The 57,671-nt window shown below is 57.5% G+C and carries 51 protein-coding genes, 1 tRNA gene and 1 riboswitch (2 of these 53 cut by a window edge); of the genes, 26 read left to right on the top strand and 26 right to left on the bottom strand.

All coding sequences use genetic code 11. The features are described from left to right. The 6 genes in view from ACW4YW_RS14110 to ACW4YW_RS14085 are tightly spaced (at most 42 nt apart) and all read left to right on the top strand, a layout consistent with a single transcriptional unit that may run on beyond the window. Window positions 1-2,824, top strand: the 3' portion of a protein-coding gene (locus ACW4YW_RS14110; RefSeq protein WP_457138132.1) for a 2Fe-2S iron-sulfur cluster-binding protein. Its footprint begins 59 nt before the window's first position; only the last 2,824 of its 2,883 coding nucleotides appear in the window; the start codon falls outside the window, past its left edge; its stop codon occupies window positions 2,822-2,824. An 8-nt stretch (window positions 2,825-2,832) separates the two neighbouring features. Next, on the top strand, window positions 2,833-3,516 hold the full coding sequence (locus ACW4YW_RS14105) for a hypothetical protein (protein WP_457138131.1): 684 nt from the start codon (window positions 2,833-2,835) through the stop codon (window positions 3,514-3,516). Window positions 3,517-3,544: 28 nt separating this feature from the next. Continuing rightward, window positions 3,545-4,924, top strand: a complete 1,380-nt coding sequence (gene glnT, locus ACW4YW_RS14100) for a type III glutamate--ammonia ligase (protein ID WP_457138130.1) — start codon at window positions 3,545-3,547, stop codon at window positions 4,922-4,924. A 42-nt stretch (window positions 4,925-4,966) separates the two neighbouring features. Next, window positions 4,967-5,863: a class II glutamine amidotransferase gene (locus tag ACW4YW_RS14095; RefSeq protein ID WP_457138129.1), complete on the top strand. Its 897-nt coding sequence runs from the start codon at window positions 4,967-4,969 to the stop codon at window positions 5,861-5,863. Then, the gene (locus ACW4YW_RS14090) at window positions 5,851-6,543 is read left to right on the top strand and encodes a GltB/FmdC/FwdC-like GXGXG domain-containing protein (RefSeq protein WP_457138128.1); all 693 of its coding nucleotides are present in this window, start codon (window positions 5,851-5,853) and stop codon (window positions 6,541-6,543) included. The genes ACW4YW_RS14095 and ACW4YW_RS14090 overlap by 13 nt, the downstream gene beginning before the upstream one ends. Before the next feature lie 2 nt (window positions 6,544-6,545). Then, entirely contained in the window at window positions 6,546-7,880 is a 1,335-nt protein-coding gene (locus ACW4YW_RS14085; RefSeq protein WP_457138127.1) for an FMN-binding glutamate synthase family protein, read from the top strand. Between the two features lie 336 nt (window positions 7,881-8,216). Here ACW4YW_RS14085 and ACW4YW_RS14080 read toward each other — a convergent pair whose 3' ends face one another. Further along, entirely contained in the window at window positions 8,217-8,621 is a 405-nt protein-coding gene (locus ACW4YW_RS14080; protein ID WP_457138126.1) for a winged helix-turn-helix transcriptional regulator, read from the bottom strand. Between the two features lie 94 nt (window positions 8,622-8,715). Between ACW4YW_RS14080 and ACW4YW_RS14075 the strand changes: the two genes are divergently transcribed. Beyond that, complete coding sequence (locus ACW4YW_RS14075; RefSeq protein WP_457138125.1) at window positions 8,716-9,324, top strand: FMN-dependent NADH-azoreductase; 609 nt, start codon at window positions 8,716-8,718, stop codon at window positions 9,322-9,324. A 148-nt stretch (window positions 9,325-9,472) separates the two neighbouring features. Here the strand turns inward: ACW4YW_RS14075 and ACW4YW_RS14070 are convergent, their stop codons facing one another. The 4 genes from ACW4YW_RS14070 to ACW4YW_RS14055 form a co-directional block, all read right to left on the bottom strand. Next, window positions 9,473-9,868 (bottom strand): hypothetical protein, encoded by a 396-nt coding sequence (locus ACW4YW_RS14070; RefSeq protein ID WP_457138124.1) that lies wholly within the window; start codon window positions 9,866-9,868, stop codon window positions 9,473-9,475. Window positions 9,869-10,000: 132 nt separating this feature from the next. After that, on the bottom strand, window positions 10,001-10,546 hold the full coding sequence (locus ACW4YW_RS14065; RefSeq protein ID WP_457138123.1) for a DUF262 domain-containing protein: 546 nt from the start codon (window positions 10,544-10,546) through the stop codon (window positions 10,001-10,003). A gap of 136 nt (window positions 10,547-10,682) precedes the next feature. After that, entirely contained in the window at window positions 10,683-11,828 is a 1,146-nt protein-coding gene (locus tag ACW4YW_RS14060; RefSeq protein WP_457138122.1) for a pyridoxal phosphate-dependent aminotransferase, read from the bottom strand. Between the two features lie 135 nt (window positions 11,829-11,963). Continuing rightward, window positions 11,964-12,040: transfer RNA gene (locus tag ACW4YW_RS14055), tRNA-Arg, on the bottom strand. Window positions 12,041-12,076: 36 nt separating this feature from the next. Here ACW4YW_RS14055 and ACW4YW_RS14050 point away from each other — a divergent pair. Continuing rightward, a complete protein-coding gene (locus ACW4YW_RS14050) occupies window positions 12,077-12,439 on the top strand; it encodes a hypothetical protein (RefSeq protein ID WP_457138121.1) in 363 nt (120 codons plus the stop codon). Window positions 12,440-12,488: 49 nt separating this feature from the next. After that, window positions 12,489-13,322 (top strand): symmetrical bis(5'-nucleosyl)-tetraphosphatase, encoded by an 834-nt coding sequence (locus tag ACW4YW_RS14045; RefSeq protein ID WP_457138120.1) that lies wholly within the window; start codon window positions 12,489-12,491, stop codon window positions 13,320-13,322. On the opposite strand, the gene ACW4YW_RS14040 is transcribed toward ACW4YW_RS14045, so the two are convergent. From ACW4YW_RS14040 to ACW4YW_RS14020, 5 genes are all read right to left on the bottom strand, one after another. After that, the gene (locus tag ACW4YW_RS14040; RefSeq protein ID WP_457138119.1) at window positions 13,323-14,093 is read right to left on the bottom strand and encodes a lysophospholipid acyltransferase family protein; all 771 of its coding nucleotides are present in this window, start codon (window positions 14,091-14,093) and stop codon (window positions 13,323-13,325) included. A gap of 19 nt (window positions 14,094-14,112) precedes the next feature. Next, window positions 14,113-14,862 carry a GNAT family N-acetyltransferase gene (locus ACW4YW_RS14035; RefSeq protein ID WP_457138118.1) on the bottom strand — a complete coding sequence of 250 codons (750 nt, stop codon included), beginning with the start codon at window positions 14,860-14,862 and terminating at the stop codon, window positions 14,113-14,115. 133 nt (window positions 14,863-14,995) lie between these two features. Continuing rightward, entirely contained in the window at window positions 14,996-15,448 is a 453-nt protein-coding gene (locus ACW4YW_RS14030; RefSeq protein ID WP_309564384.1) for an outer membrane lipoprotein, read from the bottom strand. Between the two features lie 11 nt (window positions 15,449-15,459). Then, on the bottom strand, window positions 15,460-16,422 hold the full coding sequence (locus tag ACW4YW_RS14025; RefSeq protein WP_457138117.1) for a carbohydrate kinase family protein: 963 nt from the start codon (window positions 16,420-16,422) through the stop codon (window positions 15,460-15,462). 121 nt (window positions 16,423-16,543) lie between these two features. Further along, entirely contained in the window at window positions 16,544-17,116 is a 573-nt protein-coding gene (locus ACW4YW_RS14020) for a TetR/AcrR family transcriptional regulator (RefSeq protein ID WP_457138116.1), read from the bottom strand. Window positions 17,117-17,372: 256 nt separating this feature from the next. Between ACW4YW_RS14020 and ACW4YW_RS14015 the strand changes: the two genes are divergently transcribed. Continuing rightward, entirely contained in the window at window positions 17,373-17,867 is a 495-nt protein-coding gene (locus tag ACW4YW_RS14015) for an SRPBCC family protein (protein WP_457138115.1), read from the top strand. 61 nt (window positions 17,868-17,928) lie between these two features. On the opposite strand, the gene ACW4YW_RS14010 is transcribed toward ACW4YW_RS14015, so the two are convergent. Genes ACW4YW_RS14010 through ACW4YW_RS14000 form a run of 3 tightly spaced genes read right to left on the bottom strand, consistent with a single transcriptional unit; the run spans window position 17,929 to window position 19,658 of the window. Then, the gene (locus ACW4YW_RS14010; protein ID WP_457138114.1) at window positions 17,929-18,723 is read right to left on the bottom strand and encodes a hypothetical protein; all 795 of its coding nucleotides are present in this window, start codon (window positions 18,721-18,723) and stop codon (window positions 17,929-17,931) included. A 13-nt stretch (window positions 18,724-18,736) separates the two neighbouring features. Then, complete coding sequence (gene hemJ, locus ACW4YW_RS14005) at window positions 18,737-19,150, bottom strand: protoporphyrinogen oxidase HemJ (RefSeq protein ID WP_457138113.1); 414 nt, start codon at window positions 19,148-19,150, stop codon at window positions 18,737-18,739. Between the two features lies 1 nt (window position 19,151). Beyond that, entirely contained in the window at window positions 19,152-19,658 is a 507-nt protein-coding gene (locus ACW4YW_RS14000; protein ID WP_457138112.1) for a peroxiredoxin family protein, read from the bottom strand. A 202-nt stretch (window positions 19,659-19,860) separates the two neighbouring features. Between ACW4YW_RS14000 and ACW4YW_RS13995 the strand changes: the two genes are divergently transcribed. Then, entirely contained in the window at window positions 19,861-23,676 is a 3,816-nt protein-coding gene (locus ACW4YW_RS13995; RefSeq protein ID WP_457138111.1) for a DUF3683 domain-containing protein, read from the top strand. Window positions 23,677-23,716: 40 nt separating this feature from the next. On the opposite strand, the gene ACW4YW_RS13990 is transcribed toward ACW4YW_RS13995, so the two are convergent. The 6 genes from ACW4YW_RS13990 to ACW4YW_RS13965 form a co-directional block, all read right to left on the bottom strand. Beyond that, window positions 23,717-24,079, bottom strand: a complete 363-nt coding sequence (locus tag ACW4YW_RS13990; protein ID WP_457138110.1) for a hypothetical protein — start codon at window positions 24,077-24,079, stop codon at window positions 23,717-23,719. A 131-nt stretch (window positions 24,080-24,210) separates the two neighbouring features. Then, on the bottom strand, window positions 24,211-24,591 hold the full coding sequence (locus ACW4YW_RS13985) for a hypothetical protein (RefSeq protein WP_457138109.1): 381 nt from the start codon (window positions 24,589-24,591) through the stop codon (window positions 24,211-24,213). A gap of 1,287 nt (window positions 24,592-25,878) precedes the next feature. Continuing rightward, window positions 25,879-26,247 (bottom strand): hypothetical protein, encoded by a 369-nt coding sequence (locus ACW4YW_RS13980; protein ID WP_457138108.1) that lies wholly within the window; start codon window positions 26,245-26,247, stop codon window positions 25,879-25,881. 492 nt (window positions 26,248-26,739) lie between these two features. Continuing rightward, the gene (locus ACW4YW_RS13975) at window positions 26,740-26,961 is read right to left on the bottom strand and encodes a hypothetical protein (protein WP_457138107.1); all 222 of its coding nucleotides are present in this window, start codon (window positions 26,959-26,961) and stop codon (window positions 26,740-26,742) included. A 134-nt stretch (window positions 26,962-27,095) separates the two neighbouring features. After that, window positions 27,096-33,293 carry a two-partner secretion domain-containing protein gene (locus ACW4YW_RS13970; protein WP_457138106.1) on the bottom strand — a complete coding sequence of 2,066 codons (6,198 nt, stop codon included), beginning with the start codon at window positions 33,291-33,293 and terminating at the stop codon, window positions 27,096-27,098. Window positions 33,294-33,317: 24 nt separating this feature from the next. Next, window positions 33,318-35,036: a ShlB/FhaC/HecB family hemolysin secretion/activation protein gene (locus tag ACW4YW_RS13965; protein WP_457138105.1), complete on the bottom strand. Its 1,719-nt coding sequence runs from the start codon at window positions 35,034-35,036 to the stop codon at window positions 33,318-33,320. Window positions 35,037-35,164: 128 nt separating this feature from the next. After that, a riboswitch (cyclic di-GMP riboswitch) is annotated at window positions 35,165-35,259 on the bottom strand. A 212-nt stretch (window positions 35,260-35,471) separates the two neighbouring features. On the opposite strand from ACW4YW_RS13965, the gene ACW4YW_RS13960 reads away from it, so the two are divergent. Both ACW4YW_RS13960 and ACW4YW_RS13955 read left to right on the top strand, forming a co-directional pair. Further along, window positions 35,472-35,798: a YnfA family protein gene (locus ACW4YW_RS13960; protein WP_407995664.1), complete on the top strand. Its 327-nt coding sequence runs from the start codon at window positions 35,472-35,474 to the stop codon at window positions 35,796-35,798. 213 nt (window positions 35,799-36,011) lie between these two features. Then, a complete protein-coding gene (locus tag ACW4YW_RS13955) occupies window positions 36,012-37,001 on the top strand; it encodes a trypsin (RefSeq protein ID WP_457138104.1) in 990 nt (329 codons plus the stop codon). On the opposite strand, the gene phoR is transcribed toward ACW4YW_RS13955, so the two are convergent. Both phoR and phoB read right to left on the bottom strand, forming a co-directional pair. After that, window positions 36,991-38,319 (bottom strand): phosphate regulon sensor histidine kinase PhoR, encoded by a 1,329-nt coding sequence (phoR, locus tag ACW4YW_RS13950; protein ID WP_457138103.1) that lies wholly within the window; start codon window positions 38,317-38,319, stop codon window positions 36,991-36,993. The two genes, ACW4YW_RS13955 and phoR, sit on opposite strands and share 11 nt — an antisense overlap. 37 nt (window positions 38,320-38,356) lie before the next feature. Beyond that, window positions 38,357-39,043 carry a phosphate regulon transcriptional regulator PhoB gene (gene phoB, locus ACW4YW_RS13945; RefSeq protein ID WP_309564398.1) on the bottom strand — a complete coding sequence of 229 codons (687 nt, stop codon included), beginning with the start codon at window positions 39,041-39,043 and terminating at the stop codon, window positions 38,357-38,359. A gap of 184 nt (window positions 39,044-39,227) precedes the next feature. Between phoB and ACW4YW_RS13940 the strand changes: the two genes are divergently transcribed. The 6 genes from ACW4YW_RS13940 (at window position 39,228) to ACW4YW_RS13915 (ending at window position 45,051) form a co-directional block, all read left to right on the top strand. Then, a complete protein-coding gene (locus tag ACW4YW_RS13940; RefSeq protein WP_457138102.1) occupies window positions 39,228-40,841 on the top strand; it encodes an OFA family MFS transporter in 1,614 nt (537 codons plus the stop codon). Between the two features lie 21 nt (window positions 40,842-40,862). Further along, window positions 40,863-41,465 (top strand): DNA-3-methyladenine glycosylase I, encoded by a 603-nt coding sequence (locus tag ACW4YW_RS13935; protein WP_457138101.1) that lies wholly within the window; start codon window positions 40,863-40,865, stop codon window positions 41,463-41,465. A gap of 71 nt (window positions 41,466-41,536) precedes the next feature. After that, entirely contained in the window at window positions 41,537-41,986 is a 450-nt protein-coding gene (ribH, locus tag ACW4YW_RS13930) for a 6,7-dimethyl-8-ribityllumazine synthase (RefSeq protein ID WP_457138100.1), read from the top strand. Further along, the gene (nusB, locus tag ACW4YW_RS13925) at window positions 41,983-42,465 is read left to right on the top strand and encodes a transcription antitermination factor NusB (RefSeq protein ID WP_457138099.1); all 483 of its coding nucleotides are present in this window, start codon (window positions 41,983-41,985) and stop codon (window positions 42,463-42,465) included. Before ribH ends, nusB begins: the two co-directional genes overlap by 4 nt. Window positions 42,466-42,686: 221 nt before the next feature. Continuing rightward, complete coding sequence (locus tag ACW4YW_RS13920; protein WP_457138098.1) at window positions 42,687-43,400, top strand: FHA domain-containing protein; 714 nt, start codon at window positions 42,687-42,689, stop codon at window positions 43,398-43,400. Window positions 43,401-43,428: 28 nt separating this feature from the next. Beyond that, window positions 43,429-45,051, top strand: a complete 1,623-nt coding sequence (locus tag ACW4YW_RS13915; protein ID WP_457138097.1) for an HD domain-containing phosphohydrolase — start codon at window positions 43,429-43,431, stop codon at window positions 45,049-45,051. Window positions 45,052-45,071: 20 nt separating this feature from the next. Here the strand turns inward: ACW4YW_RS13915 and ACW4YW_RS13910 are convergent, their stop codons facing one another. Genes ACW4YW_RS13910 through ACW4YW_RS13890 form a run of 5 tightly spaced genes read right to left on the bottom strand, consistent with a single transcriptional unit; the run spans window position 45,072 to window position 49,334 of the window. Continuing rightward, window positions 45,072-45,818 (bottom strand): UDP-2,3-diacylglucosamine diphosphatase, encoded by a 747-nt coding sequence (locus ACW4YW_RS13910; protein WP_457138096.1) that lies wholly within the window; start codon window positions 45,816-45,818, stop codon window positions 45,072-45,074. A 10-nt stretch (window positions 45,819-45,828) separates the two neighbouring features. Continuing rightward, on the bottom strand, window positions 45,829-46,320 hold the full coding sequence (locus ACW4YW_RS13905) for a peptidylprolyl isomerase (protein ID WP_457138095.1): 492 nt from the start codon (window positions 46,318-46,320) through the stop codon (window positions 45,829-45,831). After that, complete coding sequence (locus ACW4YW_RS13900) at window positions 46,317-47,000, bottom strand: peptidylprolyl isomerase (RefSeq protein ID WP_457138094.1); 684 nt, start codon at window positions 46,998-47,000, stop codon at window positions 46,317-46,319. Before ACW4YW_RS13900 ends, ACW4YW_RS13905 begins: the two co-directional genes overlap by 4 nt. A gap of 29 nt (window positions 47,001-47,029) precedes the next feature. Continuing rightward, entirely contained in the window at window positions 47,030-48,244 is a 1,215-nt protein-coding gene (locus ACW4YW_RS13895) for a L,D-transpeptidase family protein (protein WP_457138093.1), read from the bottom strand. A gap of 16 nt (window positions 48,245-48,260) precedes the next feature. Further along, window positions 48,261-49,334, bottom strand: coding sequence for a L,D-transpeptidase Cds6 family protein (locus ACW4YW_RS13890; RefSeq protein WP_457138092.1), 1,074 nt, complete (start codon window positions 49,332-49,334; stop codon window positions 48,261-48,263). 141 nt (window positions 49,335-49,475) lie between these two features. Here ACW4YW_RS13890 and cysS point away from each other — a divergent pair, with 141 nt between their 5' ends. From cysS to ACW4YW_RS13855, 7 genes are all read left to right on the top strand, one after another. Then, window positions 49,476-50,843: a cysteine--tRNA ligase gene (gene cysS / locus ACW4YW_RS13885; protein ID WP_457138091.1), complete on the top strand. Its 1,368-nt coding sequence runs from the start codon at window positions 49,476-49,478 to the stop codon at window positions 50,841-50,843. 171 nt (window positions 50,844-51,014) lie between these two features. After that, window positions 51,015-51,299, top strand: a complete 285-nt coding sequence (locus ACW4YW_RS13880) for a hypothetical protein (protein ID WP_457138090.1) — start codon at window positions 51,015-51,017, stop codon at window positions 51,297-51,299. A gap of 282 nt (window positions 51,300-51,581) precedes the next feature. Further along, window positions 51,582-52,886 (top strand): TolC family protein, encoded by a 1,305-nt coding sequence (locus ACW4YW_RS13875; protein ID WP_457138089.1) that lies wholly within the window; start codon window positions 51,582-51,584, stop codon window positions 52,884-52,886. After that, window positions 52,886-54,055 carry an efflux RND transporter periplasmic adaptor subunit gene (locus ACW4YW_RS13870; RefSeq protein WP_457138088.1) on the top strand — a complete coding sequence of 390 codons (1,170 nt, stop codon included), beginning with the start codon at window positions 52,886-52,888 and terminating at the stop codon, window positions 54,053-54,055. The genes ACW4YW_RS13875 and ACW4YW_RS13870 overlap by 1 nt, the downstream gene beginning before the upstream one ends. A 3-nt stretch (window positions 54,056-54,058) precedes the next feature. After that, window positions 54,059-57,160: an efflux RND transporter permease subunit gene (locus ACW4YW_RS13865; RefSeq protein WP_457138087.1), complete on the top strand. Its 3,102-nt coding sequence runs from the start codon at window positions 54,059-54,061 to the stop codon at window positions 57,158-57,160. 16 nt (window positions 57,161-57,176) lie between these two features. Then, window positions 57,177-57,512 carry a P-II family nitrogen regulator gene (locus ACW4YW_RS13860; RefSeq protein WP_457138086.1) on the top strand — a complete coding sequence of 112 codons (336 nt, stop codon included), beginning with the start codon at window positions 57,177-57,179 and terminating at the stop codon, window positions 57,510-57,512. A 133-nt stretch (window positions 57,513-57,645) separates the two neighbouring features. Continuing rightward, window positions 57,646-57,671, top strand: the 5' end (the start) of a protein-coding gene (locus ACW4YW_RS13855) for a quinone-dependent dihydroorotate dehydrogenase (protein ID WP_457138085.1). The gene runs 988 nt beyond the window's last position; only the first 26 of its 1,014 coding nucleotides appear in the window; the start codon lies at window positions 57,646-57,648; its stop codon lies off the right edge, out of view.

Raw genomic sequence — 57,671 nt, 5'->3', positions numbered from 1 at the left:
GTTCAGCTTCGAGGGCCGGGAATTCAGCGGCTTCGAGGGCGATACCATCACCAGTGCGCTCTGGGCCAACGGCGAAAAAGTGCTGGGGCGCAGTTTCAAGTACCACCGTCCGCGCGGCGTCCTCAGCCTGGCCAACCACGACGTGAACGTGATGCTGACCGACGGGCTGGACACCAATATCCGCGGCGACGTGGTGGCTGTGAGCAATGGCGCAGTGTTTGAAGCCGTGAATACCGACGGCGGCGTGCGCAAGGACAAGAGCCGCATTATCGACAGCATCGCTCCGTTGCTGCCCGTGGGCTTCTACTACAAAGCGTTCCATACGCCCAAGAAGATGTTCCCGTTCTGGGAAAATGTCATCCGCAAGGCGGCTGGCCTGGGCGTGGTCAACTTCAACTATCCGCGCATCACCAAGCCCAAGCAGCATATCCACTGCGACGTGCTGGTCATCGGCGCGGGCGCTTCCGGCCTGGCGGCGGCGATCGAGGCAGGCAAGCAGGGGCTGCGCGTGGTGCTGGTGGACGAGAATGCACAGCTCGGCGGCAGCCTCGGCTTCGACTGGGGCGGCAGCCAGGAATCCAGCAAGCTGCTGGGAGAACTGGCCGCCGAAGTGCAGGCATTGCCGAATATCGCCGTGATGACCGGCGCTTACGCCGCTGGCTACTATCCCGACCATCTGATCCCCGTGGTGACCAAGGACGGCATGGTCAAGGTGCGCGCCGGGGCAGTGGTGATGGCGAGCGGCGCTTTCGAGCAGCCGCCGGTGTTCCGCAACAACGATATTCCCGGCGTGATGCTCGGCTCCGCCGCCCAGCGCCTGCTGCATCGCTACGGCGTCAGGCCGTTCGAGCATGGCGTGGTGTTCACCGCTAACGACTACGGCTACCGCGTCGCCCACGACCTGCTGGAAGCAGGCGTGAAGGTGGCGGCATTGATCGACCTGCGTACCGAAGTGGATGCGGGCCTGCCTGCCGGGCTGGCGCGCCGCGGCGTAAAAACCCTGCAGGGCAGCGCGATTCATGAAGTCGAGCACGGCGCCGACAAGTTCAGCGTCAAGGCCGTGGTGGTTGCGCCCTACATTGCCGACAGCGCCGAGGCGGACACCAGCAGCAAGACCCGCATCGAGTGCGACGGCGTGGCGATGTGCGCGGGCTGGGCGCCGGCTGCCAACCTGTTGTACCAGGCAGGCACCGCGATGCGCTACGACTATGGCGTGCACCAGTTCGTTCCCAACAAATTGCCCGCGGGTATCTTCGCCGCAGGACGCGTCAACGGCGTCTATGCATTGGCCGACAAGCTGGCCGATGGCAAGCGAGCCGCGGTGGCTGCGATGCGCCATATCGGCAAAGACTTGACGGAGGCTGCCAGCGTGCCAGTCAGCGCCAGTGCGCAAAGCCACCCTTATCCCATCGTCATGCATGCCAAGGGCAAGAATTTCGTCGATTTCGACGAGGATATCCAGGTCAAGGACTTCATCAACGCCGCCAAGGAAGGTTTCGACAACATCGAGTTGATGAAGCGTTTCACCACCGTCGGCATGGGTCCCAGCCAGGGCAAACATTCCAACATGAACGCGATTCGCATCCTCGCTCGTCTGCGCGGCGTGCCGGTGGAGCAGATCGGCACCACGACCTCGCGTCCGTTCTTCCATCCCACGCCGATCGGGCACCTGGGCGGGCGCGGCTTCCATCCGCATCGCACCACGCCGCTGCATGACGTCAATGCGGCGCTGGGCGCGGTGTTCACCGATGTCGGCCCCTGGAAGCGCGCCGCCTACTATGCCGTGCCTGGCCTGGGCATGCAGGACACCATCCTCGCCGAAGTGGAGGCCGTGCGCAGCAAGGCCGGCATCATCGACAGCAGCTCTTTCGGCAAGATCGAGGTGCACGGGCCGGAGGCTGGCGTGTTTCTCGAACGCTTCTTCACCGGCCGCTATGCCGATATGGCGGTAGGCGAGTCGCGCTACACCATGCTGCTCGACGAAACAGGCGTGGTAGTGGATGACGGCCTGGCACACCGGCTGGGTGAAGAATTGTTCTACCTGACTTCCGGCACTTCGAATGCCGCCGCAGTCTACCGTGAGATGCAGCGCTGGCAGCAACTCTGGCAGCTCGATATCGGCCTCGTCAACGTCACCGGCTCCTATGCCGCGATCAACGTCGCCGGGCCGTTGGCAAGGCAGGTGTTGTCCGGGCTCGTGAATTTCAACCTCGGCGAGCAACAGCCGCACAGCGCGCGTGAGGCCGAGATTGCCGGCGTGCCGGTGCGACTGCTGCGCGTGGCTTTCGTGTCCGACAGCACTTATGAGCTGCATGTGCCCACCCCGCAAGCCGCTTTCGTCTGGGAACAGGTGATGCGTGCGGGGTCCAGCCTGGGCCTCAAGCCGTTCGGCACCGATGCCCAGCGCATCCTGCGCCTGGAGATGGGCCACGCCATGCCCGGCATCGATACCGACGGCCTGACCAACCCGCTGGAAATCGGCGCGCAGCATGCGATCGCCATGGACAAGCCGGATTTCATCGGCAAGCGCAGTCTGGAGATCATCGCCAAGCGCACGCTCAAGAAGGCCCTGGTGGCGTTTGCGCTCAACCCCGGCTATGCGGGGGAGATGCCGTTCGAATGCAACCTGGTGATCCGCGACGGCGAGATCGAAGGCCGCGTCACCAGTATTGCGTATTCCAGAACCGTGGGCCGCGTGATCGGCTTCGCCTATGTCGCGCCGCAGCACAGCGCCGTGGGTTCAGGTTTCGATATCCGCACCGATGGCGGCGCGATGGCGCCTGCGACCGTAGTGCCTTTCCACTTTCTTGCCAGCCAACATTGAGACCTGACATGCAGACAGAAAAACTCATTACTCCCATCGCCCATGCCTTGAACCACGCGCATGGCGAACAGATTGCCTGGGACGTCATCGAGCAGATGAAAGTGGCGGCTCACTTTGGCGGCAAGGAGCTGGAAGAAGAGAGGAAAAAGAATCTGGGAGTCGCGGATGCGAGCTTCCTGCGCAAGTTCGGCGTCAAGGGGGCGAATGCCGCCCAATGGCTTGTCGGGCAGGGTGTCGCCATTCCGCCGCGCGCCAATAGCTGGGTGCATAGCGCGGACGGCAGCCTGGTATTGCGCCTGGGCAACAGCGAATTCCTGATCGAGGATGCGCCGGGAGGCACAAGCTGCGAAAGGCTGGCACAAGCCTACGCAGGGGCCGAAGGAGTGTATCCGGTACCGCATGTGGAAGCGTCGTTCGTGATCGGCGGCCACGCGATGCAGGCGTTGTTTTCAGAAGTTTGTTCCATTGATTTAACTCGCGCTTCCCTCGGCGCACAAGACGTCGTCATGACGCAATTCGCCGGGGTCAGCGTAGTCCTGATACGCCAGGACCTGCAGGAGGAGGAGAGCCTCTACAGGCTGTGGTGTGATAGTTCGTACGGTTCATATTTGTGGGAAGTGATCGCAGGCATCGCTCACGAGCACAAGGGCGGACCCGTCGGGATAGGGCGCTATTTCGCGGCCTATTCATAAAACTCAATTGGACTCGGAGAGTTATGTTATGAAGATAGTAGATGGAAAGTTCACGTATCAGCCAGGCACGCCGGCCGAGCAATTGGCGGCGGCGAAGAAGTTCCTGGCCGATAACAACGTGAAATACGTGCTGGCGCAGTTCGTGGATATCCACGGTGTCGCCAAGGTAAAGTCGGTGCCTGCAGCCCACCTCGAATCCATTCTCAAGGATGGCGCGGGATTCGCTGGAGGTGCGATCTGGGGCATGGGCATCCTGCCCAACGGCCCGGACTACATGGCGGTGGGCGATTTGTCCACGCTGAGCCTGATTCCCTGGCAGCCCGGCTACGCGCGTATCATTTGCGACGGCCATGTCGACCAGAAGCCGTATGAATACGACTCGCGCGTGGTGCTCAAGAAGCAGGTCGAGTGCCTGGCCGAGCATGGCTGGACGCTCTACACCGGACTGGAGCCTGAATTCTCGCTGCTCAAACGCGACGACAAGGGCGCGCTGCATCCCTGCGACGAGACCGATACGCTGCAAAAGCCTTGCTACGACTACAAGGGCATGACGCGGCAGGCGGTGTTCCTCGAACGGCTGACCGAAGCGCTGATCGCGGCCGGGCTGGACGTGTACCAGATCGACCACGAGGACGCCAACGGCCAGTTCGAGATCAACTACACCTACGCCGACTGTCTCAAGAGCGCGGACGACTACATCCTGTTCAAGATGGCGGCCAGCCATATCGCCAACGAGCTCGGCATGACCTGTTCCTTTATGCCCAAGCCGTTCGGCAACCGCCCCGGCAACGGCATGCACATGCATATGTCGATCGGCGACGGCAGCAAGAGCCTGTTCCATGACGACGGCGACACGACCGGCCACGGCCTCTCGACGCTGGCCTATCACTTCCTCGGCGGCATCCTGCACCACGCCCCGGCATTGACCGCGCTGGCCGCGCCTACCGTCAACTCGTACAAGCGCCTGGTGGTGAGCCAGTCGCTTACCGGCTCGACCTGGGCGCCCGCCTATATTTCCTACGGCAACAACAACCGCTCGACCATGGTGCGCATTCCTTATGGCCGCCTGGAACTGCGCCTGCCGGACGGAAGCTGCAACCCCTACCTGACCACGGCAGCGGTGATCGCGGCGGGCCTAGACGGCGTGAAGCGCGAGCTGCATCCCGGGCCCGGCCATGCCACTAATTTGTTCGACCTGAGCCTGACTGAAATGAAGGAACAGGGCATCGGCATCCTGCCGCAAAACCTCAACGAATCGCTGGCCCAGCTTGAGGCCAACCAGGTGCTGCGCGATGCGCTGGGCAACTCGCTCACGGAAGAGTTCATCAAGCTCAAGCGCGCCGAGTGGGTCGATTATCAACGCCATGTATCGGATTGGGAAATCAACCGTTACATCGAATTCTTCTAGGCGAATTTTTTAAATGACTGGATTCTGTAAGGAGATTTAATCATGTGTGGAATCGTTGGACTGCTGGTGAAAAACCAGAAATTGCGCGCCAATATCGGCGAACTCATGTTGCCCATGCTGATCGGCATGACGGAGCGCGGCCCGGATTCCGCCGGCCTGGCGATCTTCGGCGCGCCCGTGGATAACAGCGAGCGCAAGTTCAGCCTGTATTGCGCTTCCCCCGAGTTCGACTGGGCCAAGCTCAGCGTCGATCTCAACAACGGCCTCAAGGCCGATGCCAAGGTGGAAGTGAAGGTCAACCATGCCGTGGCGACTACCCAGACCAGCCCCGAAGCCGTCAAGGCCTGGCTCAAGGAGCATTACCCGCAGGTGCACCTGCTGTCCGTGGGCCAGCTCATGGATATCTACAAGGATACCGGCACCCCGGCGCAGGTCGCGAGCCGCTATGACTTTTCCAAGCTCTCCGGCAGCCATCTCGTGGGCCACACCCGCATGGCGACCGAGTCTGCGATCACGCCGTCGCACGCGCATCCGTTCACTGCCGGCGAAGACTGGTGCCTGGTGCACAACGGTTCGCTGTCCAATGCGCACAGCATCCGCCGCAAGCTGGAACACGAAGGTATTTCCTTCGAGACCGACAACGATACCGAGGCCGCCTGCCGCTTCCTGCAATGGCGCATGCGCGAGGGCGACGACCTCAAGACCGCCCTCGAGCATGGCTTCGACGAACTGGACGGCTTTTATACCCTGCTGATGGGCACGAAGGACCAACTGGCGCTGGTGCGCGACCCGTTCGCCTGCAAGCCCGCGATTGTGGCCGAGCACGACGACTATGTCGCGATCGCCTCCGAGTTCCGCTCGCTGGCCCATTTGCCCGATATCAAGAATGCCAAGGTGTTCGAGCCTGCTCCCAAGGAGATGTACGTATGGAAACTGTAATATTCGACCTGGAAAAAACCGCGCTGCGCGAGGTGAACCAATACCTGCACAGCGATGCGACCGAACTCGACGGCAAGAAGGTCACGATCAGCAACCCGGGCGGTACGCACAATATTGCGGTCGGCCTCAAGGCTGACGTCGAGGTGGTGATCGAAGGCCATGCCGGTTACTACGCCGCGGGCATGAACCAGTATGCCAACGTGGTGATCGAGGGCAGCGCAGGCACCGGCGTGGCAGAGAACATGATGTCCGGCCGCGTGCACGTGAAGGGCTTTGCTTCCAACGCGGCAGGCGCTACCGCACAGGGAGGCCTGCTCATCATCGACGGCGATGCGGGTTTGCGCTGCGGCATCTCCATGAAGGGCGTCGACATCGTCGTGGGCGGCTCGGTGGGCAGCTTTTCCGCCTTCATGGCGCAAGCGGGCAACCTGGTGATCCTGGGAGATGCCGGCGAAGCGCTGGGCGACTCCCTCTACGAGGCACGCATCTTCGTGCGCGGCACTATCCAGAGCCTGGGCGCGGACTGCGAGGTCAAGCCCATGGATGACGAGGCGCGCCAGATACTGGTCGATCTGTTGAAGGCATCCGGCCATGCCGATGTCGACCCCGACAGCTTTACCCTGCTGGGCTCCGCCCGCACGCTGTACAACTTCCACGTAGATAACGCAGGAGCCTATTAATCATGAGCGACACGCCCAAAATTCTGCAAACCGAGCCGCGTTTTTCTGCGACCTTCGACAAGAACACCATGTCCGAAATCCGCCGCGCCGCGGCGACCGGCATCTACGACATCCGCGGCGCGGGCGCCAAGCGCAAGCTGCCGCACTTCGATGACCTGCTATTCCTCGGCGCTTCGATCAGCCGTTATCCGCTGGAAGGCTACCGTGAGAAATGCGGTACCGACGTCATCCTCGGCAACCGCTTTGCCAAAAAGCCCATTCATCTCAAGACCCCGGTCACGATCGCCGGCATGAGCTTCGGTGCCTTGTCCGGCCCGGCCAAGGAGGCCCTGGGCCGCGGCGCAAGTGCAGTCGGCACCAGCACTACCACCGGCGACGGCGGCATGACGCCGGAAGAGCGCGGCCAGTCCTCCATCCTGGTCTACCAATACCTGCCGTCGCGTTACGGCATGAACCCGGACGACTTGCGCAAGGCCGATGCGATCGAAGTCGTGATCGGCCAGGGCGCCAAACCGGGCGGCGGCGGCATGCTGCTCGGGCAGAAGATCAGCGACCGCGTCGCCAAGATGCGCTGCCTGCCCAAGGGCGTGGACCAACGCTCCGCCTGCCGCCATCCTGACTGGACCGGCCCGGATGACCTCGAAATCAAGATCGCGGAAATCCGCGAGATCACCGACTGGGAAAAGCCCATCTACGTGAAAGTGGGCGCGACCCGTCCTTACTTCGATGTGGCGTTGGCGGTGAAAGCCGGTGCCGATGTCGTGGTGCTAGACGGCATGCAGGGCGGCACCGCCGCGACGCAGGAAGTGTTCATCGAGCACGTCGGTATTCCTATCCTCGCGGCGATCCGTCCCGCTGTGCAAGCCTTGCAGGATTTGGGCATGCACCGCAAGGTGCAATTGATTGTCTCCGGCGGCATCCGCAACGGCGCCGATGTCGCCAAGGCCTTGGCGCTGGGCGCGGATGCGGTGGCGATCGGCACCGCCGCATTGATCGCGCTGGGCGACAACGACCCGCACCTGGAAGAGGAATACAACAAGCTCGGCACCACCGCTGGCGCCTATGACGACTGGCATGAAGGCAAGGATCCTGCAGGCATCACCACGCAGGACCCCGAGCTCATGAAGCGCCTAGACCCGGTCAAGGCAGGCCGCAGGCTGGCGAATTATCTCTCGGTGATGACCATGGAGGCCCAGGTGATCGCGCGCGCCTGCGGCAAGTCGCACCTACACAACCTGGAGCCGGAAGACCTGGTGGCGTTGACGCTGGAAGCCTCGGCGATGGCGAAAGTGCCCTTGGCAGGCACCAGCTGGATTCCGGGCGTTTCACAGTTCTAGCTTCCACCCCTGTGTTGTACTGACGCAGTCCACTAAGCCAGGCCAAACTGTCATCCGGCAGTTCCCTGGCATTTTTTTTGCCCATGTTGCTTGAAGTACCCATAAAGGAGTAATGCTTCAGGAGAATGGCGTCTTTTTGCTGGTTTGCGACAATACATCAGCTTTTTATGAGCGATGCCTGCTCCTTTTGCAATCATGGAGCTTTCTTGAGGGAGTCATCACCGAGGTGCATGACTCCTTTTTTTCGGCTGCGGAGAATGTCGCCCGCATTCATATACTCGGTCTTTTGCCGACTTGGGATTTAGGATGGCGTTAGCTAGCTTGAAGTAGCGTTCCTTAGCGTTGCCATGGCGTGGTGCCGGAATCCTCACGCTCGTCGAAGTCCTTCCTCGCCGCATCAATGTCGGCAATGTGGTGGCGCGCCCACGTACCCAGTGCGGTAACCGGCTCTATGAGCGAGCGTCCGAGCGGCGTCAATTCGTATTCCACATGGGGCGGCATCACTGAAAACACCGTGCGCTTGACCAAGCCGTCCCGCTCGAGACCCCGTAGGCATAAGGTCAGCATCCGTTGCGATATGCCGTTGATGGTGCGCTTGATCTCGGTAAAGCGGCATGGGCCGTTTGCCAAGAGCATGATGATGAGGATGCTCCATTTTTCCCCAATGCGGGCCAATACCTGGCTGATCTTTTGGCAGTCCGTATGCTGCAAGTCAGGAGGAAGGCCGGTTACATCTACCATACCGTGTTCCTTTGATGTGCCTTATTGCATGCATTCTAAATGGTAGTTACATTGTTAGCCATAGTTACAATTCTATACCAATGAGGATTTCATCATGACTTTGCTTCACATCGATGCCAGCATTCTGAACGAACACTCCGTCAGCCGGCAGTTGACGGCCGCTATCGTCAAGCGGTTGACGGAGGCCATGCCCGGTGCTCAAGTCGTGCACATTGACTTGGCGGACGACCCGGTAGGCCACCTATCCACCGCCGAATTCTTCGCTTTTCAGGGAGTGGAGCCGCAGAACGATGCCTTGAAACAGGCCGTAGCCCGCAATGCCCAGCTCCTGGAAGACTTTCTTGCCGCCGAAGTCGTGGTCATTGGCGCGCCGATGTATAACTTTTCCTTGCCTACGCAGCTCAGGGCCTGGCTGGACCGACTTTCCGTACCCGGCAAAACCTTCCGTTATACCGAGAATGGCGCCGAAGGCCTTGTCGGTGGCAAGCGCGTGATCGTGGCCTCGACGCGCGGCGGATTGTACAGTGAAGGAGCGCCGGCTGCCTTCCTCGACCATCAAGAAACCTACCTGCGTGCCTTCTTCGGATTTCTCGGCATTACCGATGTGACCTTTGTGCGCGCTGAGGGCCTGGCGCTGGGCGAGGAAAGCCGCAAGGAGGCCATCGAGGCAGCAGTGGCCGAAGTCGGCAAACTTGCCGCTTGATACACATGAAGAGAGAACGGCACTTGCCGTCCGTTCTCTGTTCAATGATCAAGCTAAATCTGCCTGCTTTCGTCGAGCTCTGGTTGAAAAGCTTTCCAGCTATTGAAAGGTTGATGGCTTTTTCTTATATAGCTGGGACTAACCGGCGTCAGGCTTGTGCCTCAAGCCTCTCGATATGGGTATAGAAGCGGGAAGGGTCGAACTGCTTGAGGGCGGGGTGTTCATTGGCGCCGGCAATATCCGCCAGCCTGGCTGGGTCAGGCAATGTCAGTTCCCTGGAAAGGCTGAGGTTGGGATAAATGCCGTGGATGTCAGGATGCATTTCAGCCGCCACGATGATGTCGCCATACATCACCAATGCGCCTCCCCAGGAGCGAATCAGGCCGCGCTGGCTCACAGGCACCTCGGATGGCATGGTGGTCTTGATCTGCGCGTCCAGCCAGGCGTAGGCGATCCTGATGCAGTCGTTGTTCTGGTGAACGGGTACGAAGCCTGCATAGTTGGCCCTGGCCTTGGCAAGCGCTATGGTTTCGTCTGATAGCATGAATTTTTTCTTCTTGGTTATGGTGGATTCTGCCACAGCTTCCAGTCGGGCTTCAATTGAACATCAAGGCATTTGCCTCAAGCGTCGCTGCTGGGTTGCCTTTTCATGCCGGCACTATCGAGTCATTGCAAGTTATTTTACTGGCGTATGGCTATATGTCCTTGCAGCATGTTCCAGCTTTCCATAGTTGAGATGCTCGTATATGGCCCGCAAATGCTGCAGGTCATTCGAGTATTGCAGTTCAAAGCAAGGGAAAGGCTGATGATAGAACCTTCTCTCGCGTGTCAGTTCGTCCAGGTCGTCATGGAGCACGCCATTGAAGATGCTGATCTTGTTGTCCACAAAATCCCGGATGGCGGTAATCCTGTTGACGCCATCCAGCAGCCAGCCCGACATCGGCTTGACGCCGCTCGTGCGCCATTGCGGCGCATGGATCACGTAATATCCGATCGGTACGCCAAGAAAAATATTCTCGATAAACCGGGCCTGCCGGTTCTTGTCCCAGTCGGTAAACTGGCTCCAAGGCGGCAGCACAAAGTTGACCAGGGTCTTTTCGCTTTCCAGGCAGGGAAGTTGCGGGGAAATGCCGAAGATATGCTCGATTGGATGGTTGTGCGGTGTGCCGTGCAACAGCCGATCTGGAAGCAGCGGGGATTTTTGATGAGGCACATCTGCCATGATCAATCTCCTTTTATTGTGAAATGGAATTAAGGGGTATTGCAAAATAAGATAATCTTGCCAAGCAATAGTTCCAGCACCCGGCATAGGCATTGATTGTGAAATCCCGATAAGCTGAGTGAGGGGTTTTGCCAGACTAGAGCGCTCTTAAGCGCTCGATGGCTGCATCCAGCGTTTCCTGGTTCTTGGCAAAGCATAGCCGTGCCATGCGTTGTCGTGCGGGTGGCTGGGCATAGAAAGGCGAAAGGGGGATCGCCGTGACGCCTTTTTCGATCGTCAGCCAATGGCAGAACTCGACGTCGTCCAACTGGCTGATGGCCGAATAATCCACCAATTGGAAATAACCGCCTGGTACGGGCAAGGGAAGAAGACTGGTGGTGAGCAATTGTTCGCGGAATCCGTCACGCTTGGCCTGATAGAAGGTGCTGAGTTGCTCGTAGTGTTCCGGCTGGGCGTCCAGCATATGGGCAAAAGCATGCTGCGCCGGCGCAAAGCTGCAGAACACATTGTATTGGTGCACCTTGCGGAACTCTGCGCTCAGGGATGGCGGCGCAATGCAGTAGCCGAGCTTCCAGCCTGTGCAGTGGTAGGTCTTGCCGAAGCTGGAGACCACAAATGCGCGCTCGCGCAGCGATGCGTGGCGTAGCACCGATTCGTGTCGGGCGCCATCGTAAACCATATGCTCGTAAACCTCGTCGGACAGCAACCAGATGCCTGTGTCGTCGATTAACGAGGCAAGCGCCAGCATATCGCCATGGGTGAATATCGCGCCGGAAGGATTGTTGGGACTATTGATCACCATCATGCGCGTGCGCGGCGTGACGGCATCACGAATACGCTGCCAATTTGGGGCGAATGTTTCAGCATGGAGCGGCACGTGCACCGCGACGCCTCCTGCCAACTCAATCGCAGGCTCATAGCTGTCATAGGCCGGGTCAAGTACAATTACTTCGTCACTAGCACGCACCACCGCATGAACCGCGTTGAATATCGCCTCGGTGGCGCCACTGGTCACCGTGATGTCACGATCGGCATCGGGCATATAACCGTAAACGCGCTCGGTCTTGCGGGCAATCGCCTGTCGCAGGGCGGGGATGCCCACCATCGGCGCATACTGGTTAAAGCCATTTCGCACGGCCTGCTCGAGGGCATACATTAGCGCTTGCGGCACATCGAAATCAGGAAAACCCTGCCCCAGGTTAATAGCTCCATGCTCGGCTGCCAGTTGCGACATGACAGTGAAAATCGTGGTGCCTACCTTGGGCAGCTTGCTCGAGATCATGGACTGCATATCCGACAATGATAGTGATAGCCGGATTATAGGCGAGCCTATGATAACCAAGGCTGTAAAGTGCGCTACTTCATTAAACTTTTGTGGAAGCATGATTCAAGTAAAAATAGAATCTTGCTTGATATGTGGTGCGCCCGACAGGAGTCGAACCTGTGACCTTTGGCTTCGGAAACCAACACTCTATCCAACTGAGCTACGGGCGCATTTTGAGCAGGAGACGGATTATAGCAAATGAATACATGCTTGTCCTTGCTATAACCTTTTCTCTAGCGGGGGTTATTGAGTATAATCCTTGGCATTTTCCCTGTATGGATTGGTTTTGTATGAGCGCGCACGAGTACGATTTTCCGAAAACAACCAAGACGCAATTTATTCTTGCGGCATTAGGCGCCTTGTTTGCGCCATTGCTGGTGCTGTTCCTTGTTGCGCGTTTGTTTTTTGGCATTCAATCCGGTTTGGTTGATGATCCCGTAGTGGAGCAAAAGCCTGAGGCTGCCGCTGCTGCCAAGCCTGCGGATGCCGCAAGCGACGACGAGGATGGCGGTGCTGATGATGAGCCTGCTGCCGAGGCGCCAGCAGCGGATGAGGAAAAGAGCGAGTAACTGTTTCTGTTACTTGCCCTAAAGCTTTCTCAATCCAGATAGCAGCCCGATGGCCACCTATGCGATAGGCGATATCCAGGGCTGTTATCGCTCCCTTCTTTCCCTGCTGGATGTCATCCAGTTCGATCCCGTAAAAGACAAGCTCTGGCTGGTCGGTGACCTGATCAATCGAGGTTCCGGCTCCCTGGAAACGCTCCGTTGGGCCAAGGCATATGAATCCAGCCTGGTCATGGTGCTGGGCAATCATGATCTGCACGCATTGGCCGTGGCGGAAGGCTATGTACGTGCGCATCGCAGCGATACCTTGCAGGCTATTTTTGATGCGCCGGACCGGGATGAGCTGCTGGAGTGGCTGCGTTTCCGTCCCATGATGCATGCTGAAAACGACTTGGTGGTGGTGCACGCGGGTTTACTGCCGCAGTGGAGTGCCGATCAGGCCTTGGAGTTGGGACGCGAGGTAGAAACCGCATTGCGTGGTGACGGCTACCAGAGTTTTCTTGCCCACATGTATGGCAACTATCCGTTGCGTTGGGAGTCCGGCTTGCAAGGGATGGACCGCCTACGCATGATCACGAATGCCATGACGCGCTTGCGCGTCTGCACGCCTGACGGTGCAATGGATTTTGAATTCAAGGGCGAGTTGGCCGATATCCCGCCTGGGAAATTGCCTTGGTTCGATATACCAGAGCGGCACTCAGCCGATGCCACGGTGATTTTCGGGCATTGGTCCGCGCTGGGTTTGCAGCAGCGCGACAATATTTATGCGCTGGATACGGGTTGCCTGTGGGGCGGTAAGTTGACTGCGCTGCGCCTCGAAGACCGCCGGACTTTCCAGGTGCCTTGCCATCCTGCAGACGGTGCCCGTGCCATCAAGGGCGGCTGATCAGCTACTTTCTTCAGTCCAGTCCAGCCTGGCGGCAATCGACTGCCTTGCCATCAAGCATAGTCCGCGCCTCTCATGTCCCGCGCTGGCGATCGGGGCGGCAAAATCCAGTTCCACCACCGGCTGTGGTTGTGCCAACACCATACGCAGCGATTGCCATAGCGTCGTCTCGCCATGGTAGGCCATGGCCGTATTCACGCTGCCGTCCGCCCTTGGATAGCGGATCGAGAATGGCCGGATGGCCGTATCGGTATCAACGACTGCCTGCATCAGGCTGCCCTTGAAGGGTCTCAACTCCGTACCATTGGTCGTCGTGCCTTCGGGAAAGTAGCACAGGCAGTCGCCAGCCAGAATGCTCTCAGCCGCTGTTTCCACCATGCGGCTGGCATCTTGTTTTTTCTCGCGTTCGATGAACAGCGTATTGGCCTGCGCCACCAGCCAGCCAATCACCGGCCATGAGCGGATATCCGACTTGGCGATGAAGCGTACCGTGCGGATGCTGTTGAGCGCATGGATATCCAGCCAGGAGATATGGTTGGCGACGAACATAGTGCCGCGTACATCGTCATTGGGAACATGGCCCTTGGCAATCACCTGGATATTGAGGATGCCCAGAAACTGCCTGCTCCAGCGTCGGATTATCCTGTCGCGCCTTGCAGCACCCACATTGGGCAGGATCGTCGCCGCGACGGCGACGCCGTAGAGCGTGTGCAATCCGAGGCGTGTCAGGCGGAACAGCTGCGTGGGCAGGGAGGTCTTTTTTTCAGGCAAGCAGGTGGCGGTTGGCAGCTTATTTGAAAAAGTGAGCTGCATAGCGTTTGTTGAGTCGCGACAATGGTAGCATAACCAGCATGTCTGCTGTGTTGAAGTCAGGGTCCCAGGCCGGCGCACCGCAGATATAGGCGCCCAGGCGCAAGTAACCCTTGATCAGTGGCGGGCAGGAGACTTCCAGATCATTGCGCAATGCTTCCAGCGGCAGCGGGCAGTTCGGGAATACGCGGTATTCCACCGGCGATAGATGGTCTTGCTGCAATTGGTGGTACAGGCTGGCCGCCATGTGGCCGCCATCCGCCATGCCGATGCTGCCGCACCCGATCATGTATTCGTAGCGATGTACTTTCATGTAGTTGGCAAGGCCTGCCCAGAGCAGGGTGATGGTGCCACCCATGCGGTAATCCTTGTGGACGCAGGCACGGCCGACTTCCACCATGCTGGAGGCGAGGTGGCGCAGGCGCGAGAGGTCGAACTCGCCAGCGGAATAATAACCGCCGGCTTCATTGGCCATGGCGGGGCTCAGGATGCGGTAAGTACCGACGACTTCGCTGGTTTCGTGATTGCGGACCAGCAAGTGGTCGCAAAAGGCATCGAAGCCGTCCTGGTCGAGGCCTTCGGTGCCGGAGACGTTGGCGCCCATTTCCTCTGCGAATACCTTGTAGCGCAGGCGTTGCGCCTCGGCGATTTCAGAAGCGTTGCGGGCAAGGCTGACGTATAGCTGATTGGCACCGGTCTTGGTACCGAGGGAAGACTGCCGGTCAAGCATGAGGCTTATCCTGACGATTGAGATAGGCCACACTCTAAAAGTGCCGAATGACGGAACAGTTAAAACCAGGTTAAGCTTTTATGAAAATGCCGGGCAAGCCCGGCGTTGATAAAGGTTGAAAGGTAACAGCGAGTTAATGGGTCACGCGGGTGACGCCGCCGCTTTCCACCAGGCGCACCTTGTCGCCGGGGTTGAACTGGACGTCCGCCTCCTGCACCACGGCAATCAGGTTGCCGCTTTCCAGCTTGACGGTGATTTCCAGGCCGTCCTTGCGGGTCACGCCTTCTTCAGCCGCCGCGCCCGCCAGGCCGCCCACCAAGGCGCCGAGCACGGTTGCAATCGCTTGTCCGCGTCCGCCGCCGACGGAGCTGCCCGCAATGCCGCCGACCACGGCGCCCGCGCCGCCGCCGATAGGCGTCTTGGTGCCTTCCAGCCTGACGTTGCGTACGCTTTCCACCACGCCCAAGCGCACGGTCTGGGTCTTGCGGGCCTCGTCGCGGCTATATACGTCGCCTGAGTTCGAGCTCATGCAACCGCCCAGGGTAAGTAAAATAATTGCTGCTGCCAATAAAGACGTAATGCGCATGTTATTGCTCCTTAAGCGTTTTGCTCTTCAGCGTATTCTGACAACGTTTCGTCCACCAGTACCTGGCTATAAATATTTTGAATCTCTTCGCGCGTGATTTTGTGGTTTTGCGCCCCGCGGCTGGCGATCTTGATGGCGCCCATCACCGATGCCAAACGGCCGCTCACTGCCCAGTCCCATCCTTGTGAAATGCCGTAAAGCAAGCCGGCGCGGTAGGCATCGCCACAGCCGGTAGGGTCTACCACCTGCTCCGCTTTCACGCATGGAATCCTGTATAGCTTTCCATCGGCATAAATCGTGGAGCCTTTAGCCCCTTCGGTCACGATCAAGGCCTCGACCTTTTCTGCTACCTGTTCCAGCGTAAGACCAGTCTTTTCCTGTAATAGTTGCGCCTCGTAGTCGTTGACAGCAACATAAGTGGCAAGGTCGATGAAATGCAGCAATTCCTCGCCATTGAACATCGGCAGTCCCTGGCCGGGGTCGAACATGAACGGAATGCCTTTATCGTGGCACTCCTTCGCATGCAGGAACATACCTTCGCGGCCGTCCGGCGCGATGATGGCAAGCCCGATGTCCTGGGCATCGTTGACGCTGTTCTGGTGGCATTCGCTCATGGCGCCAGGGTGGAAAGCGATGAGCTGGTTGTTGTCCTGGTCGGTGGTGATGAACGCCTGCGCCGTGAATGTGCCGGGGATACGCTTGATATGGGCGGTTTCAAGCTGGTGCTGGTCGAGCCATTCGGTGTAGCCCGCAAAGTCATCGCCTACCGTGGCCATGATGACCGGGTCGCCTTGCAGCAGCTTGAGGTTGTAGGCAATGTTGCCGGCCGTGCCGCCGAACTCGCGTCGCATTTCCGGCACCAGGAAGCAAATGTTCAGCATGTGGATTTTGTCGGGCAGGATATGATTCCTGAACTGGTCGCCAAAAACCATGATGGTGTCAAATGCCATGGAACCGCAAATCAATATCCGCATGTCTATAACCTATTGCAATCGTGTGTAAACCGGCATTATCTAGGGCCTGCAGGCCGACTGCAAGCATGAAAAAGCCCGCAGGGCTGCGGGCTTCTCGTGGCGTGCTGGATATCGGCCCCAGTTAAGCTGCCTGTTTCTCCAACGAGTTCTCGATCAGGATCTTGGCCGCCTTCTTGGCGTATTTGACCGCACCTGAACCGCGCTTGATCTGTTCGGCCTGGATCGCGCCCTCGATCAGGATGGAAAGCTGCAATGCCAGGCTGTCCGGGTCGCGTGCGCCGGCATCGGCGGCGAGCTCTGCCAGGAACTGGCGGAACTGGCGCGACTGCTCGGCCGAGAGGCGATGGACGGGGTTCTCCTCATTGGGGAATTCGGCGGAGGCCTTGAGGAAGGCCATGCCGCGGAAATCTGGCGCCGTGACCCATTCCTCGATGAAGTCGAACAGCTTTTGCAGGCGCTCGGAAGGCTTCTTGGTGTTCTTGCTGAGGTTCTGGCTGAGCCAGTCGGTGAAGTCGGAATGGCCTTTCTGCAGGACTTCCAGGATCAGGTCTTCCTTGCTGCGGAAATACTTGTACAAGGTCATCTTGGTCGTGCCGGCGACCGCCACGATCGTGTCGACCCCGGTGGAGTTGATGCCGCGCGTCTGGAACAGATCAGAGGCGACATGCAGTATTTTTTCCCGTAGCACGGACATAATGCGATTCCTTATTGAACGTACAGTATTGTACGCAATGTTTATATACTGGGTAGTATATACATATTCATGCCAGAGCAGGTGGATAACAGATTCATCATCTGCATCATCCAGCTACTGCCCGAGTATAAGTCCTGCTTTTGAATCCTGCTTGGTTTAAGTGTAAACAAACTGTTACAAAAGTATAAAAAAGTGTAAATTGACTAGGGCTGCATTTGTAGGAAGAAACGAGTCTGCTATTTACAGGAAGGTATGTATGCGTAAACTTTTATCATGGGGATTGGGTGGGCTGATGGTCGTGGCACCTTCGGTCTTTGCGGCGGATAAACCGCTATCTGTGAAAGAAACGATCGTGCTGGATGCGCCGGCTGAGGTGGTATGGGCCAAGATCGGCCATTTTGGCGACATGAGCTGGCATCCGGGAATCGCCTCGACGGAGATCGTCGACGGCGATGAGGACAAGCTCGGCGCCAAACGCATATTGACCCTAAAGGACGGTGGCAAGATCCATGAAACCTTGACCGCGCGCGACAGCGGGAAGATGAAGCTTTCGTACAAGATTACGGAAAGCGTATTGCCGGTGAGCGAATATAGCGCCACGCTGTCGGTAAAAGCCGAAGGTTCGCGTAGCCGCGTGGTATGGGTCAGCCATTTCAAGCGCAAGGCGCCAGACGATGACAAGGCCGGTGTGGATACCATTACGGGCATATTCCAATCTGGTTTGTCGCAATTGAAAGCCAGTTTGCACTGAGCATGAGGTTCGATAAAAAACAAAAAAGCCGGGAAACCGGCTTTTTTGTTTTCTTGAATTCTCACGATTGCTGGATGGGTTTCCTCACAGTGACAACCGGGACGGTCAACTGGGCTTTGATATAGGCCTGTTCCGATTCGGACAGCATGGTGAGCGGCCTGTATTCGCAGCTCACTTTCTTCAACAATTGAGTGGCCAGGGTGATTTCCTCGGCCTGGCTGGAAAGATTGCCGGCCACGATATTGGTGAGGAATACGCCACGTTCGGATGCGCCCAGCATCAATGCCTGGGGGAATTGGCAGTTGCCTTGGCGCATGCGCTCGATGGCGCTGTAAAGTTCCGCGACATGATGCGGGCTAGCGACCCTTTCCTGAGCCACCGTGTTCCATAATTGGTGGCTGGATGAGGATTTGTGCACCGTTGGTGTTTCCCGCAGCATGTACCACGACATAAACAAGGTGATCCCCAGCAGGCTGATGAAGCTGGCACTCATGCCGAAGTCCCGCAGCTTGCGCCAGCTGCCGTCGCATTGGGCGTGAATCAGGGCATCGCTGGCGGTGCGTGCGTGGCGTAATGCCTGGCTGCCCGGGTGCTGCAGTTCTTCCCGTAATGCATTTTCCAGCATGATGATGATTTGTTGCGCCAGTACCTCGGGCAGTTGGGCGCCGCCAGCCTTGGCCTGCTTGCTGAGAAAACGGGTCAGGCTGGCTTTTTGCTGCAGCAGCTCTTGTTCAATATCCTGCAACGGTCGTGCGGGCATGAGCGTCAGGTCGAAAATTTTCAACAAGCGCGATTGCGGCTTGTCTTTGCTTGCCTTGAGGGATTGCATCAACCATGAGTGATTTCGATTGAACATAGGCATATCCTGGCTAGAAAGGTTTGACGACCACCAATACCACCACTGCGGCCAGCAAGAGCACGGGCAATTCGTTCAGCCAACGGTAAAAAACGTGGCCGTGACGGTTGCGGTCGTGCTTGAAATCGAACAGCAGCTTGCCGCAATACACATGATAGGCAACCAGCAGGGCGACCAATGTGAGCTTCGCGTGCAGCCAGCCGCCTGAAAAACCATAACCTTGCCATAGCCAGAGGCCGAACGCGATGGTGAGCACCGCTCCCGGCGTCATGATGCCGAAGAACAGCTTGCGCTCCATGATCTTGAAGCGTTCGCTGCCGGTGCGGTCTTCGGTCTGGGCATGGTAGACGAACAGGCGCGGCAGATAGAACAGGCCGGCGAACCAGGTCACCATGAACACGATATGCCAAGCCTTGATCCACAGCATGTCAGCCTGCCATTCCAAGATGCTGGTCAAGCAGCTTGCGCAGGGAGCCGAAATCCAGCTCGCCGATCAATTTCTGGATGATGCGGCCTTGCTTGTCGATGATGAACGAGGTCGGCGTGACGCGGACATCGCTGAACTGTACGGCGGCATCGCCGCTGCTATCATGGCTGACGGGGAAGGGCAGGGCGTTGTTGTGGGAATAGTTGATGACCTGCTGGATGCCGTCGTATGACATGGCGACCGCAATCACCTCAAACCCCTTGTCCTTGTATTGCTTGTAGGTCTGGATCAATCCGGGCATTTCCGCGATGCAGCCGGGGCAGTCGGTTGCCCAGAAATTCACCAGGACCAGCTTGCCCTGCAGGGAGGGCAGGGGAATGGTCTTGCCCTCCAGCGTAACGAACGTGATGTCGGGCGCTTGCGGCTTTTGCGTCAGGGAAAAACCAAGAAAGGCGAGCAGGCCGACAACGGCCAGAGGGATCAGGACTTTACGTAATTTCTGTGACATGGTGAAGACAACCATTCCAACATCAATGTATCTATGGTGGCATTGTGGTGCTTTTCACCGGGTTTGTCATCTGAAATGCACAGCCTTTCTTGCGTATGTTAACAATTCTCATTCTCTTGAAAGCCGCGCCAGTACTGCATTTGAGCTTATTTTTGTCTATATCACCATGATATAATTGTGCCTTTAGCCGCCATTATTCAGCATGACTGCCCGCTTACGCGAAATCCCCTATAACTACACCTCCTTCTCCGACCGCGAAATCGTCATCCGCTTCCTCGGCGAGGATATCTGGAACGTACTGAACGAGCTGCGTTCCGAACGCAGGACCGGCCGTTCGGCGCGCATGTTGTTCGAGGTGCTGGGGGATTTGTGGGTGGTGTCGCGCAACCCGTATCTGCAGGACGACCTGCTCGCCAACAAGAAGCGGCGCAAGGCCTTGATCGACGCGCTGGCGCACCGCATCAAGGCCATCGACGAGCGCAGCGCGGGCAATGCCAAGGTGCTCAAGCTGGTGGTGGCGGCACGCAAGGCGGTGGACGCGTTCGCGCAGGAATTCCAGGACACTGAAGCGCTGCGCAAGCAGGCGTTGAACAGGCTGTCGCGCCATACGCGCAAGGACAATATCCGGTTCGACGGCCTGTCTCGCGTTTCGCACGTGACGGACGCGACCGACTGGCGCGTCGAGTATCCGTTCGTCGTGATTACGCCGGATACCGAGCAGGAGATTGCCGCGCTGGTGCGCGTCTGCATCGAGCTCGGCCTGACCATCATCCCGCGCGGCGGCGGCACCGGCTATACCGGCGGCGCCGTGCCGCTCACCAAGTTCTCCGCGGTCATCAACACCGAAAAGCTCGACCAGTATTCCGCGGTCAATGACACCCAATTGCCTGGCGTGGCGGAAAAGGTGCCCGTAATCCATTGCGGCGCGGGCGTAGTGACGCGCCGCGTGATGGAGGCGGCCAGCGCCGCCGGGCTGGAATTCGCCGTCGACCCGACTTCCGCCGATGCCTCGTGCATAGGCGGCAACGTCGCGATGAACGCGGGCGGCAAGAAGGCCGTGCTCTGGGGTACAGCGCTCGACAACCTGGCTTCCTGGCGCATGGTGACGCCGGATGCGCAGTGGCTGTTCATCGAGCGCCTGGACCACAACCTCGGCAAGATCCACGACGTGGAAACCGCGCGGTTCCGTATCACGCGCTATGAAGAGGACGGCAAGACCGTCATCGGCGAGCCGGAGTTGCTTGACATTCCCGGCCCCAGCTTCCGTACTGTCGGCCTGGGCAAGGACGTGACGGACAAGTTTCTTTCCGGCCTGCCCGGCATCCAGAAGGAAGGCTGCGACGGCCTGATTACCTCGGCGACCTTCATCCTGCACCGCATGCCCAAGCATGTGCGCACCGTGTGCCTGGAGTTCTTCGGCCACGTTGCGCTTGCGGTGCCTTCCATCGTCGAGGTCAAGGATTATCTCGACGCGCACCCCAACACCATCCTCGCCGGGCTGGAGCATCTGGACGAGCGCTACCTGCGTGCCGTGGGCTACGCGACCAAGGCCAACCGCAGCGAGCGGCCCAAGATGGTGCTGATCGCCGATATCGCGAGCGACGACGAGGCCGGCGTGGGCGAGGCGGCTTCGCAGGTGGTGCGTCTTGCCAATGCACGCGGCGGCGAGGGCTTCATCGCCGTGTCGAGCGAGGCGCGCAAGAAATTCTGGCTTGACCGTGCGCGCACTGCGGCAATCGCCAAGCATACCAATGCCTTCAAGATCAACGAGGACGTGGTGATCCCCCTGCCGCGCCTGGGCGATTATTCCGACGGCATCGAGCGCATCAACATCGAGCTCTCCATCAAGAACAAGCTCAAGCTGCTGGATGCGCTCGAGGCCTTTATCAAAGGTGACCTGCCGTTATATGAGGACGACGAGACCCAGGCCGACCCTGAAAGCGTTGTCGCCAAGCGCCAGATGGCGCTGGAATTGTTCGCCGCCACGCGCCAGCATTGGCAAAAGGTGCTGGACAATCTCGACGGCGCGATTTCCCTGCTCGGGCCAGATTTCAGCGACCTTGCCGTGGAGAACATTTTCCGTGCCGTGCAGGAGCACCAGGTGCGCATCTCCTGGAAGCAGGACATCAAGAAGGAGCTGCACCGCATCTTTACCGGACGCGAGTACCGCCGCATCCTCGAGCGCTGCGACGAGATACACAAGCAAGTGCTGAAGGGCCGTGTCTTCGTCGCGCTGCACATGCACGCGGGCGACGGCAACGTGCATACCAATATCCCGGTGAACTCCGACGACTACGAAATGATGCAGACCGCGCACGAAGCCGTGGCGCGCATCATGAAGCTGGCGACCGGCCTGGGCGGCGTGATCTCGGGCGAACACGGCATCGGCATCACCAAGATGGAGTTCCTCGACGACAAGACCGTAGCCAAGTTCGCCGACTACAAGGCCAAGGTCGATCCGGAAGGCCGTTTCAACAAAGGCAAGCTCATGGCGGGTTCCGGCCTGCATTCGGCCTATACGCCCTCGTTCGGCCTGCTGGAGCAGGAATCCATCATCATGGAGCAATCGGCGATCGGCGATATTGCCGACTCCATCAGCGATTGCCTGCGCTGCGGCAAGTGCAAGCCGGTGTGCACCACGCACGTCCCGCGAGCCAATTTACTGTACAGCCCGCGCAACAAGATACTCGGCACCTCGCTGCTGATCGAGGCCTTCCTCTATGAGGAGCAAACCAGGCGCGGTATCTCGCTCAAGCATTTCGACGAGTTCAACGACGTCTCCGACCATTGCACGGTCTGCCACCGCTGCGAGAAACCGTGCCCGGTCGATATCGACTTCGGCGATGTCTCGATCGCCATGCGCAATTTCCTGCGCGAACAGGGCAAGAAGCATTTCAACCCCGGCACCACGGCGGCGATGACCTTCCTCAACATCAAGGACCCGGCCACCATCCGCGCCATGCGCACGGCGATGGTCGGCTTCGGCTACAAGGCGCAGCGCGTCGCGCACGGCCTGTTCAAGCGGCTAGGCGTGCTGAACGGCACCAAGAAGGCGCCGCCGCAAACCCTGGGCAAACCCGAGATCAAGGCGCAGGTGATCCACTTCCTCAACCGCCCGATGCCGAAAGCGATGCCGACCAAGACTTCGCGTGCCTTGCTCGGCATCGAGGACGACACCATCGTGCCGGTGATCCGCAACCCGCAGAAGACCACCGAGGATTCGGATGCCGTTTTCTATTTCCCCGGCTGCGGCTCGGAGCGCCTGTTCTCCACTGTGGGGCTGGCGACGCAAGCCATGCTGTACGAGGCTGGTGCGATCACCGTGCTGCCGCCGGGCTACCTCTGCTGCGGCTATCCGCAGACCTCGAGCGGCAACCACGACAAGGGCCAGCAGATCACGGCGGACAACCGCGTGCAGTTCCACCGCGTCGCCAACACCTTGAACTATCTCGATATCAAGACCGTGATCGTCTCTTGTGGAACCTGCATGGACCAGTTGCAGAAGTACGAATTCGAGCGCATCTTCCCGGGCGCGCGTTTGCTGGACATCCACGAATACCTGATGGAAAAGAACTTCAGGATCGAGGGCATCACCGGCACGCGCTACATGTACCACGACCCTTGCCATACGCCGATGAAGACCTATGCGCCGATGAAAGTGACGCAGGCGCTGGTGGGTGAGAACGACGTTGCTATCAACGACCGTTGCTGCGGCGAGTCCGGCACCTTCGCTGTCGCGCGTCCCGATATCGCCACCCAGGTGAAAATGCGTAAGCAGGAAGAGCTGGAAAAAGGCATGGCGAAAATGGGCCTGACCCCGGGCCGTCCCGAGCAAGACGTGAAAATACTCACCTCCTGTCCGTCCTGCCTGCAAGGCTTGTCACGCTACGGTGAGGATACCGGCATCGAGGCCGACTACATCGTCGTCGAAATGGCCAAGCACCTGTTGGGCGAAAACTGGATGCAGGATTACGTGCAGAAGGCTAATAATGGTGGGATAGAGAAAGTCTTGCTGTAAAACCTGTCAACCTAGTTTTAGGACTAGACACGGGAAAAATTTATGGTGCACCGCAAAGAGGCTGAGATTTCATATATTCACTGGAACAGTTGCCAGTGTAGCGATATCCAGTGCGTAGCATGCAACGTTCAAAGTCGTGTTCCAGCCGAGCACGGAATATATCGCTGCTTTCTTCCGGAAGTCGTTTTTTTCTGTCAAGTGCGAAACTACCGTTGGGTAGCCCTCCGCATGCCACCCAGTTATTCAAACGACTTTCCTCCGTCATTTCTTCCTTCGTCCAATAGGAGATATAGGGTTTGATGTCGGGTTTGTAGAAAGGATCACCATTCATCCAATGCCCTCCGATCCCACAACTGGTGAGCATGATATTAAGCATGAGTGCAAAATAGACTGATTTACGCATTTTTATTTTGTACCTTCTAATAAAATTGAGATTGCTTGCTAGATCTCGGGAGGTAGCAGTTCTGATATCGCAAATGGCGTTGATACTACTGGATGCTTTTGACTGCTGTCAGCGTTTCTTTTTTAGTCAGTCTAAAGACACTTTTCATCGCAATACTCCAGATAGGTATAACCTTTATCGCGCATGCAATCGGCCCACTTTTTAGTGAGTCTTGCCTCCGCCATGACATTATTAAAATCTTCATGTTGTTTGGCCGATTGGATTTCTTGCGGAAGAAAATTTACACTTTCATTTCCTTTTGCACCACAAGCCGCAATATCCATTCGACGGCTTTCCTTTGTCATATTCTCTTTGATCCAATGAGCACCATAAGGCCTAGGATGTTTCAATCTGTCGTAGGCAACTTTATCGCAGTAAGCTGCGGGTGTTTGTGGTCCACAAATTTGACCATTACCAATCGTACAGCCAATCAATAAACAGCTAACACATATGGTGAACAATAGCGTTATCATTACTCTCACTTTGCACTCCTCAATAAAATAGAAATAGCTTGCCAGACTTCGGGAGGTAACAGCTCGGACATTGCAAAAGGAGCTGAAAGTACGATGGCTCCTGTTGCACTCCATGTGTTGTGGGCTTTAATTAATGCGTCCGATCTCCCACGCATCGCATTCCCTTTCTCGTCATATAATCCCGTGATCTGCCCTCCGATAAAATCGTGGAACAATAGGGGACAGACCACGTTTATTTTCTAGGAGATGCCTTAAAAGGCCTACCGGATTTACCTCGTAATACTCGTATCTTCAATGCCTCTGAAATCTGATCTGCAAAACCCGTGTCTCCCAACACATAATTACCATTATTTCCTCGATAATGTGGTGCGGAATATTAGGAAAAATAATTCGAAGGCGGCGGGGCATATTAAACCTTATAAGATATTGGCCTAAATACTACTATTAATCGTGGTCTGTCCCCTATTATTTGTCCCCTATTATTGCGCCAAGTGATATAGTGTTGGTCGACTTCCATTGCACTATGCCATCTTTTAGCTCGTAGGGCGCACTCGCTTGCAGTGCGCCGTATGCAAGCGCATAAAAATACGGCTTACTTGCCTTAATAAGGCGAGCTCGCCCTACGCGGGGTGATTTTTGGTTAACATCCAGAAACACTACAGTTGGAGATACATCCGCTCATAAGCAATTCAATAAGTGTAATAATTAAGAAATAATAATATTGACTCATTAAGTAAATACCTTCATTTTGATTGAATTAAAGAAATTACCGCATTCCAAATTTCTGGCGGCAATAGAGTACTTAAAGCGAACGGAGCTGCTAGAGGAGAATTAATCATATTTGTTATGTTTCCAATACATTTTTACAGCGTTTCACTTCGATGTTTTTCATTACTAAGCTCGGCACGCTAGCTTGCAGTGTACCGCATGAAAGAGCATAAAAATACAGCGTACTTTTCCTTAATAGGGCGAGTAATCCCTACGCGATATGTGATGTATTACCATCCCCATTTATATCCATTAACAGCACATGAAAGTGTGACAAAAGCTAGAATAATAATTCCTAATGATTTAAATATTTTATTCAAAATTGTCTTCATGTTGTCATCCTGAGAGTTATTTGCCATTTTCCGAGCTGGTCATACCAGATAAAACTATTGAGAGTGTCATGAGTTCGTAGGCGAACTCGCTTGCAGTGCGCCGTCTATTAAGAGTATAAAATACGGCGTACTTGCCTTGCGGCGAGTACGCCCTACGCGCGCTGATAAGCCTATTGACTGTGAGAATTTATGGTGCACCGCAAAGAGGACGAGCTTTCATATACTCACTGGAGCAATCACCTGTATAACGGTAGGCGCTGTAAATCATGCACCGTTGGAATGCAAACTCTTGACGGGTAGTTGCTTCGGCCATACTTTCTCCTGATAACCGATCCACACTGTTAATCCCAAAGCTTCCATTGCGCATTCCTCCGCATTTCACCCAGTCGTTTAATCGTCCTTCTTCTGTCATGCCTTCTTTAATCCAATACGAGATGTAGGGCTTGATAGATTTGATCATTTTTTCTCGCTCTAGCGCGCACGGACCATCCAGACATTGACCATAAAGGCATCCTGAGAGCAAAAAAGGAATGCTGAGTAATATCCATGTTTTCATTGTGCACTCTTTAATAAAACAGAAATTGCCTGCCATACTTGTGGGGATAAAAATTCTGACATTGCAAAAGGGGGGGGCAGGGGGGAGGGCAAGTTAATAATAGGGGACAGACCACGATTTATACACTAGGAGATACCTTAAAAGGCCTACCAGCTTTACCTCGTAATACTCGTATCTTCAATGCCTCTGAAATCTGATCTGCAAAACCCATGTCTGCCAACACATAATTACCATTATTTCCTCGATAATGTGTTGCGGAATATTAGGCAAAATAATTCGAGGGAGGCGGGGCATATTAAACCTTATAAGATATTGGCCTAAATACTACTATTAATCGTGGTCTGTCCCCTATTATTCGGAATAGAAATAGTCAATAATGATTTTGCTCATCTCATAATTTTTCATTTTGTTGGCTCAATATGAATTTTAAATGGTTTCCCATTGACTGGGGTTATTTCCGATTCCATGTTTTCTCTGTTGTTAAATTGCTATCTATGGTGCACCACAAGCTGGCATAGATTTCCAATAGTCATTCCAGCATGTTCCAATATAATGATAGCCTTTGTTAATTAGACAAACTTGCTGTTCAGCAATTTGTCTTTTATCGGCTGGCTGAATGTCTTCTCCGTCAAAATTTTCTTTGGGTTTTCTCGAAAAAGTACCATTTGCGTTTCCTCCACATGCCTGCCAGTCAGCCAGGCGAGTTTCCGCCAAGGTTCCGGAGCGCTCCCAACTCTCTACTTCTTTGAGAGAGGCGGGGTAATCACCGAGTGGAACAAAGCATCCCCAACAAAAGCACCCGGAAAGACTAGTTGTTAATCCTAGTGCGACACATAATCTGATTATTCTCATTTAGCGCCTTTCAATAAAATAGAAATGGCAGTCCAAACCCCAGGAGGTAGTAACTCTGCCATTGCAAATGGGGTGGACGGTAGAATTGCCAATTCGGATACCCTATCTCGAATAAATCGTTCTGTGCTCTCCATTCCACGTTTTGTATTTCCCTGTTCGTCATACAAGCCAGTAAGTTGTCCTCCGATATAGTCATGGGTTCCACCGAAGGCTTCTATCAATTTGTCCTGCCAGCTACCCGGCTGATATTCATAGTCAAACAATGTTCCTATCCAGCCTTGAATACCGCCAGTTGCACCAGCCGCTTGTTGTCCTTCGGGGGATGCCAGGAATTCGGCAAGTGATATTGTGTTGGTCGACTTCCATTGCACCATGCCGTCTTTTAGATCAAGTACATTATTTCCATTTTCATCTATTCTAGTTTCACATCGTGCATTATTTGTTCCACAGATATTATCCAAATTAACCCGAGTTCCGCCTCCCTTGATACCGTCACCGCGAACACCTTCGCTTTCGCCTGAGGTGTTATTGAGTACCGTGTTGCCATCGGTGATTCCTTTAAACAAGCTTGAGTTTGCGATGGTGATTTCTCTCATTTTTTCTGCTGCTGCAGATAATGCTTCCTTGCCAAGCGCTGTATCCAATTGCCCGGTGACTGCACCTATCAATACATTCATCACCTGCTCTTGAAGTCGCAAGTCTTTGAGTTGCGACTGAATGATTGATTTTTCCTCGGGCGTTGTTGCTTCTTTGAGTTGTTGCTGCAATGCCCGACGTTTTTCCTGAACATACTGGCCTACAGCATAATGGGCCTGCTGCCCAAACGCCTCCGTAATCTGCACCTGCGCCTGAATCTCCTTGGCTACCTTCTCCGCATCGAAGATAGGCGCAATGGTATTGGCCGTACTGTTGCCTTGGCTATCCATCGCATTGCCATGTTCATCAACGACGACATCGCGGTTGAGCAGGGCAATGGTCGTGGCCGAATCCGTGCCGGACATCGTTGCTTGCGCTGAGCCATTAGTAATATCGACAATACCGCCACTGACCGCACTGACCGTCGTACTGTCGGCTTTATCACTATCGGAACCGATGCCAGCGCCAGAGAGCTGCGGCAACCCAGCCTGGATGCCGTCGCCGATGGTAGCCGATGAAGCCTTGGCATCATACTCCGCCTTGTTCTGGATATCGGAGACGGTAAGCGTTTCTGTAGTGAGCGTGTTCTTATTGTCTTGAATGGCTTGTTCGCTTGACGCAATCACCGCCCCCTTGAGATCGGTATTGCCGTTGACATTGACCTGGAAACCGCCATCTCCGGCATAGATGCCCGCCTGCTCGTTGACGCTGGCATAGTCGCTCTTGATCTTGGTATTGGACGAACTGAACGACCCGCCAGCCATGCCAGCGCCAACCGGCACACTGACGCTGATACCGGAGCTTGATTGCTTGCTGTCGTAAGTGCTGATGTCCTGCAAACTCTGGATATTGAGGTCGCCATCGCCGGACGTGCCTACATCGGCCACCACCTGATCGCCCCGCACTTGTGCGCCGATGATGTTGGTATCTGTACCGCTTTCCAGCGTGACCTTGTTGCCAGCCTCAACTACGCTCTCAGTCCAGGTGATATCTGTGCCACTGGCCTTGCCTTTGCCCTGTGATGCGCTGGCCGTGATGGCAAGCCCGTTGGAACCTATGCTGATGCCGACACTGGCGCTGCTGTTTTTATTCTTGCTGTTCAGCGTCTCCGTATTCTGCGCAGCGATCAGGTTCACCTCATCATCCGCTTTAAGACTTACATCACCATCTGCCTTGATCGAGCTGCCGATGACGTTGATATCCGATTGCTCCCCAGCCCCCGTCGCCGTGATGTTGACATCGCCGCCCGCCATCACGGTGCTACCCTGGGCCGTGCTGCTGGTTTGCGTTGAGGTGCTGCTGCTCTTTGAAGTACCAATACTGAGCGACAGATTCACTCCGCCTGCCTGATTGGCGGCATCGGTGACGCTGCTGCCTGACGGCGGCGCATTCAACGCCTGCATCGTGCCATCGTAAGCGTTCTTCGCCGCCAAGGCTGTGGTGCCTGCCGCCAAAGCCTGCATGCGGCCATCTGATGTGTTGCTGGCGGCCTGTTTCATTTGTTCGGCGGTCTGGATGGCCGAGATGACCGGGCTGGTGATCGCCAGCGTCAGGCTGCTCTGCTTGAACTTGGTCTCGGTGGTCTGGGTGGAGGTGTTGTTGCCCGCGGTGATATTGACCTGCTGGGCGCTGATCTCGATATCGCCTTCTGGTGTGAGCACATCGCTGGCAATCTGCGAGTAAGTCTTACCCGCCTGAATGCTGACGTTGCCTTCGACGCTGCCCACCGTGCTGCCGGATTGCGTGACCGTCGTGCCGGTCTGCTTCTGGCTCAGGTTGCTGGTGCCGTAGCCGATGCTGGAGCCGCTGGCGGAGAAGCCGGATTTCTTTTCTTTCTTGGTATGGGTTTCGTCCAGGGTGTTTTCTACCGAGGTGATGATGACATCGCCAGAAGCCTGCAGTTTTGTACCGCTAGTGGAGACGATGTTGCTGCCTTGTACTGCAAGATTGCCTGAGCCCGTTGTCCCTGCCTGCAACACAATATTTTCTGCACTTAGAGTGCTGCCGTTGCGGGTGGTTTGGTCAATGGTGTCGCGGTATTCTTTCTTGCGGCTGGTAGTTTTCACCTTGCGGTAGGCATCGCTGGCGAATGTGTTGGTGCCTGCGGTGATCGAGATATCACCTCCGGCGGTGGCCTTAAGGTCGCCTGCATCGCTATTGATGCTGCTGGCAGTCACGCTGAGATTGTTGCCTGCCTGCAGGGAAATGTCGCCGCTGGTGGCGATGCTGCTGCCGATGTCAGTGGAAGATTGTTCCTTGCGCCACGATTTCCGGCCTGCGGCGTAACTGTCGGTAGTGGTTGCGACGGTGCCGATATTGAGGTCGTTGCCAGCTTGCAGCAAGGTCTGGCCGTTGGCTCCCTCATTCCGCACGGCAGCAGCCATGAGGTTGAGGTCGTTGCCTGCGCTGGCGACGAGGATGGCCTCCGGGTTACTGACGTATAAACCCGCCACGCGGTCAATCACCCGGCTTTGTACATGGGTTGGGCCGTCTCCCATGCGCACATTCAGTTCAGTGGTGCTACTTTGCACGGTCAGGTTGTTGCCGGCCGCCGCGATCAAGCTATTCTTGCCTACCACGCTGCCGCCCTCGATGTTGATGTCGTGGCTGGCGGCGAGGAGGACGTCGGTGCCTGCAATCAGTCCGCGAACGTTGTGGATGTTGTCTGCCGAGATGTTGACGATATCGCGTCCGGCGATGATGCCGCTGGTATTGAGATCACCGTTGCCGACTTGCAGGTTGACAGTGCTGCCTGCGAGCACTGCGCCGCTGGGGGAGATGTCGTTTTCCTGGAGGCGTACATATACCTGCGGCACTAAGGCCTTAGTGACAGTGCCGTCCGGTAGGGTCACTTCCTGTTCCACCAGCCAGACAATGTCGCTAGTGAGTTGGGCCACTTGTTCTGCGCTGAGGGCGATGCCAGGGATGAGTTGCAGGCTGTCGGCCTGTGTCAGGCCTGCGCTCATGAGTGCTTGGTATTGCGCTTCATCATTGGCATATCCATCCAGGAAGCGCCTGCCGGTCAGCTCCGCTATTTGTTCCCGCACCAAGCGTTGTTCGTAGAAGCCGTCGCCCAGCCTCTTCTGAGTGATGGCAGGGTCGAATGAGAGTTGCTGCATCATGTAGTCGGAACTTAGCCAGGCACGGTAGCTGGCGAACTGCGGGTCAGTTTCGATCAGGTAGCTGGCGGTGGCATCCGGTGCTGGGTGGAACAGGCTGCTGGTCGTTGGATTGTGGATATTCACCGGGCCGGACGCGCCAGGACTGTTGCCGCTAGCATTGGTCACTGGAGCGGTTTGTTCGCGGATGGTGGTGTTGTCGATGCGATCAGTGAAAGTGCCGGTGAGAGTGCCGCCTGCGCTGATGATGGCGGGTATGGTTTCGATGAGGGTACTGGAACTGCTTGAAGTCACCCAGGTGCCATGATCGCGATCTCCCCAATGAATTCGATTCCTGGTTGTGATCAAATCAGTCTGGTGGAATAACTCCGCTCCTTGGTTGAGTAATGCGCTGCCAGTAAGATCAAGATTGCCGCCTACCTCAATATTGCTATAGAGATTATTGAGAGTATTGAAGTTTATATTGGCATTTCCGGCTGCCAGGATAAAGGCGCTAGGGGAATTGGCGACAACTTCATCCTCGTACTCGCTACGTTGGTAGGTCATATGGTCAATATAGGAACATTTGCCTATATCAACACAAATTTGGTCGCGCGTGGTTGATGAGCCGACATATACCCGCTGCGTACTAAAGGTGGTACGCTGATTGGTCAGATTTTCTGTTGATATGTCCATATCGCCGAGGGCTTCAATGCTGGCGCTTTCATTCAATATTGAACCTGATCGGCCTGCTGCGTGGTTGTTGGCATCCAAAGTGCCAGCTATCGCCAGGTCGCCTGCACTGAAAATGGTTGCTCCCTGCTGGTTGACCAGGGTATTGATGCCGAGCTCAAGTCGATCGCGTGCGGCAATCGTGGCCGCGGTGGTGGTGCCGTTGAACGCTTCCGCGTGGTTGGTCAGGCTGGCGGCGTGAATCGCCAAGTTGCCGCCATAGAGGCGGCCGGTGCCGATGTTGTCAATGGCATCGGCTCGGATAAAGTTGCTGCTGCCATCAATTAAGCCGCGGTTGGTGAGGGTGCCGGTCAACAGTAGTGAGCTGTTGGCGCCGCTGATTTCACCATCCTCCTGGTTGTCGAGGCTTTGCGCCGTGAGTTGCAGCGTTTGCCCCGATTGCAGTTGGCTGGCGTTGGTAATCTGTCCATCGGTACTGAGCTGCAAATGGCCATTGGCGATTATGCGCCCGCTGTTGTAGATATCGCCCTGGGTGGCAATGCGCATATTCTCCTGGGTGAAGATGTCCCCATCACCGCTGAGGGAGGTGCTGTCGATATCCAGGCTGCCATCAGCCGTTAATGTGCCGTCGGTGTTGACCAGGCTTGCTGTCGAAATGCTCGCTTTTTGCTTGGCGGCCAATATGCCTTGCGTGTTGTCGATACCTTCAGCAGCCTCCACCTCCAGGTTGCCTTGTGCGGTAATGGTGCCGCGATTGACCAGTTGCCCCGCGCTGGTTACCACGACTTCGCCCACACTGGCGCCTATATGTCCGGCATTGCGTACGCCCAGCCCGGCTTCGGTGCCGACGAGGTGGATCTTGCCTGCGTACATGCCGCCCAGAGCCGCCACATCCACGGCAAAGGCCGGGGACGTGCTTGCAGTGGCGATCTGGGAGATCGCCGTTTGGTTGCCGTTGCTGTCGATATCGACCTGGTTGACTCCGGAGGTGATGTTGAGCTGCTTGGCCCAGATGCCGGCATTGACCTCGACCGACCGCGTGATGACATCGGTGTAGTCAGCATGGCTTGCATCCATGCCGTTGCCAATGAAGCTGATGCTGCCGCCGCCCACACGATAACCCAGCAGGTTGCCGCTATTGACGATGGGGGTGCCGGTGGTCAAGGTGGCGCGGTTGGCGTTGATGAAGCCGCAGCCATTGCAACTGATGCCGGCCGGGTTGGCGATGACAAGCTGAGCGCGGCTGCCTGCGATCTCGATAAAACCGTTGAGCAGGCTGGGGTTGCTGCTGTTGATTTCATTAAGGATGACGCGGGCCGCGCCGCCAGCAAGCAGGGGATTGCCTTGCACCCAGCCGCCGAGCTGGGTCTGCACGTTGGTGTTGCTGTTGTTGAGGATGGCGCCTTGGGCGTTGACGTCGAATTGGCTATAGGTGTTGCGCGATACTCCGGCGGCACTTGGCGTCTGGATGTTGATCAGCGGCAGGCCGTTGGCGGTGTTGCCGATGATGGGTTGCTGGCTGGCAGGCGCGGATGGATCGGCGATAATGTCGGCCTGGGCCGCAGTGGGGATGAGGATGGCAGCGCCCAATATGAGCATGAGGGAGAGGCGCAGGAGCGGAATGCCCGCCAGCGTGATGTTGTCCATGGGCCGGGTGGCGCCGGTTTGCGTTGCCGGGGCGGAGTTGCGGGCCGGGATGTTTTCCGCCACGGCCATCATGAGGCCCCGGGCACGGTTGAATATCAGACGGTAGCGGTGTTTGTTCATGTTGATGCCTCCCCTTGTATGTGGCTAGAACGACCAGTTGAGATTGAATCCGGCGGCGGTTTTCGCGGTCTCGAATCCATCCGGCTTCTTGACGGGTTGCCCCAGGAACACGTCGTAATTGAATCCCCTGTAACCACCGCGCATGCCGACGATGGCACCTGCCAGTTGCTTGCCGATCAGGCGGTCGCTGGATTGCCCGCCCACTTCGCCATAGTCGAGCCCGAGATAAAGCGCCTGGCCGCTTTGCCCGAGCATGGCGCTGAGGTCGTTGCGGATGAACCAGCCGCGGTCCGCGCTCAGGGTAAGTTGGCCGTCGAAGCCGCGCACGGTGTAGCGATTGCCGATGGCGAAGCGGTCTTGCGGCGTGAGCGGGGTGAGGTTGGATTGCGCGCGGAGGTTGGCGGCGTAGTGCAGGGATTGGCTTCCCCATGGCGCCTGAAAGGAAAATGGGGCCATGAAGCTGAGATCGGCAGTAATGACCTCCATGTGCGAGGTACCTTCGCCAAATGCTTCCTCGGGTGCCTTGAGCGCCTGTTGCGCGCCGGTGCCGCGGCGATAGGCAAGGCTGTAGTCCAGTATGGATTGGCCGAGATACCAGCTCTGGTTGACGCCCAACGTCCACCCGGCAGTGCGGCGGCGCTGCACTTCCACTTCCGTATCGTCAACGTAGTTGAATGACTTGCGGAAAAAGCTTCCGACAGAAACCTGCGTCTTGTTGATGGCAGAACGGTACGCCATGCGGCTGAGCCTGAATTCGGTATTCTGCGTGCGGCCGCTGTAGAGGTAGGATTGATTGAGGCCGGCGACTTCCTGGTGATAGTGGTAGCTGGAGCCGGTAGCGCTTAACAGCCAATGGCCATAGGGGATGGAGTAATGCAGGGTTTTGCCGCGCGAGCCGCGGCTGCCCTTGTCGCCTCCACCCAGGTCCTGGTTGAGATTGATGTAGAACAAGTCGCTCAGGCCCAGCAGGTTGTCGCCGGAGAGCGTGACGCCGCCCTGGTATTTGCCGGTGCTGTCGAAACCGCCGTCGTCGGCGCTGAACGTGAGGCGGAAAGGCAATGCCTGGCGGTAGCGGATCACCAGGTCGCTCTCGCCGGGTTGCGCATTGCCTTCGGCGGGCTCGATCTGGATATCGGCATCCGAAGTCGGGGAGCGCTTGAAGTTTTCCAGGCCTTGTTCGATGGCGCGCAGGTTGAGGATGTCGCCAGGGGCGACCGGCAATGCGTTGCCGTAGCGTATCCTGGGGCTGGAGTCCGACGTGAAGCGGATTTGCCGCACCTTGCCGGGAATCACGGTGAGGCGGAGATGACCATTGCCCAGATCCTGTGGCCCGGCCAGGATGCGCGTCGTGACAAAGCCCTGGGCGACGATGGCGTTCTGCACATGCGACATCACGGCGTTGATGCCTTGCGCGCCCAGGCAACGGCCGATGGCGAGATGCTCGCCATGGAGGACATTCTGCAATGCAAACTGGAAGAGATCGGCATATTCGCCTTCAAGGCTGATCTGCCTGATAGTGATGCAGGGGAATTCCTCGGCTGGATAGGCCAGCGGGGTTGTCGGCTGCGAGCCAGGCTGGCGTGCGTCTGGCGCGGTTTCCTGTTGCTGGCGCAGGACGCGCAGGCGCTCCTGCTGCAATAGCTGTTCCTGCGCGGACGTATCGATCGGTTCGATTGCCGCGATGGACGGGCATGCTTGGAGCAAGGCCAGTACGGCCAATAATCCATGACGAAATGGCAACAAACGTAATTCCCCTATAACAATATGCAATCAATATTTTTATTGCTAAGGGGCAAGGCCGACATTGGCTGATGATTAGACAGCCTTTGCGCAACGGGCCAAGCATGAAGCTCGGCGGGCGAGGTTCTCAATATGGCGGTTCCGCTGTCATAGTAGAAAACTGCTACTACCTTAGACCGGTGACTTTGCGCCCTTGGTTTTTCAACCAAGGTTGCCCTTAACATTTTTGACTATTCTGATACTGTCGATGAATTAATGTCAATCTGGTATGGGTGTGAGTTTATCTCTTTGTTTTGTAGGCGGATTGCTGGCGATGATGTCGCCTTTTGTCTGTAGGGCGAGTGGATCGCCAGGCTGGATGCCGGGATGGGCGATATTATCCAAAAGGCCCGGCATGAGTTTGTCTATAATGACTCCATCAAATTGTCGGTACCTCGCATGCTCGTGTTGAAAACATTCTCGTTATTTGTCGTGACCGCGTTGGCGGAGATCCTGGGCTGCTACCTGCCTTACCTCTGGCTCAAGAAGGGCGGCTCTGCCTGGCTACTATTGCCAGCCGCCATTAGTCTTGCGGTGTTTGCTTGGCTGTTGAGCCTGCATCCAACCGCAGCAGGGCGGGTATATGCGGCATATGGCGGGGTGTATATATTCGTGGCGCTCGGCTGGTTGTGGCTGGTGGATGGCATCAGGCCTAGTACCTGGGATGTCGTCGGGGTAGCGGTAGCCTTGATCGGCATGGCGATCATCATGTTTGCGCCGCGTTAGTCTTCCAGTCCTTGCTCATTCAGGAGTAAAGTGAAGTGCGGCTGGCAATAATCTCCTAGCGCTGTTGCCATGCTTTGCTAAATCGCGGTATCGACTGCGACAGAACGTCTAGCCAGGATCAGTTTCACTGAGGTTCTGTTAGCGCTCCAAATGCAGGTTGGTGTCAGGGAGGTCCTCTTGGGCAGACCATATGGCGTGACTGGATTTTGTATCATGCTGAGCTGGCTGGTGCATGTACCGCCAGCCATGGCATTGATGAACGGCGCTCCTGTCAGCGGGACGGCTGTCGTGCAGTTGGCGTTTGAGCATCGCGAATGGCATGAATACCGCCAGGAATGGCGCGTGAGCCATAGCCAATGTAGCGCGGTGGTGGTGGGCAGGACGCCGATGACATTGTTGACAGCAGCGCACTGCCTGCGCGAGGTAAGCCTGGATGAGCGCAACGATTTGCCTTTGCTGGCTGTCGTGCGCGCGCCTTATCCCTTGTTGTCCACAGCTCGGCTCAAGCAGGCCATATTCCCCGAGTTCGACAAGGTGCGCGGCAACCTGATCGATGACCTGGCAGTCCTGGTGTTCGATATCGAGTTGCCTGATGAAATCGATATTGCGCCAGTCCTGCTTGATGAACCGGCACATACCCTATTGTTGTGCGGCTATGGCTATGGAGCGGCAGACGCCCTGCCGGTGAGCCTGCGTTGTGCAAGTAAAAATGTGCACCAGGCAACGGAGAGCTTTGAGGCTTTTGTGCCTGCTGCCTATGCCAGCCTGGACCCGTTGTTCTATGCGCGCTACCAGGTGCAGTTCGAGAGCAAGGCCAGCGCGGTCTCGACGCTGGAAACACTCGCTGCGGTGAATCGCCTTAATGATCAAGAGGATTACGACCCGGCATTACCCATGCCGACCATAGGCGACTCAGGCGGCCCCTGGCTGGAGGAACTGGACGATGGGCATTACGGCGTGGCGGGTATCACGAGTTTCGTGGAGAGTTTTTACGGCAGTTCGCCGCAGCTGCTCTTTTTCCGCAAGAGCAGCGCGCCGATGGCAGATTTCGTCTACGCGGCTTATGGCATCCGGCTGGATTCGATGCGTGCCAGAAAGCTGTTCAACGCTGCGCGCATCAAGGGTGCCGATATCCGTGTTTACCGGCGCGACTGGCAACAATATGTCAAAACGCCAGCCGCGGAACAGCTACCTAGGCGGTAGTTTGCGCCTGCTGCACCGGTTTGCGGATCAGCCGGCTTTGCGGCAACACGGCGGTGAACGTGCTGCCCTTGCCGGCTTCGGATTCAATTTCCAGACGCCCCTGGTGGCGGGTGAGGATATGCTTGACGATGGACAGTCCTAGGCCGGTACCGCCCGTCTCGCGCGAGCGGCTGCGGTCCACGCGGTAGAAGCGCTCGGTGAGGCGGTCGATATGCTGCTGCTCGATGCCGATGCCGGTGTCCTGCACGCTGAACAGCACATCCTTGCCGCGCAGGAATAGCCGCAGGTTGATCTTGCCGCCAGCCGGAGTGTAGCGCACCGCGTTGCTGACCAGGTTGCCCAGCGCGCTGTGCAGTTCTTCGGTCGCGCCCTTGATGAACAGGCCGGGTTCCACCGGTTCGAGGGAGATTTCGTGCTTGCCCTGGCTGAGGCTGATGCCTTCGTGCAGCAGCATGTTGAGCAGGGTGCCCAGGTCGATCTCGCTGTCTTGCGGAGCTTCCGGGCTATTTTCCAGTTGCGAGAGCGTGAGCAGGTCCTCGATCAGGCGACGCATGCGGCCGGTCTGTTCCTGCATCATGCCGAAATATGCACGCGTGCTTTCCGGCACCGCCCCTTCCATGTCGGTCAACGTTTCCAGGAAGCCGCCTACCACGGTCAAGGGCGTGCGCAGCTCGTGCGAGACATTGGCGATAAAGTCGCGGCGCATGGTTTCCAGCTTTTCCATCTGGCTGATATCGCGCGAAATCAGGAGCTTCTGGTTGCTGCCGAACGGCACGAGCTGGATTTCCAGCGTGGCGCCGGTCGTGCGCCAGGACTTGAGCTTGATCGGCTCGGAGTAGTTCTGTTTTTGCAGGTACTGGATGAAATCAATCGGCCGGACCAGGTAAGTGATGGGTTGCCCCGCATCCTGCCGCATGGACAAGCCAAGCTGGCTTTCCGCCGTCGGGTTGCACCATTCGATCTGGTCATTGCCATTGAGCAGGACTACGCCATCAGGCAATGCGCTAGCCGCATGGCGAAAGCGGTCGAGGGCAGAGCTGATTTGCGCCTGGCTGCGATTATTCCGGCGTTTTTCGTAATAGATGGCGGAAAACACGTCTTCCCAGATGCCGCTACCGACCGGCATGGTATTCAGCTCCGGCTTCTTGAACCATTGTAGCAACTGGTGCAGCCAGTAAAGATGGCTGACCAGGTACAACAGCACGATGGCGCTGAATGCCAATAGCGCCGTTATGGCATCTGTGGCCGCCCAGACGACCAGGCAGGTGAATATAGTGGCTAATCCCAGCCACAAGGCTTTCCAGCGGATATCTTGCACGAAATGCTTCTTGTCTTAAGACAGTCGTTATTATGAGCTACTGTGCAGAGAAACGATAGCCGACACCGCGCACTGTCTGGATAAATTCTTCATGGCCGGATTCTGAAAGGGCGCGGCGCAGGCGGCGGATATGCACGTCCACCGTCCTGTCTTCCACGAACACGCGGTCCCCCCATACGCGGTCCAGCACCTGGGTGCGGGAATGCACGCGCTCTGGGTTGGACATCAAGTAATGCAGCAGGCGGAATTCGGTCGGCCCCAGCTCCAATGTCTTGCCATTGCCGGAAACGCGGTGCGTCATGGGGTCCAGGCGTAGGCCGCCGACTTCGAGCGGGTCATCGGTCATTTGCGGTGCACGGCGGCGCAGCACGGCCTTGATCCGCGCATTGAGCTCTCGCGGGCTGAAAGGCTTGGTGACATAGTCATCCGCCCCGACTTCCAGGCCGCGCACCTTGTCGGCTTCCTCGCCGCGTGCGGTCAGCATGATGATGGGAATGGCCTTGGTCAGCTCGTCGCCCTTCAGCTTGCGTGCGAATTCGATACCGCTCATGCCAGGCAGCATCCAGTCGAGCAGGATCAGGTCAGGCAATGTTTCGCGGATCAGCATCTGTGCCTGCTCCACGCTCAACGCCCGGACCGGGTTGTGGCCTGCTTGCGTCAGGTTGAGCGCAAGCAATTCCTGGATTGCTGGTTCGTCTTCTACTACCAGAATATTCGCTGGCATGTCGTGTTTCCTCACTTGTTGAATGACGAGCAATATATGACGCTAATATGACAGATTGATGAACATGATTAAAGCTGTTCGGGCATTGCGGTTTTATTCGACTTGTATGATTATTTGTAACAAAATGTTTCCTTTTGTTACTTTGCAAATAAATTCTAAATTCGAACAAAACCGAGGGGTGGGCATGGCAGGCTTTTTTTCCAAGGAACGTATTACGGCAGGGCCGGGTTACAACCGTTGGCTGGTGCCGCCCGCCGCGCTGGCTGTGCATTTGTCGATTGGCATGGCCTACGGTTTCAGCGTGTTCTGGTTGCCGCTGTCCAAGGCATTGGGGATTTCCGAGCCGTTGGCGTGCGGGGAGGATATCAGTTTCTGGATGCGGGCGATCACGACCACCTGCGACTGGAAGATTAGCGACCTGGGGTGGATGTATACCTTGTTCTTCGTCTTCCTGGGCTCGTCGGCGGCGGTGTTCGGGCATTGGCTGGAGCATGCCGGGCCGCGCAAGGCGGGCGCCGTTGCCGCCGTGTGCTGGGGCGGAGGTCTGCTGATTTCCGCGATCGGAGTGTATACGCACCAGCTCTGGATGATGTGGCTGGGCTCGGGCGTGATCGGCGGCATCGGCCTCGGGCTGGGGTATATCTCCCCGGTCTCGACCTTGATCAAATGGTTCCCGGACCGGCGCGGCATGGCGACCGGCATGGCGATCATGGGGTTCGGTGGCGGCGCCATGATAGGCGCGCCGCTTGCCAATACGCTCATGAATTATTTCGCCACCGAGACTTCCGTCGGCGTGTGGGAAACCTTCGCCACCATGGGCGTGCTGTACTTTATCGCCATGATGATAGGCTCGCTGGGCTACCGGGTGCCAGCGCATGATTGGAAGCCCGAGGGCTGGACGCCTCCAGCGAGCAATGGCAAGGCCATGATTACGCCGCACCATGTGCATGTGAACCAGGCGCACAAGACGCCGCAGTTCTGGCTGCTGTGGTGGGTGCTGTGCCTCAACGTCAGCGCCGGGATCGGCGTGATCGGCATGGCATCGCCGATGTTGCAGGAGGTGTTTGGCGGAAGGCTGATCGATGTGCCGCTGAAGCTGGCGGAACTAAGCGGAGACCAGAAATTGCAAGTGGCGGCCATCGGCGCCGGTTTCGCCGGGCTGCTTTCCTTCTTCAATATCCTGGGGCGAATCGGCTGGGCATCCTGCTCGGATTTCCTCGGCCGCAAGCTGACCTATGTGATCTTTTTTGCCTTGGGCTTCGTGCTCTATGTGCTGTCCCCCTGGGCGGGCAGCATAGGCAGCGTGGCGCTTTTTGCGGGCTTGTTCTGCATTATCCTCACCATGTATGGCGGCGGCTTTTCCACGATTCCGGCTTACCTGGCCGACATTTTCGGCACCCAGCACGTGGGCGCGATTCACGGTCGGTTGTTGACCGCCTGGGCCACCGCCGGGGTGCTGGGGCCGGTGATCGTCAATTATTTGCGTGACTACCAGCTCGACCATGGCGTTCCGGCCGACCATGCCTACAACATGATCATGTACGTGCTGGCAGGCTTGTTGCTGGTCGGCCTGATCTGCAACCTGCTGGTGCGCCCGGTGGCGGAGAAGCACTACATGACCCCGGCCGAGCTGGAGGCGGAAAAAAAGGTCTCGCATGAGCAGGCGCAGAAGATGACGCAGGCAGCCGCACACAAGCGCAATGCCGTATTGGCTGTGGCGGTATGGGTCGCGGTCGGCATCCCGATCACATACGGCATCTGGAACACTTTGCAGAAAGCGGTTATCTTGTTCCATTGATGTTTGCTATTGGAAATTGTTGTGACTGACCTCTGCCGCTGCGGATGGGCCAAGGGCGCCTTGGATGTCGTTTATCATGATACGGAGTGGGGCGTGCCCGTGCACGACGACAGGCTGCTGTTCGAGTTTCTGGTGCTCGAAGGCGCCCAGGCCGGGTTGAGCTGGAGCACCGTGCTGAAGAAGCGGGAGCATTACCGCGAGGTGTTCGACCAATTCGATATCGCCAAAATCGCGGCCTACGATGCGGACAAGGTCGAGGCCTTGCTCGCGGACCCGGGTATCATCCGCAACCGGCTCAAGGTAAATGCCGCCATCGGCAACGCCCGCGCAACACTGGAGGTGCAGGCGAGATACGGCAGCCTGGATGCCTTCCTCTGGCAGTTCGTGCAAGGCAAACCGCAGATCAACCGACGGCTTGGCCTGGCGGATGTGCCTGCCAGGACCGAGACATCCGACCAGATGTCCAAGACCTTGCAGAAGCATGGCTTCAAGTTTGTCGGATCCACCATCTGCTACGCCTTCATGCAGGCAGTCGGCATGGTGAACGACCACGTCGTGGATTGTTTTCGCCATGCCGAACTGCTGTCCGGCTCTCCTAACGTCTCCCCTGGCGTGTTAAAATAACGAGATTCGCCAGCGGATTGCCTGGCTCATTTCAATCGCGTAGTTTGGCTGCGCCTAGTTCGGACGAAATCATGAAGAAAATTGCAGTAGATTTGAATGGCAAGGACTTGCGCATCGGTATCGTGCTGTCGCGTTTCAACAGCAACATCGGCGACGGCTTGCTCAAGGCTTGTGTCGACCAGCTGCAAAAGCTGGGCGTGGCCGATGACGACATTACGCTCGCTACCGTGCCCGGCGCGCTGGAAACGCCAGCCATTCTGTTGCAGATGGCGGATAGCGAGCAGTTTGACGGCCTGATCGCGCTGGGTGCCATCATCCGTGGCGAGACCTACCATTTCGAAGTGGTTTCCAACGAGTCCGCGCGCGGTATTTCCGATGTGCAGCTGAGCACCGGCATTCCTGTCGCCAACGCCATCCTCACCACTGAGAACGACGAGCAGGCCGAAGCCCGCATGGCGATCAAGGGTGCCGAGGCTGCGGAAGTCGTGGTTGAAATGATCAACCTGCTGAAGCAACTATGAGCGACCAAGACAAGAAGCCGGTAGAGGCGAAAAAGCCAGCCCCGAAAGCCGGGCGCAGCCGCCGCAAGTCGCGCGAGCTGGTGCTCAAGGGCGTCTACCTGGGCTTGATGAACCAGAAGGATGTCTCGGTCATTATCCGCGAGCTGGCCGACGATCCTGATTTCGACCGCGCGGATTACGAATATTTCCGCCAATTGCTCGAAGGCGTGGCTGAGAACATCGACGAGCTGGACGCTCGCCTGGTGGGCTCGCTGGATCGCCAGATATCCGAACTCAGCCCGATCGAGCATGCCATCCTCTGTATTGCTGCGTACGAGTTGATCCATGACGTGACCATCCCTTACCGCGTCGCCATCAATGAGGGTGTGGAGTTGGCCAAGCTCTATGGCGGCACTGACGGCCACAAGTATGTCAACGGCGTGCTGGACAAGATCGCGGCGGAAGCCCGGCCCGATGAGTTCCAGCGAGGCAGGAAGTAGTTTCTCCCGTATTGATGCATGAATAGCCAGCCGTTGTGCTGGCTATTTTTTTTATCCGTCTCATGCTGTGAAATATTCACTGAAGCGATAAGAGGCTTGTAATCTGACGCAGGCTTTGTAAAGATTGTGCTGCATAATAACCATAAAAATCAAAGCAGGTTTGCTGGCTCAGGGGACGAAGGATTCAAGGGCGGCAGCCTAGCTGAAAGGGAGCTTTATTCATGGCGAAATTGGTGCTTACGCTGGAAGGCGATTTTCTGGCTGAGTTTCCATTGGACAAGCAGCGCTTGACCATCGGGCGGCGGCCCAGCTGCGATATCAGGCTGGAAAACCTTGCTATCAGCGGCGAGCATGCCGCCGTGCTGGCACAGGATGGCGTGTTCTATATCGAGGACAATCGCAGCACAAACGGCACCTTGGTGAATGGCCATGCCATTACGCGGCATCAGCTGCAGGATGGCGACAGGATAGGCCTTGGGCGTCACCAGATCGAGTATCTTGAAGAAGACCTTGCCGCCGATCGCGGATTCGAGAAAACGGTGCTGGTCATGCCGATCATCAAGGAAATGATGGCGGAGGCGGCTGAAAAGCAAGCCGCCGAGGCGCCTCCGGAGCCTGTAGACCAGTGTGTCGATGGACAGGCGGTAAATGGGACGGCCGGATTGCAACCTGCCGGTCTCGCCAAGGTCAAAGTATTGAATGGCGCTAGTCCCGGGCGGGAGCTGGTCATCAGGAAAACCTTGACGACGCTGGGCAAGAGCGGGGTGCAGGTGGCCGTCATCACCAAGCGGACGCACGGCTACTTTCTTTCCCATGTCGAGGGCGACGGCCGCCCGGTTCTGAATGGCGCTGCGGTAGGGCTGCATGCGCAGGTATTGGCGGATGGCGATATTATCGAGCTGGCCGGGGTCAGGATGTTATTCTCGCTGGCATAGTTTTTTGGTCGAACCGGACGGAGGGTGAATGACGGCACGCGGCGCATTGGTCAAGCAGCTGGAAGACCTGAACGCAATAGGCATTGCCCTGTCTGCCGAGCACGACCACCAGCGGCTGCTGGAAATGATCGTGATGAGCGCCAAGCGCCTGACCAATGCGGATGCGGGCACCCTTTACAGCGTGACGCAGGACAAAACGCTACGCTTCGAGATCATGCGGACCACCTCGCTTGGCATCGCCATGGGCGGCACCACCGGCAACCCCATTCCCTTCCAGCCCCTGCCGCTTTATCTCGCCAACGGGCAGCCCAATCACCATATGGTGGCGGCCTATGCCGTGCTCAACGATTGCACCGTCAATATCGAGGACGCCTATTCAGCAGAGGGATTCGACTTTTCCGGGACGCGGCAGTTCGATGCGACTACCGGCTACCGTTCGCGCTCCTTCCTCACCGTGCCCATGAAGAACCACGAGGGCGAGATCATCGGTGTCCTGCAGTTGATCAATGCCAAGGATGCTGCCGGGCAGATCTTGCCTTTTTCCGATTCCAGCCAGCAGCTGGTGGAATCCCTGGCGTCGCAGGCCGCGATTGCGCTGACCAACCGCCAGCTGATAGAGGGTTTGCGGAATTTGTTCGAGGCCTTTATCCGCCTGATTGCCGGGGCGATCGATGCCAAGTCGCCCTATACCGGTGGCCATTGTAGGCGCGTGCCCGAACTGGCCATGATGCTGGCTGCCGCGGTGAACCGGGCGGCATCAGGGCCGCTCAAGGACTTTTACATGAACGGCAAGGAGCTGGACGAGTTGCGCATTGCCGCATGGCTGCACGACTGCGGCAAGATCGCGACGCCCGAATCCTTGATGGACAAGCCGACCAAGCTTTCCACGATTTTTGACCGTATTGGCCTGCTCGAGCAACGGTTTGCCTTGATGAAAAAACAGGCGGAATGCCGCCTGCTGCGGCAACAGCTCGAGGAGGCCCGCCAGGGGCGCGAGCAAGGGCGGGATACGCTTGAGCGGCAACATGCCGACTGGATCAGGCAGCTTGATGACGACCTCGCATTCTTACAACGGGTGAATGTGGGCTCCGAATCGATGCTCGCTGAGGATCAGGAGCGGGTGAAGAAGATTGCTCAATACCAGTTGGAGGACGAGTCAGGCAAGACAGTGAATTTCCTCACCGAGAACGAGGTGTACAACCTGACCATCAGTTCCGGCACGTTGACGCCGGAAGAGCGCCAGGTGGTGAATCAGCATATCGTCGTCACCATCGATATGCTGGAGTCCCTGCCTTATCCTCCTGGGCTGCAGCGCGTTCCTGAATATGCCGGCGGCCATCATGAGCGCCTCGACGGCCATGGCTATCCACGCGGATTGACCAAGGAACAGCTTTCCATTCCGGCGCGCTTGATGTGCATCGCCGATATCTTCGAGGCGCTGACTTCCGGCGACAGGCCGTACAAGAAGGCCAAGACCTTGTCTGAGGCATTGCATATTCTGGGGGAAATGAAGCTGGACCAGCATATCGATCCCGATTTGTTCGATATCTTCATCCGGGAAAAGGTCTACTTGCGATATGCCAGGCGCTACCTGCAACCCGGGCAAATCGACGCAGTGGATGAGGCGGCGATACCGGGCTACGCTCCGTGATCGCTTAACAAGTCAAATTGTCATGGTAATGGCCGGTTGCGCACGCCTTGCCGGTCTACAACCAGGCAGCTGCCCTGCTCGTACCAGTCGCCGAGCACCCAACGGTCCACCCTGTGGCCGTCCACTTCCAGGGTATGCAATGCAGGGCGGTGCGTGTGTCCGTGGATCAATAGTTCAGGGTAATCGTACTCGCGCAGCAATATAGTGACTGCCTCTGCATTCACATCCATGATGCTTTCCTGCTTGCCGGATTTCTCCTGCTCGCTGCGTTGGCGCAGTGCCTCGATCTGGGCCTTGCGCGCGCTGAGCGGTTGTTGCAGGAAAGCCTGCTGCCAGGCAGGGGCGCGCACCTGGCGGCGGAAATCCTGGTAGGCGACGTCATCGGTGCATAGCGCATCGCCATGGCTCAACAATGCGCGTTTGCCATACAGCGTGACGAGTGTCGGGTCGGGCAGCAATGTCAGCCCGGCTGCGGCGGCAAATGCCTCGCCAATGAGCAAATCCCGGTTGCCGTGCATGAAGTAGAGCTGGGTGCCTTGCTCGGATAATGCACGCAATGCCTGGATGATGGGCTGGTGCTGGGCAAGATCGTCGTCTCCGGCCCAATATTCGAAAAAATCGCCGAGGATATAAAGCGCCTCAGCTTGGCTGGCCTGCTGCTGCAGGAAGCCAAGAAACTGGGCGGTAATGGCGGGTCTAGAATCGCACAGGTGCAGGTCGGAAATCAACAGGCTGAATGCCGTTTTCTCCTGCCCTGCAGATCCCATGCTGGTGCTGCTAAACGATTTCTGCGCGTTCGATGATCACTGGCTCCAGAGGAACATCCTGGTGGCCGTTCTTGCTGCCGGTCTTGACCTTCTTGATCTGATCGACGACTTCCGTGCCGGCTGTCACTTTGCCGAACACGGCATAGCCCCAGCCTTGGGAGGTTGGCGCGGTGAAGTTGAGGAAGTCGTTGTCGGATACGTTGATGAAGAACTGGCTGCTGGCAGAGTCCGGGGCAGGCGTGCGCGCCATGGCGATGGTATAAGTCTTGTTCTGCAGGCCGTTGTTGGCTTCATTCTTGATTGCCGCATTGGTCGGCTTCTGCTGCATGTCCGAGGTGAAGCCGCCGCCCTGGATCATGAAGCCGTCAATTACGCGATGGAAGATGGTATTGTCGTAAAAGCCATCTTTGACGTACTGGATGAAGTTGGCAGCGGTGATCGGCGCCTTTTCCTCATCGAGTTCCAGGGTGATTTCACCGAAATTGGTATGTAGCTTAATCAAGGTTTCTTTCCTTTACTTTTGGTTGGCGTTTCTGTCTGCGCGATAGTTTTGACTTTCTTGTAGTCCAGGCGATCGGCAATGTTGATTGGCTGGTCCAGCAATGCCACCTTTTCAATGACGACCGGCTCGACCGGGACGTTGAGGTGAGCGCCTACTACCCTGGTTGGGCTTTTCCCTATGCGCTCGACCACGTCGATGCCCTTGATCACCTTGCCAAACACGCAATAGCCGATATAGGCGGCTTCGGGCTTGTGGAAGTTGAGGAACTTGTTGTCCGACAGGTTGATGAAGAATTGCGAAGTCGCGGAATTGGGCGCGAACGCGCGCGCCATGGCGACGGCGCCGTATTCATTCTTGAGGCCGTTGTTGGATTCGTTCTCGATTGGCGAAAAGGTGGATTTTTCCTTCATGTCGGCAGTGAGGCCGCCACCTTGCACCATGAAACGGTCCACAGTACGGTGGAAGGTAGTGCCGGTGTAGAAGTCGCTGGTGACGTACTGGATGAAGTTGGCGACGGTTTTAGGCGCCTTGTCCGGGTAGAGCTCGATGACGAAGCTGCCGTGATTGGTCTGTACTTCCAGCTGTTGCGGCGCATTGTCGGCGGCAATCGCCGCCAGGCTGGCGCACAGCATGGCTAGGTACAGGAACGGGGTGAGTAAGGCACGTGTTGTTGCGCGCATTAGAATTTCCTCCAATGTCAAAATCTGCATCATGCGGGACCTTCATACATGATCTTCCAGCGCTGATTGTCCCACACCCAGTACTGCTGTTTCTTCATACTGTTGGCGAGTGCATCGCTCTTGTAGTCCTGGTCGAAGCTGACCAAAACCATGGACGTTGGGGCATTAGGATAGCGGAACATGCTGATGTTGGATAGCTTGATCTGCACTTTGGCGTTGCCGGCCTGGATGCGCCGCTTGTTCTGGCTCCAGTTTTCCAGGTTGCCGCTATCGCTGAAGAAGTCCTTGGCATAGTGCGCAAGGTAGTGTTCCGTACTCTGCGCTTCCCAGTCACGGCGCCATTGTTCCAGGGCGTGATCCAGCGCCTGCTGGCGCTGCCTGGCCTCTTCGGGCGTGATCCATTCTAGGCTGTTGCTGATGATGACCGGTGTCGCGCCCTGCTGCAATACCGGGGTCAGGGCCTTGATGTCGGGGTTGGCAATGACGACGCAGCCGTCGCTGGCCTTGGGCGGGCGGCTGTAAACGTCCTTGGGCGTGCCGTGCAGCCAGATGCCGTGGCCTTTCTTGCCTTGTTGCCTATCCAGCGGGTTGGGGTAGTTCAAGGGATAGGCGGCCTCGCCGTAGAAATCTGGCAGCTTGCGCTCCAGCTTTTTCCCGGCGGTATAAACACCCAGCGGGGTGCGCTTATCCCCCTCGACGAATTTCTCGCTGCCGTTCTTGCCCATGGTGATGTAGTAGTCGACCAAGTGATGGGGCTGGCTGTCGCGGTTCTGGTAAACGTACAGCCTTGACTTCGCCGTGTCCACCACGATCGCATAGCGCTGTTCCGGCGCCATGCGCCAGAGCACGTCAGGGATCTTGCCCTCGTGCGGGGTAGCAAGATGGCGTTCTATCCTGGCCTTGGCTTCTTCCTGAAAGTCAGACACCGCGGCATTCTTTTCATCGCCCAGCTTGGTGGACTGTTGCGCAAAAGCCATCAGCAAGTCGCCGCGCACCAGGTGGGCAAGGCGGAAATTGGGTACGGTTTGCAGTAACTGGTCTATGGTATCCAAGGCTTCGCGCAACTGGCCCTCATTGATTTCAAGCAGGCTTTGCACCAGCAGGCGCTCGGCCTGATTGCTGCTGAATGCAGGCAGGACATTACCTGGGAGCGGGCTGGATTTGTCCGCCGTGGCGTTCCAGGGCAGCAGGCCGCCCCCGATGAGCAGGGCGGCGGATAGAAGTTTGGTAAAGCGCTTGATCATGCTCTAGTAATTAGGGTTACCGGTTTGTTAGTTCCTGCTGGATCAACCACTTGCCTTGCTGTTGAACCAGAACCAGTTGCTTCCGTGTGCGTTGCGATAGATGGTCAGCCTCGTAGGATTGCTGGAATGCTGCGCGCGCAGTATATTCATTTTCCATGCTGATTTGCACGTTGGTCAATTTGACCTCTATCCGTGAAGGTTTGCCGATGCGCGTTTTGCGTGTCGCTTCCCAGCTTGACCGGCTTTCTCCGTTTGGTGTCTTGAAGTCCTTGGCATAGCTGGCGAGATATTGCTCCACATTCTGGCTGGACCAGGCTTTCGCCCAGGATTCTACGGCATTCAGCACGGCTTGTGTCTGGTCAGTTTTCTTTTGTTCCGCAGGGGCTGTCGGTATCGCCGCTACTTCCGGCACGGCAGGCTTGGTACTCGCAGGCACAGGATCGGTAGCAGGCTTGCTGGTTTCCGCGGGCTTGGCAGGCGCGGGCACCGGCTTGGACTCTATCTTGGCTGGCGCCGGGGCTGTGGCGAGGCTGGGCTTGACCGCCTCCTTGGATGGCGCCTTGGCGGCAGCGATGTCGCCGGGCGGCGGCAATAAGTCCTTGATCAGCGCGAGCTTGCTCTTGGCGCGGCTGTTGCTGGTGTCGAGTTGCAAGGCCCGGCTGTACGATTCCGACGCCATGCGGGCGTAGATATCCCCCAGGTTTTCGTGGGCGGTAGCGTAGCTGGGGTGGGTGCGGATGGCGGCCTCGAGCGCGGCCTTGGCTTTTTCGTAATTGCCCTGGTAGGCATAGAGTACTGCCAGGTTGTTGTATGGCGCGGGTAGTTGCGGGTATTTTTCCGTGAGTTCGCTGAACACCTTGATGGCCTCGTCCTGCTTGTCGCTCTCGGCGAGCAGCACGCCCCTGAGGAACAGCGCCTTGGCATCGGTAGGCTGCTTGCCCAGGTAGCCGTTCAGGCGCTGCAGCGCCTGGGCTGTTTTGCCTTGTTCCGCGAGCTGGTTGATTTCGTCCAGTTCGCTTGCCCATCCCTTCGGCGAGAGCAGTAAAGCGGCGATCAGCAGGCTATGGCTCAGCGCGCGTGCAATAGGCATATGCTATAATTCCAGGCTATTATTATGGTCATAATTCTATCAATAAGCGCATGCAAGCACTACTGCCAGCGTAGCAGGCATGATCAACAACACGCTGCTTGATGACGAACCTTCCAATCCCTACACCTCGCAACCTGAACTATGTTGAAAATCTATAACACGCTTGCGCGCGCAAAGCAGACTTTTTACCCGATCGTGGCAGGCAAGGTCAGCATGTATGTCTGCGGCATGACAGTCTACGACTACTGCCACTTGGGGCATGCGCGCGTCATGGTGGTGTTTGACATGGTGAACCGCTGGCTGCGCAGTTCCGGTTACGACGTGACCTATGTGCGCAATATCACGGATATCGACGACAAGATCATCGCGCGCGCGAATGAAAATGGCGAGACCATCACCGCGCTCACCAGCCGCTTCATCGACGCGATGAATGAGGATGCGGCACGGCTAGGCGTCTGGCGTCCCGATCTCGAGCCGCGCGCCACCGACTATATCCATGAAATGATTGCCATGATCAGCGCGCTGATCGAAAAGCAGCATGCCTATGCGGCCGATAATGGCGACGTCTATTATGCGGTGTCCAGTTTCGCTAACTACGGCAAGCTGTCAGGTAAGTCGCTCGAGGATTTGCGTGCTGGGGAGCGAGTGGAGGTAGACGCGCACAAGCGCGACCCGATGGATTTCGTGTTGTGGAAGGCGGCCAAGCCAGGCGAGCCGAGCTGGGATTCACCTTGGGGCCCGGGCCGTCCGGGCTGGCATATCGAATGTTCCGCAATGGGCGCGCGGCATCTCGGCCAGCACTTTGATATCCACGGCGGCGGGCAGGACTTGCAGTTCCCCCACCATGAAAACGAGATTGCGCAGAGCGAAGGCGCGCATGGCTGCACGTTCGTCAATTACTGGATGCATAACGGCTTCATCCGCGTGGATGACGAAAAGATGTCGAAGTCGCTCGGCAACTTCTTCACTATCCGGGAGGTGCTTGAAAAGTACGATGCGGAAGTGGTGCGCTTCTTCATACTGCGGGCGCACTACCGCAGCCCGCTGAACTATTCCGACCACCACCTGGACGACGCCAAGCAGGCGTTGACCAGGCTTTACAACACCTTGCGCGGGCTTGAGCTGCCGCCGGCTGACATCGACTGGCAGCAGCCGGACGCGCAGCGCTTCAAGCAGGCGCTGGACGATGACTTCAATACGCCGGAAGCGTTTGCCGTATTGTTCGAGCTGGCGAACGAAGCCAACCGCACGGCGTCAGTAGTCCAGGCCGGCCTGCTCAAGGCGCTGGCCGGGCAATTGGGCTTGCTGCAGCGCGATCCTGACGAGTTCCTGCAAGGGGATGCCGCGGCGGGCATGGCTGCAGAGGAAATCGAACGGCTGATCGAGGAGCGGCTGCTGGCCCGCAAGGGCAAGAACTTTGCCGAGGCGGACCGGATCCGCGATGCGTTGACCGCGCAAGGCGTCATCCTTGAGGATACAGCACAAGGCACGAGCTGGCGCCGCATCTAGCGGCAGTACTCGCCTGGCGTTGTTGCGCTGCTTTGCCGAATCACTACCTGTATGGCCTGCCGCAGAACGCCTAGCCAGGAGCGCTTCGCCGAGTTTTGTTGGCCGCGTTTAATGTAGGGACAACGCCGCAAACTGGTTCTCAGCATTGGATTTTCTGGCTATAATCGAACCATGTCTTTTGCAAAACGCGTGTTTGCGTTACTCAGCGTCATTGTGTGCCTGTGTTTGTTTGCCCAGCAAGCCGAGCAATCGTATGCAATGGAGTATGACGATCCGAGTGTTACCCATGTGCAGCAGGTTGAAATGGATAATGACCGCGAGGTCAGCGAACCCATCCTGGTCATGCATATGCCTTTAGTGCGCCCGCCCTTTGTTTTTGATCTCAAGCTCGCCATTCTGGCCGAGACTTACCGCCAACCCGATCTCTTCCTGATTACCCGTCCTCCTATTGCCTGATTGCGCCTGGAATCCGCCCTGAGGCAGCATGTCTTCATCTAGCAAGTGCTGCATCGGTCAGTAGGATTTATCACGGTGTCACCTCCTGATGCATAGCCCTGGCCCAGGCCTTGCTAAGGATATCCCAGCAAAACAACGATATCCGACAGAAAGCGAAACCGAGCTACGGCAATAGTGCACATCAGGAACCTGCCCTTCGCGGCAGGCTAGTACGCTCCGCATATGTTGGCTATAAGCAATGCATCAATGTGGAAAAAGTTGATCAATCGGTTCAAAAGTGACATGAAAACAAACATAGAGACAGGCATGCGCCGGCATGGTGCATTGCCAGTACCGCAAGCTGGCCTGCGTACATTTTTTGTGCGCGTGCTATCCGTTATGCTGGTATGCGGTCATGTGCCAGCAGCATTGGCGGCATATACGCTGCCAGACATGATCGATACGGCCATGCAATACAACCCCGCGCTTGGCATTGCGGCGGCACAGCGCGATGCCGCGCAAGCCGCGGTCACCACCGCATCGACGTACAGCAACCCCCAGGTGGAAGCGGTGATGGGTCCAAGCCGTTACCTGACGCCGGGCGGGCAGGGCGGTAACCGCAACTGGAACGTCGGCTTGTCCCAACCCTTGGATTATCCATGGGTGCGCGAAGCCAGGATTGCGGCCGCAGAATCGGGGACCAAGGTGGCGGATGCCGGAACGGAACTGATCCGTATCGAGCTGCGCTCCCGTGTCAAGAATGCATTTTACGATGTCATCCAGCGCAAGGCCGTGCTCAGGCTGGTGGAAGGCGACCGCAACCTGCTGCAGCAGATCCGCGAGCGGGTCAAGCTGAGGGTGGAAGTCGGCGAGGCGCCCCGATATGAGCTGATCAAGGCCGATACCGAGGCGTTGGCTGCAGAGCGTGATTACCAATCGGCGCTGGTGAGGGTCAGCGAGGGCAAGGCCTATCTGCGCGGCTTGCTGGGTTCGAGCATCCCACTTGAGTTTGACGTGGAGGGCGAGTTGCCCATGGGCTACGGTTTGCCGTCGCTGGAAAAGCTGCGCGACCAGGTGCTGCACAGTCCGCAGTTGTCGCAACTGCGGGCGGCGACTGAAACTGCCGAGGCCAAGCTCAAGCTGGAGGAACGCTTGCGTAATCCCGGCCTGACGCTCAAGGCCAGCGTCGAGGAAGACCCTGACCTCAGGCAGATGCGCTTCGGCGTGGCGATTCCCCTGCCATTGTGGGACAGGCGCCAAGGCCCGATCGCGGCGGCTTCCGCCGACGTGCGCCAAACCCAGGCCACCCTGCACGACCGCGAGCTGGGGCTGCGCCGGGATATGGAGGCAGCCTACCAGCGCTACCTGATTGCACAGCAGCAGCTGGCCGCTTTCGAGAATGGCTTGCTTAGCCAGGCCGAGTCGGTGCTCAAGGTGGCAGAGGCCGCCTATCGGTACGGCGAGCGCGGCATCCTCGAGTATATGGATGCCCAGCGTACTTTCCGTGTCGTACGCAAGGACTACCTTGCCGCAAAATTCGATTATGTCAGCAGCATGCTGGAAATAGAGCGTCTGCTTGGTACAGAACTTCTGGAGGTTAAGCCGTAATGTTCCCCGATTCCTTATTGAAACCGTATTCCACCTTCGCGGCAAGCGGCCTGGTCGTGATGGCTTTGCTGCTGTCCGCCTGCAAGCCGGCCGAAACGCCTAATGAGGCTGCAGAGGAGCATAAAGACCCTAACATCGTCGAGCTTTCCGAGCTGTTGCAGAGCCAGGTCAAGCTTGCCCCCGCCGGCAAGGCGGAAATCCGAGAAGTCTTGCGCGTGCCCGGCAGCATCCAGGTCGATGACCAGCGCGTGGCGCGTATTGGCGCCTCGGTCACCGGGCGCATCACCGACATCAACGCGATCCTGGGACAAGACGTCAAGCAGGGCGAGGTGCTCGCAACGTTGAACAGCACCGAACTTGCGCAGAACCAATTGCTTTACATCAAGGCATCGCAGCAGATCGCGTTGCAGACCAAGGCGGTGGAGCGCGCGCGCCAGCTGCTCGAGGCCGATGTGATCGGGGCTGCCGAACTGCAGCGCCGGGAGGCCGAATTGAGCGCTGCCAAGGCCGATTTGTACACGGCCAAGGAGCAACTGCAGGTACTGGGCATGTCGGAAAAGTCCATTGCGCAAATCGCTAGTTCCGGACAATTGCGTTCCTACAGCAACGTGGATTCGCGTCTTTCCGGCACGGTGATCAGCCGCAAGGTCAACTTGGGCCAGGTGGTGCAGCCGGCGGAGGAATTGTTCATCGTCGCGGACCTGTCGCGAGTGTGGGCGGTGGCCGAAGTGCCTGAACAGCAGGTCGAGCTGGTGCAGGAAGGCGAGGATGTCGAGATCGAGATCCCGGCCCTGAGCAACCGCAAGTTCACCGGCAAGCTGATTTTTGTCGGCGACGTGGTGAATCCGCTGACGCGTACCGTCACGGTGCGTACCGACCTGGAAAACAGTGACGAGGCGATCAAGCCGGACATGCTGGTTTCCATGCTCGTGCAGTCCAAGCCTACGGTGCAGCTGGCAGTGCCCAGGCGTGCCGTGGTGCGCGAGAACGACAAGGACTACGTCTATGTCGAGATCGGTCCCAACCGCTTCCGCCTGCGCGAAGTGGAGCTGGGCAGCGAGTACAACGAGATGGCAGCCGTGGCGTCCGGCCTGGAAGAGGGCGAGACCATCATTATCGAGGGCGCTTTCCACGTCAATAATGAGCGCAAGCGCAAGGAACTGGAATAGGCCATGATCGAATCCCTCATTAGAGCTGCCCTCAAGCAGCGCCTGATCGTCGTGGTCGTGGCGCTGGCCTTGATGGCCGCCGGGGCGTTTGCCCTGAAGAAGCTTTCCGTCGACGCGTTTCCCGACGTTACCAACGTCCAGGTCCTGATCGCCACCCAGGCAACGGGCCGCTCCCCGGAAGAGGTGGAGCGCTTCATTGCCGTACCGCTGGAAATCGCCATGACAGGCCTGCCCGGCCTGGAGGAAATGCGCTCGATGAACCGCAACGGCTTGTCGTTGATCACGCTGGTGTTCACCGACAAGACGGATGTGTATTTCGCCCGCCAATTGGTGATGGAGCGCCTGATGGAGGTCATGGATCGCATGCCGGAAGGCGTGACGCCCATCCTCGGCCCGGTGGCGACCGGCTTGGGCGAGGTCTATCAATTCACCCTGGAGAAGCCGACTGACGGCGAAAAGCCGTTGTCGCGCGAAGAGCTGACCGAACGCCGCTCCATCCAGGACTGGGTGGTGCGCCCATTGCTGCGCGGTATCCCGGGCATTGCGGAAATCAATTCCCAGGGCGGTTACGTCAAGCAATACCAGGCTCTGGTCAATCCGGACCGCATGAGCCACTACGGCCTGAAGCTGCAAGACATTTACATGGCCCTGGCACGCAACAACGCCAACAGCGGCGGCGGAGTGTTGCCGCAGTATGCGGAGCAATACCTGATTCGCGGCGTGGGCTTGATCGAGAACCTCGACGATATCCGCAATATCGTGCTCAAGGAGCAGAACGGGGTCCCTGTCTACATGCGCGACGTGGCGGAAGTGCAGGTCGGGCATGAGGTGCGCGTGGGTACGGTGGTCAAGAATGGCTATACCGAGTCTGTCGGCGGCATCGTCATCATGATGCGCGGCGGCAATGCCAAGGAAGTGGTCAGCCGCGTCAAGGCCAGGGTCAAGGAGATCAACGAGCAGGGTATGTTGCCTAGCGGCCTGCAGATCGTGCCGTACTATGACCGCAGCGAGCTTGTGGATTCCGCCCTGAAAACAGTGACCAAGGTGCTCATCGAGGGCATCATCCTCGTCATCATCATCCTGTTCCTGTTCCTCGGCGATGTGCGTTCCAGCCTGATCGTGGTGAGCACGCTGATCCTTACGCCGTTGATCACCTTCATGGCGATGAACTATTACGGCATCTCGGCCAACCTCATGTCGCTGGGCGGCCTGGCGATCGCAATCGGCCTGATGGTCGACGGCTCGGTCGTGGTGGTCGAGAACGCATTCCACCACCTTGGGCATCGCCCTGGCGAGAGCAAGGTGCGCGTGGTGCTGGAAGCCGCAGCCGAGGTGGGAACGCCGGTATTGTTCGGCGTCGGCGTGATCATCCTGGTGTTCCTGCCGTTGATGACGCTGCAGGGCATGGAGGGCAAGATGTTTGCGCCATTGGCGTTGACGATCGCGATCGCGCTGTTCATTTCGCTGGTGATTTCGCTGACATTGTCCCCAGTGCTGTGCTCCTACATTCTCAAGGGCGGCAGTGGCGAGGATACGCGCCTGATCCAGGCGATCAAGCGTCCTTACCTGAAGATGTTGAACTGGGCATTGGCGCACGACAAGACCACCATCATTGCCGCTACTGCCTTGTTCATCGGCACTATCCTGCTGGTGCCGTTCCTCGGTACTTCCTTTATCCCGGAGATGAAGGAAGGCTCCATCGTGCCGGGGATCAACCGCGTGCCTAATATCTCGCTCGAGGAATCGACCAAGATGGAAAACGACGCCATGCGGCTGATCATGGAAAAGGTGCCGGGCGTGAAGTCTGCGGTATCCGGCGTAGGCCGCGGCGAGAGCCCGGCCGACCCGCAGGCGCAGAACGAGTCGACGCCGATCATCAGCCTCAAGCCGCGTGAAGAGTGGCCGGATGGCTGGACCCAGGACGATATCGCAGAAAAAATGCGTGAGGTGCTGGAGCATTCCCTGCCAGGCGTGCAGATTGTCATGGCGCAGCCGATTTCCGACCGCGTGGACGAACTGCTGACCGGCGTGCGTGCCGACGTGGCCGTGAAGGTGTTCGGCGAGGACATGACCCTGCTCAAGGCCAAGGCGGACGAGGTTTCCCGGATTGCCGGCGGCGTGCGCGGCGCCACGGAAATCAAGGTGGAGAAGGTTTCCGGCCAGCAATATCTGAACATCACCGTGGACCGGCATGCGATTGCGCGACATGGCATTAATGCCTCTGACGTGCACGACGTGATCGAGACCGCGATCGGCGGCAAGGTGGCGACGGAAATCTACGAAGGGCAGCGCCGCTTCAGCGCGGCGGTGCGCTACCCGGAGAACTTCCGCGGCAATATCGAGGCGATCAGCAATATCCTCATTACCTCGCCCAACGGTTCGCGGGTGGCATTGCGCGACCTCGCGAAAATCGAGGTGCGCGACGGCCCGGCGCAGATCAGCCGCGAGCTGGCCAAGCGCCGCGTGGTGGTCGGCATCAACGTCAAGGATCGCGACTTGGGCGGGTTTGTCGCCGAGTTGCAGCAGGTGCTGACCCAGAAGCTCAAGCTGCCCGAGGGGTATTATCTTGAGTTCGGTGGCCAGTTCCAGAACATGGAGCGTGCGATGGGGCACCTCATGGTGATCATTCCAGTGACGATAGGCGCGATCTTCTTCCTGCTGTTCCTGCTGTTCAATTCGGTGCGCTATGCCACCATGATCATCATGGTGCTGCCGTTCGCGTCGATTGGCGGGATTATCGCCTTGTTCCTGACCGGGGAATACCTCTCGGTGCCTGCCTCGGTCGGCTTTATTGCGCTGTGGGGGATCGCCGTGCTCAATGGCGTGGTGCTGGTGTCTTATATCCGCAGCCTGCGGGACGAAGGCCTGGGCCAGAACGAGGCCATCCTCAAAGGGTGCACGCAGCGCTTCCGGCCAGTGATGATGACGGCAACGGTGGCGATGCTGGCCCTGGTGCCCTTCCTGTTCGCCACGGGCCCGGGATCGGAAATCCAGCGTCCGCTGGCGATCGTGGTCATCGGGGGATTGATTACTTCCACCCTGCTGACGTTGGTCGTAGTGCCGACGCTATATCGCAAGTTTGAAGAACAGCGCGTAGAAGCATGATGACAAGGAGCAGAATATGAAAGAGATCAAAGCCATAATCCCGCCGCAGCGCCTGCCCAAGATCCGCTCCGGACTGCGCAACATCAAGAACTTCCCCGGCATGACGGTGAGCAAGGTGGAAGGGTGCGGACATCACGTGGCGCGCCCTACGCTCGGCATCCGCGAGGAACTCACGGATTACAGCCCCAAGGTGCGCATCGAGGTGGTCTGCCCGGACGAGCTGGTGGAAGGCATATTGCAGGTCCTCGTCGAAGTCGGGCATACCGGCCAGGTGGGCGACGGCATCGTATGGGTCACGCCGGTGGAACGCATGGTCCGGCTTTCCGAGCAGGTGCTGGTGCTGGATTGCTGAAGCAAGCAGCTGACGATGCTTTGAAAGGCACCTTGCAGGTGCCTTTTTTATTGCCTGTTGACGCAGTTGGCCTGCATGATGCTCCCGCTTCATGACCAGTGAGCTGGTGTGGTTTTTCCGGTAGAATTCGCCCATGCTTTATTCCATTGCCAAACCCTG

The sequence above is a fragment of the Methylobacillus pratensis genome, assembly GCF_054072455.1.
This window is presented reverse-complemented; position numbering and strand designations above follow the sequence as displayed.

Coding starts and splice junctions, on each gene's coding strand:
- ACW4YW_RS14105 (WP_457138131.1), top strand. CDS start 2,833: ATGCAGACAGAAAAACTCATTACTCCCATCGCCCATGCCTTGAACCAC.
- glnT (WP_457138130.1), top strand. CDS start 3,545: ATGAAGATAGTAGATGGAAAGTTCACGTATCAGCCAGGCACGCCGGCC.
- ACW4YW_RS14095 (WP_457138129.1), top strand. CDS start 4,967: ATGTGTGGAATCGTTGGACTGCTGGTGAAAAACCAGAAATTGCGCGCC.
- ACW4YW_RS14090 (WP_457138128.1), top strand. CDS start 5,851: ATGGAAACTGTAATATTCGACCTGGAAAAAACCGCGCTGCGCGAGGTG.
- ACW4YW_RS14085 (WP_457138127.1), top strand. CDS start 6,546: ATGAGCGACACGCCCAAAATTCTGCAAACCGAGCCGCGTTTTTCTGCG.
- ACW4YW_RS14080 (WP_457138126.1), bottom strand. CDS start 8,621: ATGGTAGATGTAACCGGCCTTCCTCCTGACTTGCAGCATACGGACTGC.
- ACW4YW_RS14075 (WP_457138125.1), top strand. CDS start 8,716: ATGACTTTGCTTCACATCGATGCCAGCATTCTGAACGAACACTCCGTC.
- ACW4YW_RS14070 (WP_457138124.1), bottom strand. CDS start 9,868: ATGCTATCAGACGAAACCATAGCGCTTGCCAAGGCCAGGGCCAACTAT.
- ACW4YW_RS14065 (WP_457138123.1), bottom strand. CDS start 10,546: ATGGCAGATGTGCCTCATCAAAAATCCCCGCTGCTTCCAGATCGGCTG.
- ACW4YW_RS14060 (WP_457138122.1), bottom strand. CDS start 11,828: ATGATCTCGAGCAAGCTGCCCAAGGTAGGCACCACGATTTTCACTGTC.
- ACW4YW_RS14050 (WP_457138121.1), top strand. CDS start 12,077: ATGCTTGTCCTTGCTATAACCTTTTCTCTAGCGGGGGTTATTGAGTAT.
- ACW4YW_RS14045 (WP_457138120.1), top strand. CDS start 12,489: ATGGCCACCTATGCGATAGGCGATATCCAGGGCTGTTATCGCTCCCTT.
- ACW4YW_RS14035 (WP_457138118.1), bottom strand. CDS start 14,862: ATGCTTGACCGGCAGTCTTCCCTCGGTACCAAGACCGGTGCCAATCAG.
- ACW4YW_RS14030 (WP_309564384.1), bottom strand. CDS start 15,448: ATGCGCATTACGTCTTTATTGGCAGCAGCAATTATTTTACTTACCCTG.
- ACW4YW_RS14025 (WP_457138117.1), bottom strand. CDS start 16,422: ATGCGGATATTGATTTGCGGTTCCATGGCATTTGACACCATCATGGTT.
- ACW4YW_RS14020 (WP_457138116.1), bottom strand. CDS start 17,116: ATGTCCGTGCTACGGGAAAAAATACTGCATGTCGCCTCTGATCTGTTC.
- ACW4YW_RS14015 (WP_457138115.1), top strand. CDS start 17,373: ATGCGTAAACTTTTATCATGGGGATTGGGTGGGCTGATGGTCGTGGCA.
- ACW4YW_RS14010 (WP_457138114.1), bottom strand. CDS start 18,723: ATGTTCAATCGAAATCACTCATGGTTGATGCAATCCCTCAAGGCAAGC.
- hemJ (WP_457138113.1), bottom strand. CDS start 19,150: ATGCTGTGGATCAAGGCTTGGCATATCGTGTTCATGGTGACCTGGTTC.
- ACW4YW_RS14000 (WP_457138112.1), bottom strand. CDS start 19,658: ATGTCACAGAAATTACGTAAAGTCCTGATCCCTCTGGCCGTTGTCGGC.
- ACW4YW_RS13995 (WP_457138111.1), top strand. CDS start 19,861: ATGACTGCCCGCTTACGCGAAATCCCCTATAACTACACCTCCTTCTCC.
- ACW4YW_RS13990 (WP_457138110.1), bottom strand. CDS start 24,079: ATGCGTAAATCAGTCTATTTTGCACTCATGCTTAATATCATGCTCACC.
- ACW4YW_RS13985 (WP_457138109.1), bottom strand. CDS start 24,591: ATGATAACGCTATTGTTCACCATATGTGTTAGCTGTTTATTGATTGGC.
- ACW4YW_RS13980 (WP_457138108.1), bottom strand. CDS start 26,247: ATGAAAACATGGATATTACTCAGCATTCCTTTTTTGCTCTCAGGATGC.
- ACW4YW_RS13970 (WP_457138106.1), bottom strand. CDS start 33,293: ATGAACAAACACCGCTACCGTCTGATATTCAACCGTGCCCGGGGCCTC.
- ACW4YW_RS13960 (WP_407995664.1), top strand. CDS start 35,472: ATGCTCGTGTTGAAAACATTCTCGTTATTTGTCGTGACCGCGTTGGCG.
- ACW4YW_RS13955 (WP_457138104.1), top strand. CDS start 36,012: ATGCTGAGCTGGCTGGTGCATGTACCGCCAGCCATGGCATTGATGAAC.
- phoB (WP_309564398.1), bottom strand. CDS start 39,043: ATGCCAGCGAATATTCTGGTAGTAGAAGACGAACCAGCAATCCAGGAA.
- ACW4YW_RS13940 (WP_457138102.1), top strand. CDS start 39,228: ATGGCAGGCTTTTTTTCCAAGGAACGTATTACGGCAGGGCCGGGTTAC.
- ribH (WP_457138100.1), top strand. CDS start 41,537: ATGAAGAAAATTGCAGTAGATTTGAATGGCAAGGACTTGCGCATCGGT.
- nusB (WP_457138099.1), top strand. CDS start 41,983: ATGAGCGACCAAGACAAGAAGCCGGTAGAGGCGAAAAAGCCAGCCCCG.
- ACW4YW_RS13920 (WP_457138098.1), top strand. CDS start 42,687: ATGGCGAAATTGGTGCTTACGCTGGAAGGCGATTTTCTGGCTGAGTTT.
- ACW4YW_RS13915 (WP_457138097.1), top strand. CDS start 43,429: ATGACGGCACGCGGCGCATTGGTCAAGCAGCTGGAAGACCTGAACGCA.
- ACW4YW_RS13910 (WP_457138096.1), bottom strand. CDS start 45,818: ATGGGATCTGCAGGGCAGGAGAAAACGGCATTCAGCCTGTTGATTTCC.
- ACW4YW_RS13900 (WP_457138094.1), bottom strand. CDS start 47,000: ATGCGCGCAACAACACGTGCCTTACTCACCCCGTTCCTGTACCTAGCC.
- ACW4YW_RS13895 (WP_457138093.1), bottom strand. CDS start 48,244: ATGATCAAGCGCTTTACCAAACTTCTATCCGCCGCCCTGCTCATCGGG.
- ACW4YW_RS13890 (WP_457138092.1), bottom strand. CDS start 49,334: ATGCCTATTGCACGCGCGCTGAGCCATAGCCTGCTGATCGCCGCTTTA.
- cysS (WP_457138091.1), top strand. CDS start 49,476: ATGTTGAAAATCTATAACACGCTTGCGCGCGCAAAGCAGACTTTTTAC.
- ACW4YW_RS13880 (WP_457138090.1), top strand. CDS start 51,015: ATGTCTTTTGCAAAACGCGTGTTTGCGTTACTCAGCGTCATTGTGTGC.
- ACW4YW_RS13875 (WP_457138089.1), top strand. CDS start 51,582: ATGAAAACAAACATAGAGACAGGCATGCGCCGGCATGGTGCATTGCCA.
- ACW4YW_RS13870 (WP_457138088.1), top strand. CDS start 52,886: ATGTTCCCCGATTCCTTATTGAAACCGTATTCCACCTTCGCGGCAAGC.
- ACW4YW_RS13865 (WP_457138087.1), top strand. CDS start 54,059: ATGATCGAATCCCTCATTAGAGCTGCCCTCAAGCAGCGCCTGATCGTC.
- ACW4YW_RS13860 (WP_457138086.1), top strand. CDS start 57,177: ATGAAAGAGATCAAAGCCATAATCCCGCCGCAGCGCCTGCCCAAGATC.